This is a genomic window from Streptomyces sp. NPDC006624, assembly GCF_040611555.1.
GTDB lineage: Bacteria > Actinomycetota > Actinomycetes > Streptomycetales > Streptomycetaceae > Streptomyces.
In genome coordinates this window covers 1-55,739 of record NZ_JBEXOM010000005.1, presented here as the reverse complement: position 1 = coordinate 55,739, position 55,739 = coordinate 1, and the positions used below count along the sequence as shown (strand labels likewise).

The following is a 55,739-nucleotide window of genomic DNA, read 5'->3' as shown; positions in this document are numbered from 1 at the left end:
CGGCGCGGGTGGCGGTCCAGAAGCCCTCCCACTCGGTGCGGCCGGGATCGTTGACGTGGACGTGGGTGTCGACCAGGCCGGGCAGGAGCACGTGGTCGCCCAGGTCCTCAAGGCGGGCGCCCCCGGGGACGGGGGCGTCGTACGGCAGGACGGCCGTGATCGTGCCGCCGGCGACGGCGACCGACGCGGCGCGCGTCCCCTCGGGAGTGATGACACGCGTCGAGCGGAGCACCAGTTCAGCGTCGGACACCCGAACCCCTTCCTTCAACATTCTGTTGAAAAATTCTTCACTCCCGCTCCGCCCCCGTCAAGGGCACACTGCTACAGGACGCACCCGCACTCCCACCGGCTGGACTTTTCCACGAAGCGGAATTAGTATCCCGGGAAGCGAAATGCTACCCGAAAGGAATCGCCGTGCCGACGTCCAGCGCCAGCACCACCGGCTCCGCCCGGTCCTCCGCCAACGGCGGCGTCCAGTCCCTGGAGCGCGCCTTCGACCTGCTCGAACGGATGGCGGACGCGGGCGGCGAGGTCGGCCTGAGCGAGCTGTCCGCGAGCAGCGGTCTCCCCCTGCCGACCATCCACCGGCTGATGCGGACGCTGGTGGCCTGCGGATACGTACGCCAGCAGCCGAACCGGCGGTACGCGCTCGGCCCGCGTCTGATCCGCCTCGGGGAGTCGGCCGCCCGGCTGCTCGGCACCTGGGCGCGGCCGTACCTCGCGCGGCTGGTCGAGGAGACCGGCGAGACGGCGAACATGGCGCTGCTGGACGGGGACGAGATCGTCTACGTGGCACAGGTGCCGTCGAAGCACTCGATGCGGATGTTCACGGAGGTCGGCCGGCGCGTGCTGCCGCACTCCACGGGCGTGGGCAAGGCGCTGCTCGCCGGATTCCCGCCGGAGGAGGTGCGGGCGCTGCTGGCCCGGACGGGCATGCCCGCCGCCACGGAGAAGACGATCACGACGGCCGACGGCTTCCTCGCGGCCCTGGAGGACGTACGCCGCCAGGGCTACGCGATCGACGACAACGAGCAGGAGATCGGCGTCCGCTGCCTCGCGGTCCCGGTGCCCGACTCCCCCACCGCCGCGGCCATCTCCATCTCGGGTCCCGCGGGGCGGGTCACGGAGGCGGCCACGGAGAGGATCGTGCCGGTCCTCCAGCAGATCGCCGGCGAACTCTCCGAGGCACTGGCGAGCCAGAATCCGGCCTGAGGCCCCCTCCGCCCCGCCGCCCGCGGGGCATCGCGGCGAAGCCCGCCACCGGCGTGACGAGGACTCAGGCGCGGGCGACCGGCCCCCGGAGCCGCCCGCACCCGCCGAGAGACCGGGCGCTCCCCTCAGCCCTGACCGCGCACCGGCCCCCCGAACAGATCCACGGCCCGGCGCACCTCCGCCAGCCCGGGCGACAGTGCGCTCACCGAGCCGATCGCGCCGGCGATCAGCAGTAACGAGCGGCGCAGCCGCGGGACTTCGGGGAGGCCGCCGGCGACGGCGGCGTCCAGGGCGGCGAGTTCCTCCTCGGCGATGCTCCGGTCGGCGAACTCGACCGGATGGGCGGCGAGTCGGCGGCGCAGCCGGGCCACGGCGGAGCGCAGCTCCGTCACCCGCCGGTCCTCGTCGCCGCCGGCCACCGGCCCCTGCCGCTTCTGCTCCACGCTCCGCAACACAGTCCTCCCCCTCGCACCCGCGTGCGCGTGCCGTTCCTCCGCGAAGTCCCCCACACCGGACCCCGACCGGACGCCCGGCCGATCGGTGCGGGCGACAGTAAACGACGCGGGCCACCGGGCGCCAGTCCATTGCGTCATCATCCTGTTTCGCTGCGTTACATCGTGGCCTGAACCGATCGGGGCGCCGGGGCACCGCGGCGGGGCGGCTCCGCTGCGGTATGCAGGGTCCATGACGACACCGGAGACGACAGGCGAACACCCCGAGATCGCGGGGCTGCTGCTCGCCGCGGGGGGCGGGCGGCGGCTCGGCGGGCGCCCCAAGGCGCTGCTCACACACCGGGGGCGGCCGCTGGTGGAGCACGCGGTGCGGGTGCTGCGCGAGGGCGGCTGCGCGCGGATCCACGTGGTGCTGGGGGCACGGTCCGCACACGTGCGGGCGCAGGCCTCGCTGCCGGACTGCGTCCTCGTGGACAACCCCGACTGGGAACAGGGCATGGGCACGTCCCTGCGGGCCGGGCTTGATTCACTCGCCGGCACGGGGGCCCGGGCCGCCCTGGTCTCGCTCGTCGACCAGCCCGGCATCGGCCCCGAGGCGGTGGCCCGGGTCCTCGGCGCCTGCCGGGACGAGGGGTCCCTGGTGGCGGCCGCGTACGACGGGGCGCGCGGCCACCCGGTGCTGTTCGGAGCGGCCCACTGGGCGGGGGTCGCCGCGACTGCCACCGGGGACCGGGGGGCACGCGCCTATCTGAGGGAGCACGCCCCGGCGATCACGCTCGTCGAGTGCGGCGACGTGGCCCGGCCCTTCGACATCGACACCGAGGCCGACCTGGCGCACCTTGAGTGAACGAGGTGGCACGCAGCGCCACCTTGCCTCGATCCGGAGAATCTCGACATCAACAAACGATTGAACTTCCACCATGAGGAAACTAGTATCCACTGTTCAGAAGCGCCCGAGGGCTTGCAGGGCGCCGAACGCCGTATCCGGGAAGACTGGCACCCGGTGCCACACACGCCGGCTCGTCTTCACAGCTCGCTGAAGGAAGTGACCGTCCATGTCCGCTCCAGCGCCGTCCCCGCTGGCCATCGTCGACGCCGAGCCCCTGCCCCGGCAGGAGGAGGTCCTCACCGAAGCGGCACTCGCCTTCGTGGCCGAGCTGCACCGGCGGTTCACGCCCCGGCGTGACGAACTCCTCGCCCGCCGCGCCGAGCGCCGCGCCGAGATCGCCCGCACCTCCACCCTGGACTTCCTCCCGGAGACCGCCGCGATCCGCGCCGACGACTCCTGGAAGGTCGCCCCGGCCCCGGACGCCCTGAACGACCGCCGCGTCGAGATCACCGGCCCGACCGACCGCAAGATGACCATCAACGCGCTCAACTCCGGCGCCCGGGTGTGGCTCGCGGACTTCGAGGACGCCTCCGCGCCCACCTGGGAGAACGTGGTCCTCGGCCAGCTCAACCTGATCGACGCCTACACCCGGAGCATCGACTTCACGGACCCGGCCTCCGGCAAGTCCTACGCCCTGAAGGCGGAGGAGGAGCTCGCCACGGTCGTCATGCGCCCGCGCGGCTGGCACCTGAACGAGCGTCACCTTCTCGACGCGGACGGCACCCAGGTGCCCGGCGCGCTCGTCGACTTCGGCCTGTACTTCTTCCACAACGCCCAGCGCCTGCTGGACCTGGGCAAGGGCCCGTACTTCTACCTGCCCAAGACGGAGTCGCACCTGGAGGCCCGCCTCTGGAACGAGGTGTTCGTCTTCGCCCAGGAGTACTGCGGCATCCCGCAGGGCACCGTCCGCGCCACGGTCCTCATCGAGACGATCACGGCCGCGTACGAGATGGAGGAGATCCTCTACGAGCTGCGCGACCACGCCTCCGGGCTGAACGCGGGGCGCTGGGACTACCTGTTCTCCATCGTGAAGAACTTCCGTGACGGCGGCGCGAAGTTCGTGCTGCCGGACCGCAACGCGGTCACGATGACGGCGCCGTTCATGCGCGCCTACACCGAACTTCTCGTCCGCACCTGCCACAGGCGCGGCGCGCACGCGATCGGCGGCATGGCCGCCTTCATCCCCTCCCGCCGGGACGCCGAGGTCAACAAGGTCGCCTTCGAGAAGGTCCGCGCCGACAAGGACCGCGAGGCGAACGACGGTTTCGACGGCTCCTGGGTCGCCCACCCCGACCTGGTGCCGATCGCCATGGAGTGCTTCGACAAGGTCCTCGGCGACAAGCCGCACCAGAAGGACCGGCTGCGCGAGGACGTCGACGTCAAGGCCGCCGACCTCATCGCCGTCGACTCGCTGGACGCCAGGCCCACCTACGCCGGGCTGGTCAACGCCGTGCAGGTCGGCATCCGTTACATCGAGGCGTGGCTGCGCGGACTCGGCGCGGTCGCCATCTTCAACCTGATGGAGGACGCCGCCACCGCCGAGATCTCCCGCTCCCAGATCTGGCAGTGGATCAACGCCGGTGTCGTCCTCGACGACGGCAAGCGCGTCACCGCCGAGCTGGCCCGCGAGGTCGCCGCCGAGGAACTCGCGAACATCCGCGCGGAGCTCGGCGAGGAGGCCTTCGCGGCGGGCAACTGGCAGCAGGCGCACGACCTGCTGCTGAAGGTCGCCCTCGACGAGGACTACGCCGACTTCCTCACGCTCCCGGCGTACGAGCAGCTCACGGGCTGAACGGCCGTCACCGCTCCGAGTGGCCCAGGGTCTTGCCCGGGGCCACTCGGTCGCGTACGGCCTTCTTCACGGCGGTCGGCTCGGGGAAGCCCTGCTCGCGCCGGTCCCAGACGACCTCGTCCCCGACACGGACGACGAACACCCCGCCGGTGCCCGGCTTCAGGGCCAGTTCCGTCAGCTCGGCCTCGAAGGTCGTGAGCAGTTCCTGCGCCAGCCAGGCCGCGCGCGGCAGCCAGCGGCACTGGGTGCAGTACTCGATCTCGACACGGCCACTCATCCGAGGTGCACCGACCAATCCTGCTCGGCCGCGGGCTTGCCGTGCAGGTCGGGGACCTGCCGGAGCCACGCGGGACGTCCTTGCTGGTTCCTCGCCGTGCGCAGGGCCTCCTCGGCGGCGAGTTCCTCCCTGCTGGGGAAGCCGGTGGGCAGCCAGGCCCCGGAGGCCCGCACGCGCGCGTGGAGGTGCGCCACGTACGCCTCGCGCGCCTGCTCCGGGCCGGCGAAGGCCGGGTCGTCCGCCAGCCAGGCGTCCGGGACCTCGGCGAGGATCGCGCGCAGCAGCTCCTCGGTCACCCGGGGCGCGAACTTTGCGTCGGCGGCCCGCACGTCGGGCGCGTAGTGGCCGAGGGCGTGGTGCCGCAGGTCGTAGGCCTTGGCGGGGTCGGTGCCGTCCCAGCGGTGGTGGAAGACGAGGGCGGCGCCGTGGTCGATCAGCCACAGGCGCGGGCGGGCGACGCCCAGCGTGGGCCAGACCATCAGGTTGGAGCTGTGGACCGTGCGGTCGACGTTGGCCGTGAGGGCGTCGAGCCAGACGATCCGGCCCGCCTCCAGGGGGTCCACGGAGAAGACCCGGGCGATCTCCGGGGTGAAGTCCCGGGCGCCCGGCAGGAAGTCCATGCCGAGGTTGACCCCCGCGCTGGCCGCGTGCAGGCCCCGCACCTCCTGGTGCGGCTCGTGCTCCGCGATCGCCGGGTCGAAGTGCACCAGGACCAGTTCGGGGAAGCGCAGCCCGAGGGCGCGGGCCAGCTCCCCCACGATCACCTCGGCGACGAGCGCCTTGCGGCCCTGCGCGGAGCCGGTGAACTTCACGACGTAGGTGCCGAGGTCGTCGGCCTCGACGACGCCGGGCACGGAGCCGCCGGAGCGCAGCGGCTCGACGTACCGGGTCGCGGTGACCTCTCTCAGCATGTTCCCGGCCCCCACAGACCACTCACCTGGTGTTGCACGGCCGACTCCAGCGCATGGATCCCGAGCATACAAAGCCGGGCGGCCCGGCGCGGCGGTGATTTCGGTCGGAGGCCCCTCGGTAAGGGCAGCCTTCCCTTACTGGGCTAGGCTGCGGCGGACCACCGGAAACGCACACACCCCGGGAGCCGGCCTTGCCGCACACCGTCGACACCGTCTCCGCACGGGAGCAGGGCTGGACCGAACTGGCGTCGCCCGCCGAGCTGCGCGACCTGCTGGGCGAGCCATGGCCGGTGGTGATCGAGAAGGTCCACGACCGGCTCACCGGACAGGACCGGGACATCCTGGCCCGCTCCCCGCTGTGCCTGCTGGCCACCTCCGACGCGCGGGGCAACTGCGACGTCTCCCCGCGCGGGGACGCACCCGGCTTCACGCACGTCCTCGACGCCGGCACGCTCGCCCTGCCCGACCGGCCGGGCAACCGGCGCGGCGACAGCTTCCACAACATCCTCGACAACCCGCACGCGGGGCTGCTGTACCTGATCCCCGGCAGCAAGGAGGTGCTGCGGGTCAACGGGCGGGCGCGCGTCCTGACCGACGCGCCGTTCTTCGACGCCATGGCCCAGGACGGCCGGCGCCCCGCGCTGGCGCTCGTCCTCGAGATCGACGAGATCTACGCGCACTGCCCGATGTCGCTGCGCCGCTCGGGGGTGTGGGATCCGGCCTCCTGGCCGGCCGGCTGAGTCCGCCATCCGACCCCCTGATCCCTTGCGGGTTAGGTTAGGCTAACCTCTCCTCGTGAGATCCGGTGAACCCCCCGCGGACGGGCAGCGCCTGCGCGGACATGAGCTTTCGGCCACGGGCGTGACCGTGTCCTACGACGGCACCGACGTCGTGCACGACGCGGCGATCGTGCTGCGGCCCGGCGAGGTGACCGCCCTGGTCGGCCCCAACGGCAGCGGGAAGTCGACGCTGCTGCGGACGGTCGCCCGGTTGCAGCGCGCCCGCCGCGCCCGGCTGCGGATCGACACCGAGACCGACGGACTCGCCCTGTCCGCCCGGGAGTTCGCGCGGCACGTGGCCCTGCTGACGCAGGGACGGCCCACGCCCAGCGGGCTGACCGTGCGGGACCTGGTCGAGTTCGGGCGCTACCCCCACCGGGGCCGCTTCGGCCGCCCGGACCCGGACACCTCGGACGCGGTCGGGCGGGCGCTGGCCCTGACCGGGGTCACCGACCTCGCCGAGCGCGGCGCCGACCACCTCTCGGGCGGGCAGCTGCAGCGGGTCTGGCTCGCGAGCTGCCTCGCGCAGGAGACCGGCGTACTGCTGCTGGACGAGCCGACGACCTACCTCGACCTGCGCTACCAGGTCGAACTCCTCGACCTCGTGCGCGACCTGGCCGACGACCACGGGATCGCCGTGGGCGTCGTGCTGCACGACCTCGACCAGGCAGCGGCCGTCGCCGACCGGATCACGCTGCTCGAAGCGGGCCGGATCGTCGCCGAAGGCCCGCCCGAGGACGTCCTGACGCCGGAACGCCTGACCGCCGTCTACGGCATCCGCATCGACGTCGACACCGACCCCCTGACCGGCCGGATCCGGACCCGTCCGGTCGGCCGCCACCACACCCGCACCACTCCAAGCGAAAGGCTCGGCACCACCTCATGAGACGTCCCCTGCTCACCGCGGCCACCACCACCGCCGCGGCGCTCGTCCTCGCCGCCTGCGGCACCACCGAGCCGGCCGCCGACAGCGCGAGGAAGCCGTCCGAGGCGATCAGCCTCACCGACGCCACCGGCAGGAAGGTCGAACTCGACGGCCCCGCCGAGAAGGTCGTCGCCACCGAGTGGAACGAGGTCGAGAGCCTCATCACCCTCGGCGTCGACCCGGTCGGCGTCGCCGACGTCAAGGGCTACAAGACCTGGGACACCGCCGTCCCGCTGAAGAACGAGCCCGAGGACATCGGCACGCGCGGCGAGCCCAGCACGGACACCATCGCCTCGCTCTCCCCCGACCTCATCGTGGCGAGCTCCGACCTGCCGGACGCCGCCGTGAAGCAGCTGCGGAGGATCGCCCCCGTGCTGGAGATCAAGTCGGCCGACGCCTCCGACCAGATCGGGCAGATGTTCGAGAACCTCGACCTGATCGCGAAGGCCACCGGCACCACCGACCGGGCCGAGGCCGCCCGCAAGAGCTTCGAGGCCAAGGTCGCCGAGGGCAGGAAGGCCCTCGCCGACGCGCGGCTCGACGGCAGCTCCGTCGCCTTCGCCGACGGGTACGTGACGTCCAACCAGGTCTCCCTGCGGCCGTACACCAGCGGCTCCCTCATCGGCTCCGTCCACGAGGAACTCGGCCTGGAGAACGCCTGGAAGGTCAAGGGCGACCCGGCCTACGGCCTCGGCACCACCGACGTGGAGGGCCTCACCGGCCTGCCGGAGGACACCGCGTTCGCCTACATCGGCAACGACGGCGACAAGGCCAGCAACCCGTTCGCCGGGCAGCTGAGGAAGAACGCCGTGTGGACCTCCCTGCCGTTCGTGAAGGCGGGCGACGTGCACCGGCTGCCCGACGGCATCTGGATGTTCGGCGGTCCCGGCTCGATGGAGGCGTACATCGACGCCCTCGTCGGCGCGCTGACGAAGTAGCGCCCGTCATGGCCGTCACCGAAGCGCCCCCCGCCGTCCGTCCCCCGGCGGCCGCGTCCCGGACCGGTGCCGCCGCGGTGACGGCCGGGCTCGTCCTCCTCGTCGGCGCCCTCGCGGTCGTCGACCTCACCCAGGGCACCGCCGCCGTCGGACCGGCGCAGGTGGTCAAGGCCCTGACCGGGCAGGCCGATCCGGCCGACACGTCCGTGGTGGTCGCCTCCCGGCTGCCGCGGACGACCGCCGGCGTCCTGGTCGGCGTCGTCCTCGGCGTCGCGGGCGCCGTCCTGCAGGCCGTCAGCCGCAACGTGCTCGCCTCCCCCGACACCCTCGCGGTCAACGCCGGTTCCTACCTGGCGCTCGGGCTGACCGGCGCGACCGGTGTCTCCCTGCCGCTGCTCGCCTCCTCCGGCGTCGCCTTCGCGGGCGGGCTTGCGGCCGCCGCCGTGGTGCTCGCCCTGTCCGGCCTCGGAACCGGCACCGTACGGCTGGTCCTCGCCGGTACCGCGCTCGCCCTGGGCCTGAACTCCGTCACCGAGGGGCTCCTGCTGCTGTTCCCACAGCAGACCGAGGGCCTCTACCAGTGGAACCAGGGCAGCATCGGCCAGAACGGCTTCGACGGCGTCCTGCAGATGCTGCCCGTCGCCCTCGTGGGGCTCGCCGGGCTGCTGCCGATCGCCCGCCGCGTCGACGCGCTGGCCCTCGGCGACGACGCCGCCCGCGGCCTGGGCGTCCCGGTGCACGCCACCCGCGTCACGGTGGTGGTGCTGGCGGCGCTGCTGTCCGCGGCGGCCGTCACCCTCGCCGGGCCCCTCGGCTACGTCGGGCTGTGCGCGCCCGCCCTGGTGCGCCCGCTGGCCCGCCGGGTCCGGGGCCTCGTGCGCGCCCGGGCGGCCCTGCCCGTGGCCGGACTCGCCGGGGCGGCGCTGGTGCTCGGCTCGGACGTGCTGCTGCGGGCCCTGATCCCGGCGGACACCGCCGTCGCCGTCCCCACCGGCATCGTCACCAGCCTGGTCGGCGCCGTGTTCCTGGTGGTGACGGCCCTGCGGCTGCCCGGCACGGGCGGGGCCGACGCCCCCGACCGGCTGCGCGCCCCCGGCCGGACGGCCTTCCTGGTCACGGTGACCGCCCTGGCCGCCCTGGTCGCCGGCGTCGTACTGGCCGGTGTCCTGCTGGGCGACAGCAAGCTCCTGCTCGGCGACGTCGCCAACTGGGCGCAGGGGCGGGCCGGCCGGACCGTCTCCTTCGTCCTGGACACCCGGGTGCCGCGCGTGCTCGCGGCGCTGTGCGCGGGCGCCGCGCTCGCCCTGGCCGGCACGCTGGTGCAGGCCGTCACCCGCAACCCGCTGGCGGAACCCGGCGTGCTGGGCGTCTCGGGCGGGGCCGCGCTGGGTGCCGTGCTGCTCGTGACCACCGCGCCCGCCGCCGGTTCCTGGGGGGTCGCCGGTGCCGCGTTCGCGGGCGCGGGACTGGCCTCCGCCCTCGTCTTCGGGCTCGCCGCCCGGGGCGGCTACCGGCAGAACCGGCTCGTGCTCGTCGGCATCGGCGTGGCCGCCGGGTCCACGGCCCTGATCAGCCTGCTCATCGTCCTCACCGACCCGTTCAACGCCACGAAGGCGCTGACCTGGCTGTCCGGTTCGACGTACGGGCGCACCGGGGCGGACGTGCTGCCCGTCGCGCTCGTGCTGGCGGCGGGTCTGGCCGTCGCCGTCGCCCGGCGCACCGAGCTGGACCTCGTCTCCCTGGACGAGCACACCCCGCGGCTGCTCGGTCTGGGACTGCCCCGGGCCCGGCTCGGGTTCCTGGTGGTGAGCGTCCTGCTCACGGCGACCGCCGTCGCCTGCGCCGGCACCATCGGCTTCGTCGGTCTCGTCGCGCCGCACGCGGCACGGGCCCTGGTGGGCCGGCGGCACGTACGGGTCGTACCGGTCGCCGTCCTGCTGGGCGCCGCGCTCGTCTGCACGGCCGATCTGCTCGGCCGTACGGTCATCGCCCCCGCCCAGCTCGGGGCTGGGCTGATGACCGCGGTGATCGGCACCCCGTACTTCCTGTGGCTGCTGGTGCGGAGCCGGAAGGCGACATAACACCGCGAAGTCCGGCCAATGGCGCACATGCCTCACCTCGCCCTGTTGGATGGTTCCCCACACGACGGGAGCGAGGGAGCATGGCGGAGGACGTCACGGACGCGGGCCCGCCGCCGTCCGCGAGCCTGAAGCCCGACGCGATCGGGTTCCTGGACGCGCTGGTCATCGGACTCAACGCGACCTCCCCGGCGTACTCGATGGCGGCGGCCATCGGCCCGGTCGTGGCCCTGGTCGGCGTCTACGCCCCCGGGGTCATGCTCGCGTCGTTCGTGCCGATGCTGCTGATCGCCTCGGCGTTCTACCACCTCAACAGGGCCGACCAGGACTGCGGTACGACCTTCTCGTGGGTCACCCGGGCCATGGGGCCGTGGGCGGGCTGGCTCGGCGGCTGGGCCATCACGATGACCGGGGTCCTGGTGGTCGGGTCGCTGGCGGACGTCGCGGTGACCTTCTTCCTGCTCTCCGCCGGACTGGACGGGTGGGCCGCGAACGACGCGGTGCGCCAGGTGCTGACGGTGCTGCTCATCCTGGTGATGACGGCCGTCTGCGTGATCGGCACCGAGGTGTCGGCCCGGGTGCAGGACGTCCTCATCCTGGCGCAGGTCGCCTGCCTGCTGGCCTTCGCCGTGGTGGCCCTGTACCGCGTCTACGCCGGCACCGGCACGCTCGGCCCGACCGAGCCGAGGCTCGCGTGGCTGGACCCGTTCGGTGCCGGCGGGGCGCCCCTGACCTCGTCCCTGCTGCTGGGCGTGTTCATCTACTGGGGCTGGGAGTCGGCGGTCAACCTCACCGAGGAGACCGAGGACTCCGCCACCGCGCCCGGCATGGCGGCCGTGTGGTCGACGGTGCTGCTGCTGGTGACCTACGTGGCGGTCGCCTACGCGGTCGTGGCCTACGCCGGGACGGACTACCTGGCGGAGAACGCGGCGGAGGAGGAGTTCCTCTTCGCGCAGCTCGCGAAGGAGGCGATGGGCGACTGGGACTGGGTCGTGCTGCTGGCGGTCTCGACCTCCGCGCTGGCCTCCACCCAGACGACGATCATCCCCGCGTCGCGCACGGCGCTGTCCATGGCGCGCCGGCACGCGCTGCCCGGCCGCTTCGGCCACATCCACCCGCGCTTCCGCACCCCCGACGTGAGCACCTGGTGGGTCGCCGGCATCGCCGTCGCCTGGTACCTCACGCTGTACAACCTCAGCGAGAACGCCCTCTTCGACTCCCTCACCGCGCTGTCCCTGCTGATCGCGTTCTACTACGCGCTCACGGGGATCGCCTGCGCGGTGTACTACCGCCGCGAACTGACCAGCGGCGTCCGGAACTTCCTGCTGATCGGCCTCGGCCCGCTGGCCGGTGCCGGGCTGCTGGCATGGCTGCTGGCGGAGTCCGTGGCGGACATGGCCGACCCGGACAACTCCTACAGCGGAGTCTCCTGGCTGGGGGTCGGTCCACCGCTCGTCATGGGCCTCGCCGTCTTCCTCACGGGCGTGGTGCTGATGGTGGTGCGGCGCCTGCGGGCCCCCGCGTTCTGGTCGGAACGGCCCGGAGTGGTCGACCCCCGCCTCGTTCCCCGCAAGGAGTGATGAAGATGTCGGTCGTCCTCGGCTACGACGAGTCCCCCGGCGCCCGGCGCGCCCTGCGCGTCGCCATCGAGGTGGCGGCCGCGTACGGCGAACCGCTGGTGATCGTCCACGGCGGCGCCGCCCCCGGTGTGCCGGGAGAGGAGCACGGCGCCCGGCACGAGGCCGTGCGCGAGGCCGGGAACGCCGCGCTCGCCCACGCGGTCCGGGTCGCCGGCGAGGCCGGTGTGCCCACCGTCGCCGAACTCGTCGACGAGCCGCCCGCCCGGGCCCTGACCGACGCGGCGGCACGCCACGGGGGCAGGGTCATCGTCGTGGGCACATGGGGCGAGAGCCCGGTGCGCCCGGCGCCGCCCGGCTCGACGCCGCACGAGCTGCTGCGCCTGTCGAGGGTGCCGGTGCTGTGCGTGCCGGCGGCCGGGTCATGAGCCGTCGGTGCCGCGCCTCGCGAGAGGGGTGAAGACGTAGAGGCCCAGAATCTCCGGCAGGGGCGCCACGCCGGGGCCTCCGGCCCGGACCCAGGAGACGACGTCCTCCGTCGCCTCCCGGTCGTTGACCTGCCCCAGCCACACCGGCCGGCCACCGGCGGCCCGGCCCGCGGCGGACGGCTGGACGACGACGACGTTGGCCTGGTCGCAGACGTCGAGGCAGTCGGTGACCCGCACCGGCGCCGCCGCGCGCAGGCGTTCGGTCTGGGCGGCGTGGTCGACGCCGGTGACCTTGGGGCTGCCGCAGCAGCAGTCCCGGCAGACGACGACGCGGCACGGAAGCGCTCCGGACGGTGTCGCGGACATGGCCGCACCTTCCCTCTCCCCGGGGAGATCCGCCCCGGTGGTTCGTCGAGGAGGCGACCGCGTGAGTCTCCTGGCTCTCGGGTCGACGCCGCTCCCGGCCTTCCCACCCCTGTGCGGGCAGTGGCCTGTTCGGGACCGGCTCGCCGATCACAGTGGCGGGACCGCGCCGGATTCACACCGGCTTCCTCGTTCCGCCGTCGCCCTGTTCGGCGGCCATCATTCCATGAGCGGGTTGGGCAGCGGCAGGTAGCGGGCGTCGGCGCCGTCCGCGCCCGTCCAGCGCAGCAGCAGGTTCGTCTTGGCGGGGAGAGTGGGCGAGGTGAGCAGGGCGCCGGTCTCCGGCAGGTCGTGGCGGGCGAGGGCGCGGCGGGCGGCGGGCCAGGGGTCGAACCCGCCGTGGCGTTCGGCGAGGGCGCCGGCGATCTCGGTGAGGTGGTTGACGACCAGGCAGTACACGAGCCGCTCCCAGCCGGCCGCGCGTCCCACGTCCCGCAGCAGCTTCACGCCCTCGGCGTCCCGGTACAGCACCTGTACCGGCATGCCGTCGGCGTCCACGGCGACCAGGGTGTTCTGCAGGTGCGCCTCGACGACGACGCCGTGCGCGAAGGCCGCCAGGGCCGGGGGCACCGCCCGGGCGAGGTAGGCCTGCCACCAGGCGTCCGGGTCGGTGACGCGGTCGAGCGGGTTGCCGTCGAAGCCCTCGACGAGACCGGCGGCCAGCAGCGGGGTCGCGCCGGGCAGCAGACGGCCGCCGAAGCCGTCGCGGACGAGGACGGCCAGGGCCTCGAAGGCGAAGCCGGCGGTGCGGTAGCCGCGGTCGCTGAGCCAGGCCGGGGGTCCGTCGAACCCTTCGAGGGCGGCGCACACGGCGGCGTCCGTGCGGCGCAGGGCCAGCAGGTCGTGACGCCAGAGCCGGCGGATGTCGTTGGTGATGCGCACGTCCAGGCTGAACTTCAGAAAGAGGTCGTGTCCGGGCGTGCGGACGGTGCGGATCGCCGCCGTCGGCCAGGTGCCGGGGGCGGTCGTGCCGAGCCGGATCAGCCGGCCGTCCGCGAAGGCGGCGCCGAGCTCCCCGGCGGCCAGTTCCAATTGCCAGGGGTGGGCCGGGAGCAGCCGGTAGCCGGGCGGGGCGGTGCCGAGGGCGTCGAGCGGGGAGGTGTCGCCCTCCTCGACGACGGTGTCCTCGCGCAGCCCGAGCAGGGTGAGCGGGAAGCGGGCGTGGGCCTCGGGCGCGTACGGCAGCCAGTCCGCCGCGGGGCCGCCGCCGCGGGCCTTGGGGGCCGGGTGGTGGGTGTGGCCGGTGAGCAGGCACTGCTCGGAGCGCGCGTAGAGGCCGTCGGGCGGGGTGGCGCCGGCGCGGGCGTCGAGCAGCGCGGCGACGGCGTCCCGGCTGTCGGTCATCTCGGCGGGCAGTTCGTGGTTGGACAGCCCGGTGTGCCGGCGCAGTTCCTCGGCGACGAGCTCGACCAGCGCGGTGTGGTCGAGCCGCTGCCAGCCGCCGGGCAGCCGGACCTCCGGATCAGCGGGCCGTCGCGTCCCGCGGACCCGGAGCAGGCGGCCGGTGCCGGGCAGGTGGTGGATGCGGTGGCCGCCCGTCTCCCGCACCGGCCGGGCGACCTCCCGCAGCAGGCAGTTCAGCAGCGGCACGGCGGCGTACGCGTCCGCGGGAGCGACGGCGGCCGGGGGTTCGCCTGGGCCGGGTTCGCCGCGTCCGGAGCCGGCGGGCGGGGGCATGAGGTCCACGCGATCCACTTTTCCCTGCGTTCCTGTGTTCCTGTGGTCCCGGATTCCCGGACTGCCGGGCGGAGATGATCAGTATGTCGGTCGTCGTCGTCCCGCAGTGACGCCCTATTCGTACCCGAGGAGCCCGCCCGTGCACCGTCCCCCCAGCGCCGAGGCCGAGGTCGCCGACGAGCTGGCCGTCGTACGGCCCGCCCTGCTGCCGCGGTACGAGGCCGCACTGCCCGGCGCCCGGGCGGCCGTGCTGTCGCGGCTGTGGCGCGGTCTCGCCCACGATCCGCTGCCCTGGGTGACCCGCCGCGAGCAGGGCGGGGACGGCCTGACCCTGCACCTGCGGGACGGCCGGCGGCTGCACGGCCCGCGGCCGGATCCGTACGCGACCGGCGCCTACGTCACCGTCGTACGGCTCGATGAGACGGACTACGACGATCCGGCCCGGCTCGTGACCGGTCTCGCCGTACCCCACTCCGCGTCCTTCGCCGGTGAACTCGGGCACAGCGTCGCCTCGCTGGCCCTGTCGCGGGCGGGACAGGAGGGCGTGCGGGACACCTGGCCGGACCGCGACTGGGAGTGGGAGCAGCGGGTCGTCGACGGGCATCCGTTCCACCCGACGTGCCGGTCACGGCCCGGTTTCTCGGTGGCCGAGCAGCTCGCCTACGGGCCCGAGCACCGGCCGCTCGTGGAGCTGGGGCTGGTGCCGGTGCGGGCGCGGGAGTGCCTGGTGACGGGCGAGTGGCCCGCTGCCCTTCGGGACGGGCGGCACCTGGTGCTGCCGGTGCATCCGTGGCAGGCGGCGCACGTGCTGAAGCGCTCGTGCGAGGAGCGGCGCGTCGCCCATCCGCTGATGTCGCTGCGGACCCTCGCCCTGCCCGGCGGACCGCATGTGAAGACCTCGCTCAGCGCCCGGCTGACGTCCTCGGTGCGGGACATCTCGCTGCCGTCGGTCGCCGCGTCCGCGCTGCTGTCGGACTTCGCCGCGGTGCCCGCGGCGCGCGCGGACGGTCTGCTGCACGTCACCCGCACCCTGGGCGCGGCGGCGGCCGGTTCCCCCGACTTCGCGGCCGTGCTGCGGCAGTCGCCCCAGGAGTACGCGGGCGGCGGCGAGCGGGTGCTGCCGGTGGCGGCGCTGGCGACCACCGGGCTGCCGGGCTCCCCCGGGTGGCTGGCCGGCTTCGCGCGTCTCACCCTGGCCGTGGGCCTGCGGCTGCTGGAGCTGGGGGTGGCGCTGGAGGCGCACGGCCAGAACCTCCTGGTGGTGCTGTCGGCGGCGGGCGAGCCGGTGCGGCTGGTCTACCGCGATCTGGCCGACATCCGGGTCAGCCCGGCCCGCCTGGCCCGCCACGGCATCGCGGTGCCCGAGCTGCCCGCCCGCATGGTGACGGACGACGAGGACGCCCTGCGCCGCAAGCTGTTCGGCTCGCTCGTGGCCGGGGCCCTGGCCGGGGCGGCCGGATCGGGCGGGGCACTCGCGGCGGCGCTGCAGACGGCCGTACGGGACCTGCCGCCCTCCCCCGACCTCACCGCGCTGCGCACCGAGCCGCTGCCCGCGAAGGCGCTGACGCTGATGCGGCTCTCGCCGCACACGCCCGGGGACCAGTGGGCGCGGCTGCCCAACCCCCTGTGCTGAAGCGACGGTTCGCGCGCCGGGCGCCCGGCGCCTTGCCCCCGGTCACGTTTTGGAGCCGGGTGCCGGCACTCCATAGGATCCGGCGATGATCACAAGAACACGGCTGGCGGCAGGGGTCTGTGCCCTGCTCGCCGCGTTGACGGCCGGGATCGCCTTCCCGGCCGGAGCGGCCGCCGGCGAACCCACGGGCCAGGACGCCCCCAAGGTCGATCTCGTCCTCGACGTGAGCGGCTCGATGCGGGCGCGGGACATCGACGGCCGCTCGCGGATGGCCGCGGCGAAGCAGGCGTTCAACGAGGTGCTCGACGCGACGCCCGAGGAGGTCGAGCTCGGCATCCGCACCCTCGGCGCCGACTACGCCGGGGACGACCGGAAGACGGGCTGCAAGGACACCGCCCAGCTCTACCCGGTCGGCCCGCTGGACCGCACCGAGGCCAAGACGGCCGTCGCCACGCTCACCCCGACCGGCTGGACGCCGATCGGCCCGGCCCTGCTGAAGGCGGCCGGCGACCTGGAGGGCGGCGACGGCTCCAAGCGCATCGTGCTGATCAGCGACGGCGAGGACACCTGCGCCCCGCTCGACCCGTGCGAGGTCGCCCGCGAGATCGCCGCCAAGGGCATCGGCCTGACCATCGACACGCTGGGGCTGGTGCCCACCGCGAAGCTGAGCCGGCAGCTGAGCTGCATCGCCGAGGCCACCGGCGGCACCTACGCCTCGGTCGAGCACCAGGACGAACTCACCGACCGGGTCAACGAGTTGGTGGACCGGGCGGCCGATCCGGTGGTGACGCCGGTGGCGGCCGAGGGGGCCGCCGCGTGCGCGCAGGCGCCGGTGCTGAAGTCCGGGCTGTACAGCGACCGGGAGGAGTTCGGGCAGCAGCGCTGGTACCGGGTGGACGTGCGGCCGGGCCAGGAGCTGCGCGCCTCGGTGAGCGTGGCGGCGGACCGGGCGGTGAACCCGGCCTACGGGGTGCTGCTGCGGGCCGTGACGCTCAAGGGCCGGGAGATCGTGCGCGGCGAGGCGGCGGGCACCGGCCGTACCGACGTGATCTCGGCGGGCCTGCGCTATCCGAAGGCCGCGAGCGACGAGGAGGACGCGCCCGCCGAGGCCGTCTGCCTGGGCGTGACGCACTCCTTCTCGGCGGCGTCCGGCGTCAAGAGCACGCCGGGTCTGCCGCTGGAGCTGACGGTCGACGTCGTGGACGGCCCCGACGAGGCGGGCGACGTGGCCGCCTTCGGTCTCGGCCGCGGCTGGTGGCTGCTCGGCGTGCTGATCCTCACCGGCTTCCTCGCCGGTCTCGTCTGGGGCTGGCTGTCGCGCTGGCGGGTCGCGGTCTGGAGGACCAACTGATGCGAGTGACACGTGTGCTGGGCGCCGCGCTGCTGACCCTGGGGCTGTCGGCCGGCCCGGCCGCCGCGGACGCCTCGCCGAGCCCGTCGGAGGACGGCGCCGCGGCCCCCACCCGGGCGGGTACGTCGTTCCGGACGGCGACGGAGTTCGAGCAGGGGCAGCGGGCGACGGCGCGCGGCTCCACCGGCGACTACCTGTACTGGTCGTTCCCGGCCGACACCGGTCAGCGCCCCACAGTCCGGGCGACGGTGCGGCTGCCGGACACGCACGCCTCCCAGACCTGGCAGGTCGACGTCTACGACGGCCTGCGCCGCCGCCAGGCCTGCCGGTACGGGGCGCAGACGCGCACGGCCGCGCCGGACGCCTCCTCGGTGGAGCTGGCCTGCGTGCTGCGAACGGTGCGCGCCTGGTCGGAGCCCTGGGCGAACGACCCGCTGCCGGGCACGTACTACGTGCGGCTCACGGCGGTCGGCGTGCCCACCTCCGACCTCGGTCTGCCGGTGTCCACCGAGATACGGGTGGAGTCCGAGGACGTCGGCGGCCCGGCGGCGGTGGACGGTTCGCTCGCGCGGCCGCTCGTGCCCGGGATCGCGACCGGGTCCGGGTCCGGCGAGGGCCGGGACGAGGAGCGCGAGGACGCGGCGGTGCTGGCCGGTCTGGAGCCGGAGGACGGCTGGACGTCCGGCTGGTGGTCGGACCGCTGGGTGTGGACCGTGATCGGCGGCGTGCTGGCCGCGCTGGCCGGGGTCGGCGGCCACGCCCTGACCCGCGGGTCGGGACGCCCGTCCCGGGTGCCGCCGCAGGCCTGACGCCCCTTGGGGAAGGCCCGCTTCGGCGGGCCTTCCCTCATGCCTCGCGCAGCGCCTTCGCCAGGGCGCCCTCGCCGGACACCTCGACCCTGCCGTCCCGCACGGCCTGCGCGAGGCTCAGCTCGCCCCGGCCCAGGGCCGTGCAGGTGCCGGTGTCCAGGACCAGCCGGGCGTCCGGCTCCGCCGGGGCGGGGCCGTCGCCGTAGACGGGTCCCTCCTCGGCGCCGGCGTGCAGGTGGAACAGCCCTTCCTCCAGGCGGACTTCGACGAGCCCCTCGCCGTCCAGCAGGCGCAGCAGCGGCAGCGCGAACCAGTGCGCGCGGACCGCGTCCGTGGGCCGCCGCTCGCCGAGCTCGGCCTGCCCCCACTCCCCCAGCGCCTGCAGCACGGGCAGCAACTCCCGTCCGCGTGGGGTGACTTCGTAGACGAAGGCCGCGCCGGGCGGCGGCAGCCGGCGCCGGGTCGCGAGGCCGTCCCGCTCCATGTCCTTCAGCCGCGAGGCGAGTACGTCGGTGCTCACGCCGGGCAGGTCCGCGTGCAGGTCGGTGTAGCGGCGGGGACCGGCCAGCAACTCCCGGACGATCAGCAGGGTCCAGCGGTCGCCGACGACGTCGAGCGCGCGGGCGGCGGAGCAGTACTGGTCGTAGCTTCGGCGAGGTGGCATGCGACGCAGTCTAGACAAGTTGTTGGACTTTCCAAGCGCGGACTTGGTAAAACCAAGCAACACCGGTCGGCAGAGAGAAGCGGCGCATGGAGTTCCGGCAGTCGAGCAAGCTGAGCGAGGTCTGTTACGAGATCCGCGGCCCGGTCATAGAGCAGGCCGACGCGCTGGAGGAGGCAGGCCACAGCGTGCTGCGCCTGAACACCGGCAACCCCGCGCTGTTCGGATTCGAGGCGCCGGAGGAGATCCTCCAGGACATGATCCGCATGCTGCCGCAGGCGCACGGCTACACGGACTCGCGCGGCGTCCTCTCCGCGCGCCGGGCGGTGGCCCAGCGCTACCAGACGCTGGGCCTGGAGGTCGGCGTCGACGACGTCTTCCTCGGCAACGGCGTGTCCGAGCTGGTCTCCATGGCCGTGCAGGCGCTGGTCGAGGACGGCGACGAGGTCCTGATCCCCGCCCCGGACTTCCCCCTGTGGACGGCGGTGACGACCCTCGCGGGCGGCAAGGCCGTCCACTACCTGTGCGACGAGCAGGCCGACTGGTACCCGGACCTGGACGACATGGCCTCGAAGATCACCGACCGGACCAAGGCGGTCGTGATCATCAACCCGAACAACCCGACCGGCGCGGTCTACCCGAAGGAGATCCTCGAGGGCATCCTCGACCTGGCCCGCCGGCACGGCCTGATGGTCTTCGCCGACGAGATCTACGACCGGATCCTCTACGACGGCGCCGTCCACCACCCGGCGGCCGCCCTCGCCCCCGACCTGGTGGTCCTCACCTTCTGCGGCCTGTCGAAGACGTACCGGGTGGCGGGGTTCCGCTCCGGCTGGCTGGTGGTCACCGGCCCCAGGCAGCACGCCCGGGACTACCTGGAGGGCCTCACCATGCTGGCCTCCATGCGGCTGTGCGCCAACGCGCCCGCCCAGTACGCCATCCAGGCCGCGCTCGGCGGCCGGCAGTCCATCAGCGAGCTGACCGCGCCGGGCGGGCGGCTGCTGGAGCAGCGGGACGTGGCCTGGCGCAAGCTCAACGAGATCCCCGGCGTGACCTGCGTGAAACCTAAGGGCGCCCTGTACGCCTTCCCGCGCCTCGACCCGAAGGTGCACAGGATCCACGACGACGAACGGTTCGTCCTCGACCTGCTGCTGCGCGAGAAGATCCAGGTGGTCCAGGGCACGGGCTTCAACTGGCCGGCCCCGGACCACTTCCGGATCCTGACCCTGCCCCACGCCGAGGACCTGGAGGCGGCGATCGGGCGGATCGGGCGGTTCCTCGGCGGCTACCGGCAGTAGCGGGCGGTTGTCAGTGGCGGGTCGTAGCCTTCGGGCAGACGGGGCGGACGCCCCCGGCCGGGAAGGAGGGCACGATGACCCGACCGCCGACCGCCGCGCAGCGGCGCGTCATCGACGCCGCCGACCCGGTGACCGGGCGGCTGCGGGGCACGGAGGCACAGCTCGCGGCGCTGGTCGGGCGCGGCCTGGCCTTCCGGCACCCGCGCCCGCCGCACGACCACTTCCTGACGCCGGAGGGACACCGGGTGCGGCAGGGCGTGCCCGGCACGCCCGCTCCCGCCCGGGAGGCGCCCGCCTCGGCGGGGGTCTTCGCGGCACGCACCGGGGACGAGCCGGACGCCCCGCCGGCCGGGCCCGCCCGGCGCCGTGAGGTGCACAGCGCCTGGCAGGGCCTGCTGGAGCTGCGCCGGATGACCAACCCGGACGGCGCCGTGGACCGCCCCTGCGGCTGGGAGCGCACGCATCTGGTGCCGGCCGCCGCGCTGGCGCTGGAGGCGGCCGGACACCGGCCCGCTGGTCCGCAGGGCGAGGGCTACCGGGTGCGGCAGACCCCGCAGCCGGAGGCCGTCGCCGTGCGCGAGCCGGACGGCGGGGCGCTGCGGGCCTGCGCGGCCACCCTGGAGGGCGCGGGCTGGCAGGTGAGCGAGCACCGTGAGCCGCGCACCGGCACCCGGTATCTCCTGGCCTCCCCGCGCCGGGCGTGAGGGACGTGCCAGGATCGGTGGGTCGTTGCGCAGTGCACGAGACTGTGAAGGGGAAACCGTGAGCGAGCCGTTCTCCGTCCCTGTGACCGTCCGCGGTTACGAGACGGACGTGCAGGGCCACCTCAACCAGGCGGTCTATCTGAACTACGCGGAGCACGCCCGCTGGGCACTGCTCCAGGCGGCCGGGATCACCCAGTCCCGGCTCATATCGACCGGCGTCGGCCCCGTGGCGCTGGAGACCACGGTCCGCTACCGGCGGGAGCTGCTCGCGGGCGACGAGGTCGAGGTGACGTGCGCCTTCGCCTGGGGCGGCGGCAAGACGTTCCGCATGGAGCAGACCGTCCGCAAGACCGACGGCACGGTCGCCGCCGAGATCACGGGCGTCGGCGGGATCCTGGACCTCAAGGAGCGCAGGCTGGTCGCCGATCCGGCGCGGGTCTTCAAGGAACTGGCCACGGACCCGGGTCTGTTCGGGCTCTAGGCGGCGCCCCGCCGGCCGGCACCGACGATGCCCTTCCCCCTGGTCGGCACCCGGCCGACCAGGCAGAAGGGAGTTCGCCGGCCTCAGGGTGCGGCCGGGGCCCTGCTCGCCCCGGTGATCTCCTCGCCCGCCTCCATCGGGTGCGTCACGTCCTGGGCCTCGGGGTCCTTGCCCAGGTGGTTGAAGACCAGGTTCAGCAGCACCGCCGCCACACAGCCCGTGGAGATGCCGGAGTCCAGGACGATCCGGGCCGTCTCGGGGAAGGCGTGGTAGAAATCCGGCGCCGTGATGGGGATGATCCCGACGGCCAGGGAGACGGCCACGATCAGGACGTTGTTGTCCTTCTCCAGCCCGGCCCGGACCAGGGTCTGGATGCCGCTGGCGGCGACCGAGCCGAACAGGACCACGCCCGCCCCGCCGAGCACCGGGCGCGGGACGACGGCGATCAGGGAGGCGGCCATCGGGCACAGGCCCATCAGCACCAGGAACCCGCCGCCCACGGCGACGACGTACCGGCTGCGGATCCTCGTCATCGCGACCAGGCCGATGTTCTGCGCGAAGGCGCTGCACAGGAAGCCGTTGAAGAGAGGGCTGATCGCGGAGCCGAGGGTGTCGGCGCGCAGGCCGGCCGCGATGGTCCTCTCGTCGGCCGGGCGGTCGACGATCTCGCCCAGGGCCAGCATGTCGGCGGTCGACTCGGTCATCGACACGACCATCACCACACACATCGAGATGATCGCGGCGAGCTGGAACTGCGGGGCGCCGAAGTGGAACGGGGTCGGGAAGCCGACGACGTCCGCGTCCGCGACCGGGCCGAAGTCCGTGACGCCCAGCGGGATCGCGATCAGGGTGCCGGCGACCAGGCCGAGCAGCACGGCGATCTGCTTGACGAAGCCCCGGGTGAAGCGGCGCAGCAGCAGCACGATCAGCAGGGTGACGGCCGCGAGGCCGAGGTTGGTCGCCGAGCCGTAGCCGTCGGCGGACGGGTCCGGGCCCTGCGCCCAGCCGAAGGCGACGGGCAGCAGCGAGACGCCGATGAGGGTGATCACGGTGCCGGTGACGACCGGTGGGAAGAAGCGGATGGCCTTGCAGAAGACGGGGGCCGCCAGGAAGCCGAGGAGCCCGGCGACGATGACCGCGCCGAAGATGATCGGCAGCGCGTCGGACTTGTCGCCGGTGGAGGCGACGATCGCGGTCATCGGGGCGACACCGGCGAAGGTGACGCCGTTGACGAACGGCAGCCGGGCGCCGATCTTCCAGATGCCGAGGGTCTGCAGGATGGTGGCGAGGCCCGCGGTGAACAGGCAGGCGCCGGTGAGGAAGGTCAGGTCGGTGGCGGTCAGGCCGATGGCCGCGCCGACGATCAGGGGCGGGGCGACGACTCCGGCGTACATGGCGGCCACGTGCTGCAGGCCGGTCGTCGCCATCTTGAGCGCGGGGAGTTTTTCGTCAACGGGGTGGTCGGCCACGGCGGCGTCCCTCCGGTCGGTTACACGGCGGCGTCGGTGCCGGCGTGGGTGTCAAGGAGGTGGTGCGGGTGGTCGTGCGGGACCGGGGTGTGACGGGGTGACCGTTCCGGGGCGCGGGCGATCGACGCGCACGCCCCGGAGACGGTCGCCGTGGACCCCGCTCGGGTCCGCGGCCACCGGCCGGGAGCCGTCCCTCCCGGCCGGAGTATCCGGGTGGTCAGGCCTCGGCGGCGATCCTCGCCAGGCGCCGGGCCTCGTCCCGCGTGGAGCGGGCGATGGCGTCCTCGTCGGCGGTGAGCAGGCGGCCGTCCTCGACGATCTGGCGGCCGCCCACGAAGGAGGCGGTGACCGGGGCCGCCGCGCCGAGGACCAGGGCGGTCACCGGGTCGGCGATGGAGGCGTGGGCGAGCGTGTCCATCCGCCACAGCACCAGGTCGGCGAGCTTGCCCGGCTCCAGGGAGCCGATCTCCGCCGCCCGGCCCAGGACCTGGGCGCCGCCGTACGTGCCCAGGCGCAGCGCCTGGCGGGCGTTGAGCGCCGCCTCCCTGTGGCCGCCGAGGCGGTTGATGAGGAGGGCGTTGCGCAGCTCGGTGTGGAGTTCGCCGGACTCGTTGGAGGCGGTGCCGTCGACGCCGAGGCCGACCGGGACGCCGGCCGCGAGCATGTCGGGGACGCGGGCGATGCCGGCGGCGAGGCGGGCGTTGGAGGAGGGGCAGTGGGCGACGCCGGTCCTCGTGCGGGCGAAGGCGGCGATGTCGGAGTCGTTCATGTGGACGCAGTGCGCCATCCACACGTCCTCGCCGAGCCAGCCGGTGGACTCGAAGTAGTCGGTCGGGCCCATGCCGAACAGCTCGTGGCAGAACTTCTCCTCCTCCACGGTCTCCGAGCCGTGGGTGTGCAGCCGGACGCCGAGCCTGCGCGCCAACCGGGCGCCCTCGCGCAGCAGTTCGGTGGAGACGGAGAAGGGCGAGCAGGGCGCGACGGCGACCTGGGTCATGGCGTCGAAGGAGGAGTCGTGGTGCTGCCGCACGGTCTCCTCGGTGGCGGCCAGCGCGCCGTCCAGGGTCTCGACGGCGAAGTCCGGGGGCAGGCCGCCGTCCTTCTCGCTGCGGTCCATGGAGCCGCGGGCGAGGGTGAAGCGGACGCCCATGTCGCGGGCGGCGCCGATGATCGCGCCGGAGAGGTCGCCGGAGCCCCGCGGGAAGACGTAGTGGTGGTCCATGGCCGTGGTGACGCCGCCGCGGGCCATCATCGCCAGCGAGCCCTGGGCCGCCGCGCGGACCATCGGCTCGTCGATGCGCGCCCAGGTGGGGTAGAGCGCGACGAGCCAGTCGAAGAGGTTGTGGTCCGTGGCCAGGCCGCGGGTGATCCACTGGTAGAAGTGGTGGTGGGTGTTGACCAGGCCGGGGGTCACCAGGTGTCCGGAGGCGTCGATGCGGCGGGCCACGTTCTGAAGGCCCTCGGGGGCGGGGCCCGCGCCGAGGGACTCGATGCGGTTGCCGGCGACGACGACGTGCCCGGAGGCGTACTCGGTGTCGTGTCCGTCGACGGTCGCGATCGCACCGTTCTCGATGACGATGCGCCGGTCTGCTGCCATGGTTCGTCCTTTGCGCTGATGTGGAGGGGGCACGGCAGGACCCTGGGAGTTTGAGTGCCGTGGCCGGGAGAGGGGTTCCCCCGGCCACGGGTGCCGAAAGGGGGAACGTCAGAGGTTGGTGAGATCCTCGGGGATGCGCGCCTCGCAGCCGTCCCTGAGGATCGTCGCCTCGATCAGTCCGTAGGGGCGGTCGGCGGCGTAGTAGACGGCACCGTCGGCGGTGTCGTTCTTCAAACCGAACGGCTCCAGGTCGACCAGGAAGTGGTGCTTGTTCGGGAGGGAGAAGCGGACCTCGTCGATCTCGCTGCGGTGGTTGATGATCCGCGCGCCCATCTGGTACAGCGTCTGCTGCAGGGAGAGCGAGTACGTCTCCGCGAAGGCCTGGAGCATGTGCGTGCGCACCTGCGCGTAGGACTTCTCCCAGTTCGGCATGCGCTCGTCGTCGTCGGTCCAGTTGAAGCGCCAGCGGCCGGAGACCTCGGTGGCCAGGATGCGGTCGTAGGCCTCCTTGAGGGTCGTGTACTTGTCCTTGACGTAGCCCCAGAACTCGGAGTTGGTCGAGTTCATCACGACCAGGTCCTTCAGGCCCGAGATCACCTCCCACTTCTCGCCGTCGTAGGTGATCTGGGTCAGGCGGGTCTCCTGGCCCTTGCGGACGAAGGAGTGCTTGACCTCGTCGGCGCCGATGAACCGCGAGGTGGCGTCGGAGGCCTCGATCCGCTCCCAGGCGTACTCCTCGATGCGGATGCGGGCCCGGTGGATCGGCTGCTGGCTGGTGACGAAGTGCCGGGCGAGGTGGATGCCGAACTGCTCGGCGGAGTCGATGCCGTGCTCCTTGGCGAACGCGTAGACCGTGTTCTTGGTGGTGTCGGTCGGCAGCACGTTGGCGTTCGAGCCGGAGTAGTGCACCTCGTCCATGTCGCCGCTCAGCGCCACGGAGACGTTGAGGTCCTTGATGTGGTGGGTGGCGCCGTCCCGCGTGATCCTCACGACTCTGTTCTCGGCCTTGCCGTACTGGTTCTGTCCCAGGACCACGGCCCGGGCAGGGCGGGAATTGACGGTCATGTAGCTAGCTCCCTCGGTAAACGGAGTAGCCGAACGGGTTGAGCAGCAGCGGTACGTGGTAGTGCTCGCCCGGGACGACGGCGAAGGTGATCGCCACCTCCGGGAAGAACACACCGGCGCCGCTGTCCCGATTCGCGGGGGCGTCCTGCTGCGCATCGGCTTGCTTCTTCGCGGATTCTTCGAAGTACGGCTCCACCGCGAAGTCGAGCCGTACGTGGGTGGTCCCCCCGGGCAGGGCCGGGAGGTCCTTGCACCGCCCGTCCGCGTCGGTCACCGAGCCGCCGAGCGGGCGCCAGTCCGCCTCGCGGCCCGAGCGGGCGGAGAGGTGGACGGCGACGCCCTCGGCGGGGCGGCCGGCACTGGTGTCCAGGATGTGCGTGGACACGGACGCGGTGGCGGAGGTGCTCATGCTGCGGTCAGTCCTCTTCGACGAGTCGGGCCAGACGGATGCGGTTGATCTTCCCCAGTTCGGTGCGGACGATCTCCCGCTCCCGTTCCGGCGTGTTGCCGATGCGGTCCCGGACCGCGTCGCGCATCTGCTCGCCGGTCCGGCCGGTGGCGCAGATCAGGAAGACATGGCCGAACTTCTCCTGGTAGGCGAGGTTCAGTTCCAGCATCTCCGCCTTGAGTGCGTCGGAGGCGCCGGCCATGCCGCGCTGTTCCCGGGCCGAGGTGGGGTCGCCGGGTCTGGGGCGGCCGATGGGCGGGTGACCGGCCATGGCCTCGTCGAGGTCCGCGGCCGTGAGCTGCGCCGTGGCGGCGTCGCTCGCGGCGTACAGGTCCTCGCGGCCGGCGTAGGGGCGGGCGGCCGTCAGGCGCTTCGCCCACGCCGTGGAGGCGCACACCTCGTGCAGTGCGGCGCGGGCCGCCTGCTCCTCGAGGGCGTTGAACCGGGCCAGGCCCGGCGGCGTGGAAGGGGAAGTCACGGGAGCCTCCGTGGCCGGTTGCGGCCTTCGTGCTGAACGGGCGTGCCGATAGCTAACGCCCTCCCCCGACAACACGTCAACACTTTGTTGAAAATTCGGAGAGCGGAAACCGGAGCGCAACACGGCACCTCCGTGGAGGCGGCACGAACCCGGTCAGGACCCCTTTTCGCGGTTGAGGTAGTTGTAGACGGTGAAGCGGCTGACGCCCAGGGCGCTCGCCACGGTCTCCACCCCGTGCCGTACGGAGAAGGCGCCGCGCGCCTCCAGCACCCGCACGACCTCCTGCTTGGCCTTGCGGTCCAGATCGGCCAGCGGCATGCCCTTGCGGCGCTCCATGGCGGCCAGGATGTGATCGAGGGAGTCGGCGAGCTGCGGCAGCCGTACGGCGACGGTGTCGCGGCCCTCCCAGGACAGCACGACGTCGTCGGGGCCGGCCTCGTCCGGGGGCACCATCTCGCCGCCCATGGCGTCGACCAGGGGCTTGACGGCGGCGATGAACGACGCGTCGCCCGCTTCGCTCACGACCCGTCCTCCTCGACCACGTTGATCTGCAGCGAGATCCGGGTGGCACCGGCCTGCAGGGTCTTGCGGAGCAGGGCGTCCACGGCGGTGAGCACGGCGTCGGCACCGCCCTGCGCGGTGTTGCCGAACGGGCCGACGTCGACGGCGTCCAGCTCGGCGGCCTCGACGACCTCGCGGGCGACCAGCGCGTGCGCGGGCGCCTCGTCCAGGTCGAAGGGTTCGGTCGTGAACTCCACCCTCAGTCGCATCGTGCCCCCAAACCGTCGTGCCCCGCACTGTCACCGGCCCGCCCGTGACGGGGCGCACCGGGGCGGCGCACGGCGGGCGCGCCGAGTCCGCCACGAGCCCGACCCTAGCCGACGCGCGGACGGGCCGGGCGGCCCGAGCGACCCCGCCCGCACGGACCCACCCCCTTGACAAGCGGTGAGATCCGACGGCAGTCTTCCGTTACGCAGAAAGCAAGTTCCACGATACGAAATACAGCGGAAGGGAGCGCGGCCCCGATGGGATTCGCAGACCAGCGCTTCAACGTCAACCTGTCGATCCTCTTCACGGAACTCCCGCTCCTGGAGCGCCCCGCGGCCGCCGCCGCGGCCGGCTTCACCGCGGTCGAGCTGTGGTGGCCCTGGACCGGGACGCCCACCCCCGAGCAGTGCGAACTCGACGCCCTGAAGCGGGCGATCGAGGACGCGGGCGTCCGGCTCACCGGGCTCAACTTCTACGCCGGGCAGCTCCCCGGCCCCGACCGCGGCGCCCTGTCGGTCCCGGGCGAGGAGTCGGAGCGGTTCCGGGCCAACATCGACGTGGCCGCCGGCTTCGCCGCCTCGCTCGGCTGCACGGCGCTCAACGCCCTGTACGGCAACCGCGTCGACGGCGTGGACCCGGCCGAGCAGGACGCGCTGGCGCTGGAGAACCTGGTCCTCGCGGCCCGGGCCGCCGACCGGATCGGGGCCGTCCTGCTGATCGAGGCGCTGAACGAGCCGGAGTCACCGCGCTACCCGCTGGTGTCCGCGCCGGCCGCCGTGGCGGTCGTGGACAAGGTCAACGAGGCGACGGGGCTGGGCAACGCCCGGTTCCTGATGGACCTCTACCACCTGTCCATGAACGGCGAGGACCTGTCCGCGGTGATCGCCGAGTACGCGGCGATCACCGGCCACGTCCAGATCGCCGACAACCCGGGCCGCGGCGCCCCCGGCACCGGCTCGCTCCCTCTCGAAGACCTCCTCGACGAGCTGCGGAAGGCGGGCTACGACGGCTGGGTCGGCCTGGAGTACAAGCCGGGCGACCGCCCGAGCGCCGAGGCCTTCGACTGGCTGCCCCGCTGACCCCCTGTACCGAAAGGCACCCTCACCATGACCACACTCCCCAAGATCGCCTGGATCGGCCTCGGCATCATGGGCTCCCCCATGTCCGAGAACCTGATCAAGGCGGGCTACCGGGTCACCGGCTACACGCTGGAGCAGGACAAGCTGGACCGGCTCGCCGCGGCCGGCGGCACGGCCGCCTCCTCGATCGCCGAGGCCGTGCGGGACGCCGACGTCGTCATCACGATGGTCCCCGCCTCCCCGCAGGTCGAGGCCATCGCCTACGGCCCCGACGGCATCCTGGAGAACGCCCGGTTTGGCGCCCTGCTGATCGACATGTCCTCGATCACGCCGCAGACCTCGGTCGACCTGGCGAAGGCCGCCGCCGAGAAGGGCATCCGGGTGCTGGACGCCCCGGTGTCCGGCGGTGAGGCCGGTGCGGTCGAGGCCGTGCTGTCCATCATGGCCGGCGGCGAGCAGGCCGACTTCGACCAGGCGAAGCCGGTCTTCGAGGCGCTCGGCAGGACCATCGTGCTGTGCGGGCCGCACGGCTCGGGACAGACCGTGAAGGCGGCCAACCAGCTGATCGTCGCCGTGAACATCCAGGCGTGCGCGGAGGCCGTGGTCTTCCTGGAGAAGTCCGGCGTGGACCTGAAGGCCGCGCTGGACGTCCTGAACGGCGGCCTGGCCGGCTCGACCGTGCTGACGCGCAAGAAGGACAACTTCCTCGCCCGGGACTTCACGCCGGGCTTCCGGATCGACCTGCACCACAAGGACATGGGCATCGTCACGGACGCCGCCCGCAACGTCGGCGCGGCCCTGCCCGTCGGTGCCGTGGTCGCCCAGCTGGTCGCGAGCCTGCGTGCGCAGGGCGACGGCGGCCTGGACCACTCGGCGCTGCTGCGGGCCGTGGAGCGCCTGTCCGGCGCGCAGGTCTGACCCCTGCCCCCCCGAGGGTCCCTCTGCTCCGGGCGGCGCCGCCGCTGACACCTGTCCTGTCGCGCCCAAAGGGGCGGCGCCGCCCGGCCCAGCCATGCCCACCGCTTCAACAAACTGTTGACGCTCCGCTCACCCCGACCCTAGGCTCCACAAAGCGGAAATACTTTTCCGCTGCCCTCTCGTACGGAAGGTCACGATGTCGCAGCGCGTGCTCACCACCGAGTCCGGCGCCCCCGTCGCCGACAACCAGAACTCCGCCACCGCCGGCGCCGGCGGCCCGCTCCTGCTCCAGGACCAGCACCTGCTGGAGAAGCTCGCGCTTCAACCGCGAGCGCATCCCGGTGGGGGCACCGCCCACGCCGTTAAGGCAGGGGGGAGCGTGGTGCACGCCCGCGGCTCCGGCGCCTACGGCCACTTCGAAGTGACCGACGACGTCACGGACTTCACCCACGCCGGCTTCCTCGGCGAGGTGGGCCGGCGCACCGAGGTGTTCCTGCGCTTCTCGACCGTGGCCGACAGCCTCGGCGGCGCGGACGCCGTGCGCGACCCGCCCGGTTTCCCGGTCAAGTTCTACACGGCCGAGGGCAATTACGACCTCGTCGGGAACAACACCCCGGTCTTCTTCATCAAGGACCCGGTCAAGTTCCCGGACTTCATCCACTCGCAGAAGCGCGACCCTCCCCCACTGCCCGAAAGGCGTGGGAGGTGCCCCCATCGGGCCGTCAGGAGCCGGACGACGTCTGGGACTTCTGGGCGCACTCCCCCGGAGGCCACGCACCAGGTGACCCGGCTGATGGGCGACCGCGGCATCCCGGCCTCGTACCGGCACATGAACGGGTACGGCTCGCACACCTACCAGTGGACGAACGCCCGGGGTGAGGCCTTCTTCGTCAAGTACCACTTCAAGACGAACCAGGGCATCCGCTGCCTGAGCAGCGACCAGGCGGCCGAGCTCGCGGGCAGGGACCCCGACTCGCACCAGACGGACCTGCTCCAGGCCATCGAGCGGGGCGTGCACCCGTCCTGGACGCTGTACGTCCAGGTCATGCCGGCGGCCGAGGCGGCGGAGTACCGCTTCAACACTACGGCCGGGACGGCCTGATGGCGTCCAACCCGCAGGGCCGCTACGCGAAGAACTACGAGCCGAACTCCTACGACGGCCCGGTCGAGACCGGCCGCCCGCTGTCGGCGCCGCTCGCGGTCAACGGCCACACGGGCACCCACCCGGCGCCCCGGCACACCAAGGACGACGACTTCTTCCAGGCGGGCGAGCTGTACCGGCCGATGTCCGCGCAGGAGAAGTCCCGTCTGGTCGCGAACATCGCCGGTGGCCTGTCCCAGGTCTCCCGCGACGACGTGATCGAGAAGAACCTCGCGCACTTCCACGCCGCCGACCCCGAGTACGGGCGGCGCGTGGCGGAGGCGGTCCGCGCCCTGCGCGAGGACTGAGCTCCCTGACCGCGTCCGACCGCCCGGGGCGACCCGGATGAGGGGTGACCGCCCCGGGCACGGACGCGGGCAGGGCGAGGACCGCGGCGGTGTGTGAGCCAGTGCGGTGGTGAAGGGGCCGGGACCGGCTTCTCGACCTGAGGGAGGTCCGCTCCCGACCCCGTCACACCCGCCGCGGTCCCAGTACATCCCCCCCGACCCCGTCCGGCGGCGCGAACGTCCTGTCGCGCCCAGCCTCGCGCCGCCGGACGGCCACCAGCACGCCCCGGGGTGCGGAACGAGCCGTGCGGCAGCAGCCTGAAGACATGGCACGCACCGCGCATCCGCACGTCGTGGTCCACGCTCCCGCCCTGGACGGATCGCGGCGGGTCACCCTGGGCGAGGAGCCCCTGGGGATCGCCACGCACGTCGACGACGTCGCGGAGATCCTGCGGCTGGCCGACCTGTACGTGACCGACGTCGAGGAGAGCGACCTCGTCGAGTGGCAGGGCGGCGGCCCGGACGACTGGCCGGGACTGTCGGAGCACCACGGCGCATGAGCGCGTACGGCACCGGCCGTACGCCGCGTACGGAACCCTCAAATGAACCTCTGAACCCGGCCCCGGGGGCGTCAACCGCCCCCGGGGCCGGGCACATTCACGGCACAGGGGCCCGCCGGCACGGGGGCGGCGGGCCCCGCCACGGGGGCACGGGGTACGGGGGTACGGCCATGGAGGACGGGACGGCGGTCCGGCTGGAGCCGCACGAGATCGCACTGCTGGGGGACGGCCCGCGGGCCGCCGTCACCGTCGCCGTGCTGGACCTGCACCTGCGCGGCCTGGTGGAGGCCGATCTGCCCGGGACGATGCGCCGGGGCATCGGGGACGCCGTGCACGGCGAACGGCCGCCGTCCGCGCTGGCGGAGGCGGTGCACGCGTCCCTGCGCGAGCCCGCCGGACTGAAGACCCTGGTGAAGGACCCCGGCGTCCGGCTGGCGGTCGCGCTCCTGCGCGTCCCGCTCGCGGAGGCGGGCCTGCTGCGCTATCCGCTGCTCGGCCCGACGCGCGCCGCCCGGCGCCACGTCCGCGACCTGCGGCAGGCCCACCCCCTGCCGGAGACCAGGCGCGGTCTGGGCCACCACGACCGGCTGCGGGCCGTCGCCCTGCACGGCGAGCCCGCCCTGCGGCTCCTGGTGCCCCGCTTCGCCCTGCGGGCGGGCCTGGTCCGCCGGGCCGACGTGGGCGGCGGGCCGCTCCTGAAGCACTCGCCCCGGGGCACGGGCGGCGGCCACGGGGGCTGGGCCTCCTGCGGAGGCGGGGGCGGCGGGGGCGGGGACTGACCCCGGGCCCGGACGGAGCAGCGGCCATGCGGAAGGGGCGGCCCGTCCGGGAGGACGGGCCGCCCCTCGGTCGGGCGCGTGTCAGACCTTCAGCGTCCTGATGGACGTCGGCGCGTGGCCCGGCTCGGTCGCCAGCTCCTCGAACTCCACGACGTTGCCGATGTCGTTGGTCGTCGACATGGAGATGTTGGTGACGCGCTCCAGGATCGCCTCGACGACCACCGGCACCCGGTACTCCGCGGCGAGTTTCTTGGCCTGCTCGAACGCGGCGCCCAGCTCGGCGGGGTCGGTGACGCGGATCGCCTTGCAGCCGAGGCCCTCGGCGACCTTGACGTGGTCGACGCCGTAGACGCCGAGTTCGGGCGCGTTGACGTTCTCGAACTCCAGCTTCACCTGGAAGTCGATGTCGAAGGCACGCTGCGCCTGGCGGATCAGGCCCAGGTAGGCGTTGTTGACCAGGACGTGGACGTAGGGGATCCGGTGCTGGGCGCCGACGGCCAGTTCCTCGATCATGAACTGGAAGTCGTAGTCGCCGGAGAGCGCGACGACCGGCGCCTCCGGGTCGGCCTTGGCGACGCCGAGCGCGGCCGGGATCGTCCAGCCCAGCGGGCCGGCCTGGCCGCAGTTGATCCAGTGCCGGGGGCGGTAGACGTGCAGCATCTGGGCGCCGGCGATCTGCGAGAGGCCGATGGTGGAGACGTACCGGGTCTCCGGGCCGAAGGCCTTGTTCATCTCCTCGTAGACGCGCTGCGGCTTGATGGGGATGTCGTCGAAGTGCGTACGGCGCTGGAGGGTCGCCCTGCGCTCCTGCGCGGACGCGGCCCACGCGGAGCGGTCGGGCAGCCGGCCGGCGGCCTTCAGCTCCCCGGCGACCTCGACGAACAGCTCCAGGGCCGCCTTGGCGTCGGAGGCGATGCCGTAGTCGGGGGCGAAGATCCTGCCGATCTGGGTGGGTTCGACGTCGACGTGCACGAAGGTGCGCCCGGCCGTGTAGACGTCGAGCTTGCCGGTGTGGCGGTTGGCCCAGCGGTTGCCGATGCCGAGGACGAAGTCGGATTCGAGGAACGTGGCGTTGCCGTAGCGGTGGGAGGTCTGCAGGCCGACCATCCCGGCGTTCAGCTCGTGGTCGTCGGGGAGCAGGCCCCAGCCCATCAGGGTCGGGACGACGGGGGTGCCGGTCAGCTCGGCGAACTCGACCAGCAGGTCGGCGGCGTCGGCGTTGACGACGCCGCCGCCCGCGACGATCAGCGGCCGCTCGGCGGCGTTCAGCATCCCGAGCGCCTTCTCGATCTGGGCGCGGGTCGCGGCGGGCTTGTAGACGGGCAGCGGCGCGTACGTCTCCGGGTCGAACTCGATCTCCGTCAGCTGCACGTCGATCGGCAGGTCGATGAGGACCGGCCCGGGCCGGCCGGAGCGCATCAGGTGGAACGCCTGCTGGAAGACGCCCGGGACCTGCGCGGCCTCCAGCACGGTCACGGCCATCTTGGTGACCGGCCTGGCGATCGAGGCGATGTCGACGGCCTGGAAGTCCTCCTTGTGGATCACGGCGGTGGGGGCCTGGCCCGTGATGCACAGGATCGGGATGGAGTCGCCGGTCGCGGAGTACAGGCCCGTGATCATGTCGGTGCCGGCCGGGCCGGAGGTGCCGATGCACACGCCGATGTTGCCCGGGCGGGTCCGGGTGTAGCCCTCGGCCATGTGCGAGGCGCCCTCGACGTGGCGGGCGAGGGTGTGGGCGATGCCGCCGGAGGCTTTGAGCGCCGCGTAGAACGGGTTGATCGCCGCGCCCGGGACACCGAACGCGTCGGTGACGCCCTCGCGCTTGAGGATCTCAACTGCCGCGCGGGCAGCGGTCATTCGAGCCATGGAACTACTCCTGGTTCGGCCGTCGGATACGCACTCCCGTCGCGCCCCGCCGTGAGCACCTTCCGCATTGCGGAAACTAAATTCTACTATCTGGAAGCAATGTAAGGGGGTGCGGGAAAGCCGTCAAGAGACTTCCGAAGCGAGGGACAAGCGCGGTCCCGCGAGAGGACGATGGGGGGCATGTCCGAGAGCGTGTCGGTGCGCTGCCCGGCCTGCGGGCGCGCCCATCTGTTCGCCGTGCCGCCCTACCCCTGCGCCTGCGGAGCGCCCGTCGCGCCGCCGCTCGACCCGCACGGGGTCCCGGCCGCCGTCACGCACCGCTCCTGGGACGAGGAGTGGGTGACCGTGCGCTGCGCCGCCTGCGACCGTCCGTCCTCCTGGCCGCGCCCCGAACTGGGCTGTTCCTGCGGCACGGTGCTGAGGATCCCGGTGGCGGGCGCGCGGGCCGCCGCGCGGGACACCCGCCCGGCGCCCGCGCGCCCCGCCTTCCGGCCGGTGACCATCCGCACCGCCCGGGACGCGGTCGTCGCCGCCGCCGTCTATCTGCACTGGCTCGGCCACCGGGACGTACGGCGAGCGGACCGGCGTCCGCCCTCCGGCATAGGCCTCGCCGCCCCGGGGGTGCTGGCCCGGGTGGACCCCACCGTGCGCCCGGCCGACGCGCGCGACGTGGAGTGCCTGTGGCTGACCGCGATGACGGAGTCCGCGGCCTGCGTCTACTTCTCCCTCGCCGGGTACGGCGACGAGGCACGCGCCCGCGCCGACGCGCTGCGGGTCCCGCTGTTCGTGCTCGACCTGACGGGCACCCCGCAGCCGGTGAACGGTCCGGCCGAGGCGTTCGCCGCCTGACCCGCCGGCACGGCGGGGCGCCGGCCCCCGCGGGTGCGGGAACCGGCGCCGGTGTGCCGGGCGGTTACGGGTTGACGCAGGTGATCGAGCCGACCGGCAGGTTGTTCCCGGTCGAGGTGGCGGTGAAGCCGAACGTCACGGTGCCGTCCGGCGGGATGGTGCGGTTGTGGTCGGCGTGCCTGACCGTGACCGTGCCGTCGGAGCCGGAGCTCAGAGTCCCGTTCCAGACCTGGCTGATCCGGGTCCCGGCGCCCGGTTGCCAGCGCACGGCCCAGCCGTCACGCGCGGTGGTGTTGTGGTTCATCACCTCGACGGCACCCTGGAAGCCGCCGCCCCAGGAGCTCGTCACCTTGTACAGGGCCATGCACCCGGTGTGCGGGTCGGTGGGCGTCGGGGTCGGCGTGGGTGTCGGGTCCGGGGTGCCGCCCGAGCCGCGGATGCCGGTCACCTCGCCGTTGCCGCCGTCGAAGACGATGTCGGAGCAGGAGAAGAAGTTCTCCTGGCTGTCCGAGCGCACCCACTGGATGAACATCATCGCGTCGCCCGAGCGGCCGGACGGCAGCTTCAGGTCCCAGTAGTAGTGGCCGGACTCGCTGCCCACCGAGCCGGACTGCGGCGGGTTGGTGACGGTCTGGATCAGCTCCAGGTCGCCCCAGCCCAGCGCCTTGGTGGGCGAGTAGCCGGGCTTGGAGACGTACACCCGGAAGTCACCCGGGTGCGCAGCCCAGTTGCTGTGCTTGACGCGGATCGTCGCCCCGGAGGTGAGGTGCGTGCGGGGCCAGTCGGCGCGGGCGGCGTTGTAGCCGGTGAAGTTGTACGGGGAGCGGTCGCCGGCGCTGCACAGCTTGCCGTCCGGGACGTAACCCGGGCCGCGTCCGCCCGCGTTGGAGTCGAGCACGGCGAACCAGTTGTACAGCGCGTTCGCGCCGCTCTCGGCGAGCGCGGCCTTGCACGCGGGGTTGGTCGGGTCGAGCGCGCCGGTGCCGGTCTTGGCGTCCAGGTAGCAGAGGTAGGTCCGTGATCCGGGCATCATCGTCACACCGTGCGCCTGCGCGCTGTTCTGGCCGATCAGGGCCAGCCCGAGCCCGCTGAGCAGAGTGGCCAGCACCGCCAGTAAGGACAGGGGTCGTCGCTTGCTACGAGCCATCGTGTCTCCAGTTCCGGGTGGGGTTGTGCGGGTCTCCTCGGTGGTCGTCGGGGAGCCTGTGCGAAGTGCGAAGTGCGAAGTGCGGAGTGCGAGGTGCGAGGTGCACGAGGTGCACGAGGTGCACGGGGCGTACCGGGGAGGGCCCGTTCCGGTGGGGGCCGGACGGGCGGGGGTGGAACGCTCCGGGGTCCGCCCGTTCGGCGCAGGACGGAGCCCGGAGCGGGTCGGGTGCGCCGCCGGTCAGGCGACGGAGCAGGCGGTGCCGTCGAGGGTGAAGCCGGCCGGCTCGGCGAAGGCGCCGCTGTGGGTGCCCTGGAAGCCGAAGGTCTGGGTGCCGCCGGCCGCGATCCGCGCGTTGTGCGCCGCGGGGCTCGCCGTGACGGCGCCGGAGGTGCCGGACAGGGTGGCGTTCCAGGCGTTGGTGATCCGCTGCCCGGACGGCAGCGTGAAGCCGAGCTTCCAGCCGTCGACGGCGGCCGATCCGGTGTTCTTCACCGTCACGTCGGCGGTGAAACCGTCCGCCCAGACGTTGGCGTCGTACGTCACCTGGCAGGCCGCCGCCGGGCTGCCGGGGCCGCCCGGGCTGCCGCCTCCGGTGTTCACCGCGGAGGAGAAGGAGTGCACCGCGAGCCCGGCGCCGTTCTGCCACGGCTCGAAGCCGGCCTGGATGCTGGTCAGGTACCAGTTGTTCTGCGCCATGCCGCGTGCGACGGTCTGGTCGACGAAGTCCATGACGTCGAAGCTCCAGCTCGAGATCGCCGAGGGGGCCACGAAGGAGATGACGTCGTTGGACCCGTTGCTGCCGGTCCACACCTCCCAGCTGCGCCCGCCGACGGAGGCGGTGCCGACCTGCGAGCCGATCGGCTGGACCGGGCCGACCCGGTTGAACCAGATCATGATCTCGGTGCGGTTGACGCCGTCGGTGCGGGGCGTCGGGTCCAGCCAGATGTCGTACGAGGCGTTGTACACGGCACCGGAGACGTAGCCGTAGGAGATGCTGCTGGGCGCGCTGGAGATGGTGCTGAGCTGCGCCGGCAGCTTGGTCCCGGGCGAACAGTTGGTGTAGTGGCAGCCGTTGAAGACCGACGGGTACGACTTCGGTGCGCCGTTCGTGGGCACCGAGCCGTCGGCCTGGGTGACCCGGAAGCCGGTGTCGGTGGCGGTGACGCACTGGGTCGCACTGGTGCCCCAGCGGTTGTTCTGCACGACGTAGCGGCCCTGGATGACGGTCGACCCGAACTGTTCGCAGACGACGGTGTCCGCCTGCGCGGGCGAGGTGGCGACGAGCAGCGCCGCCACGGTGGCGAGCGCCGTGAGCAGCGCGCCGGACAGGGCGCGGAGGGTGCGGAGGGTGCGGAGGCGGTGCGGAGACGATCGCATGTGGGGGGCCTCTCTCCGAGGGAACCGGACTCGACAGGAGGTGCTGCGGCTCAGGAGTCGGAAGCGCTCCCGTCTCCCCAAGACTGGGAGCGCTCCCACCTCACCGGTTTCGGTCGCGACTGTAGGAGCCGTCCATGTCCCTGACAACCCGTTGAACGGTAATCCGTCGAAGATGTCTTCGAAATGCCAGGTCAGCCGGTGGCGCGTCCGGCGCTCCCCACAACCGGCGTGTGCCAGCGGCAAGTTGGGAGCGCTCCCGAAAGGCCGTCGCACGGCGGGCTCGGGGTGGGCGGAGTCGGCGGGCTCCCGCACGACCGGCCGTGTCCGCGGGAAGCGGGAAGCAGGCAGCAGGCAGCAGGCCACGGGCAGCGCCCTCGTCCGGCCGCGGTCTGCTCCGGCGGCCGGACGAGGGTCAGCGGCGGTTCGGCGCGCCCGGCGGAGGCGTCACCGCGCGGCCGGGCACACGGTCAGGATCCGGTGTACCGCTCCCGCAGTTCCACCTTCCGCACCTTTCCGGACACCGTCATCGGGAAGGCGTCCAGGATCCGGAGCCGGCTGGGGACCTTGTAGTGCGCCAGGCGCCCCTCGCAGAAGGCGCGCAGCTGCTCGAGGGTCGGCGGGTCGGCGGGGTCGCGGGGGATGACGCAGGCCAGGACCTCCTCGCCGTAGTGCTCGTGCGGGACGCCGACGACCTGGACGTCCTGGATCTGCGGGTGGGCGTAGAGGAACTCCTCGATCTCGCGGGGGTAGATGTTCTCGCCGCCCCGGATGATCATGTCCTTGATGCGGCCGACGATCTCGACGTAGCCGTCCTCACGCATCACCGCGAGGTCGCCGGTGTGCATCCAGCGTCCGGCGTCGATCGCCTCGGCGGTCTTCTCCGGCTCGTCCCAGTACCCGAGCATCACGCTGTAGCCGCGTGTGCACAGCTCGCCCGCCTCGCCCCGGGGCAGCGTCACGCCGGTCGCGGGGTCGACGACCTTGACCTCGATGTGCGGCAGGACGCGGCCGACCGTGCCCGTGCGGTGCTCCAGGTCGTCGTCCGTCCGCGTCTGCAGGGAGACGGGGGACGTCTCGGTCATGCCGTAGCAGATGGCGACCTGGGCCATGTGCATCTCGGCGACGACCCGCTTCATCACCTCCACGGGGCAGGGCGAGCCCGCCATGATGCCGGTGCGCAGGGAGGACAGGTCGTAGGAGGCGAAGCCGGGCAGGTTCAGCTCCGCGATGAACATCGTCGGCACGCCGTAGAGCGAGGTGCAGCGCTCCCGCTGGACCGCGTGGAGCGTGGCCGCGGGGTCGAAGGACGGGGCGGGGATGACGACGCAGGCGCCGTGGGAGGTGGCTGCGAGGTTGCACATGACCATGCCGAAGCAGTGGTAGAACGGCACCGGGACGCAGATCCGGTCCTGTTCCGAGTAGGCGATCAACTCCCCGACGAAATAACCGTTGTTGAGGATGTTGTGGTGCGAGAGGGTGGCGCCCTTGGGGAAGCCCGTCGTGCCCGACGTGTACTGGATGTTGATCGGGTCGTCGCAGGACAGGTCGGGGAAGCGGGGCCCGGGCGTCGCCCGGTCGAGCAGCGTCCGCCAGCCCGGGTCGCCGAAGTACACGACCTCGCACAGGGCGGCGCACCTGCCGCGGACCTCCTCGACCATCGCCCGGTAGTCGCTCGTCTTGTGGGCGAGGGAGGCGAACAGCAGGGACACACCCGCCTGGTTGAGGACGTACTCCACTTCGTGGGTGCGGTAGGCCGGGTTGATGTTGACCAGGATCGCGCCGATCCGCGCGGTGGCGTACTGGACGAGCACCCACTCGGGGCAGTTGACCGCCCAGACGCCCACCCGGTCGCCCCTGGCGACACCCGACGCCAGCAGGGCCGAGGCCAGCCGGTCCACGTCCGCGCCGAACTCCGCGTACGTCCAGCGGCGCCCGGACGGCACGTCCACCAGCGCCTCGCGGTCCGGCCAGGCGGCCACCGCCCGGTCCAGGTTCGCCCCGATCGTGTCGCCGAGCAGCGCGGTCGGGCCGGTGCCGTGGCTGTAGGAGTTCACCGGAAGTCCTCCTCGCGGTACTCGGCGTCCGAGCCGGACGCCGTGGCCTCGCGCAGCTCGATGCGGCGGATCTTGCCGGAGACGGTCTTGGGCAGGGGGCCGAACTCCAGGCGGCGGACGCGCTTGTACGGGGCCAGGGCCTCGCGGGAGTGCTCGAACAGCACCTTCGCCGTGTCGGGCCCGGGCTCCCAGCCGTCGGCGAGGACGACGTAGGCCTTCGGCACCGCGAGCCGCACCTCGTCAGGGGCGGGCACCACCGCCGCCTCCGCCACCGCCTCGTGCTCCAGCAGCGCGCTCTCCAGCTCGAAGGGGCTGATCTTGTAGTCGGAGGCCTTGAAGACGTCGTCGCTGCGCCCGATGTACGTCAGATAGCCCTCGTCGTCGCGGGAGGCGATGTCCCCGGTCCGGTAGTAGCCCCCGGCCATGGCCTCCGCCGTGCGGTCCGGGTCGCCGTGGTAGCCGGCCATCAGGCCGACGGGGCGGTGCGAGAGGTCGAGCGCGATCTCGCCCTCCGCGGCCCCCGGGGCGCCGGACACCGGGTCGAGGAGCTCGACGCGGTAGCCGGGGCTGGGCCGGCCCATCGAACCGGTCTTGAGCGGCTGGCCGGGGCTGTTGGCGACCTGCACGGCCGTCTCGGTCTGGCCGAAGCCGTCCCGGACGGTGAGGCCCCAGTGCTGGCGGACCTGCTCGATGACCTCCGGGTTGAGCGGCTCACCGGCGGCGACGACCTCGCGGGGCGGGGTGCGCAGCTGGGTGAGGTCGGCCTGGATGAGCATGCGCCACACGGTCGGCGGGGCGCAGAAGGAGGTGACACCGGCCCGGTCCATCTCGGTCATGAGCCGGGCGGCGTCGAAGCGCGTGTAGTTGTGCAGGAAGACGGTCGCCTCCGCGTTCCAGGGGGCGAAGAGGTTGGACCAGGCGTGCTTGGCCCAGCCGGGTGAGGAGATGTTCAGATGCACGTCGCCGGGCTTGAGCCCGATCCAGTACATGGTCGACAGGTGCCCGATCGGGTACGAGGTGTGGGTGTGCTCGACCAGCTTGGGCCGGGCGGTGGTGCCCGAGGTGAAGTAGAGCATCAGCGGGTCGTCGGCCCGGGTGGGGCCGTCGGGCGTGAAGGACGCGGAGGCGCCGTGGGCGTCGTCCAGCGGCAGCCAGCCCGCGGGCACGGCGCCGGCGGCTCCGGCGGCGATGCGCGTGTAGGCGCCGGGGACCTCGTCGAACTTCGCGGTGTCCTCCGGGCGGACGATCACGTGCCGGACCCGGCCCCGCTCCACGCGGTCGCGCAGGTCGGCGGGGCCGAGCAGCGGGGTGGCCGGGATGACGACCGCGCGCAGCTTCATCGCGGCGAGGGCGGTGATCCACAGCTCGGCCTGGTTGCCGAGCATGACCAGGACGCGGTCCTCGGCGCGCACGCCCCGGGCGCGCAGCCAGGAGGCGAACCGGGAGGACTGCCCGGACAGCTCCGCGAAGGACAACCGGGTCTCGCGGCCGTCCTCCTCGACGATGTGCAGGGCCGTGCGCGCGTTGCCGTCGGCGATCTCGTCGAACCAGTCGAGGGCCCAGTTGAAGTACTCCGGTCGGGGCCAGCGGAAGCCCTCGTAGGCCCTCGCGTAGTCCTCGCGGTGTTCCAGCAGGAAATCCCGCGCGCTGCGGAACAGCTCCGTCGCCGATGTCATCTGTCCTCCTGGGTGCCGGGCCATTGCCGGGCGGCTCTGAGCCATCGTGTAATCCGTGATGCAGGTCTCACTACCCCCGAACGGGGGGAGCGCCGGCACAGGACCCGGAGTGAAGGGGCGAGCAGGTGACAGCGGACGCGTCCGACGCGGTCGAGATACGGAACGCGCTGCTGCGTCTGCGGCGCGCCACGGGCCTCCCGGTGGCGTTCGGCGGGCTGCTGGAAGCCGGGCGGCAGATGCGGATCAGCGAGCTGAGCGGCACGGCGACGGACGCGCTGCGCTCGCTGGTGGTGACGTCCGGGCAGGGGCTGGGCGGGAAGACGGTGGCGCTGTCGCGGCCGTGCGTGGTGACGGACTACTCGGCGTCGCGGCGGATCACCCACGAGTACGACGCCCCGGTGGCCCTGGAGGGGCTGCGCTCGGTGCTGGCCGTCCCGGTGGTGGTGCGGCACCGGGTGCGCGGGGTGCTGTACGGGGCGCTGCGCGCGGCCCGGCCGCTGGGCGGGCGGACGCTGGACGCGGCCGTGGAGGCGGCGCGGGACGTGGAGCGGGCCCTGGTCGTACGGGACGAGGCCCGGACGCTGGCGGGCGGGGCCGGTCCGGGCGCGGGCTGGGAGCAGGTCCGCGAGGCGCACGCGGCCCTGCGGGCGCTGGCCCCGCGGATCGCGGACCCGGAGCTGCGTGCCGAGCTGCTCGGGGCGTGCGCGCTGCTGACGGCCGACACCGGTGAGCCCGGGCGCCCGGTCCGGGTCCGGCTCGCGCCGCGCGAGGTGGACGTGCTGGCGTGTGTGGCCGACGGGGCAACGAACGCGGTGGCCGCGGAACGGCTGGGGGTGACGCCCGAGACCGTCAAGGGCTATCTGCGGTCGGCGATGCGCAAGCTGCGGGCCCGCACCCGCGGGGAGGCCGTGGTCGCCGCACGCCGGGCGGGATGGTTGCCGTAGGTTTGTACTGCTTTCCGGTGTGCCGGTTCGTTCGGTATGCCGACGGGTTGCCGAGGGGGCGCCCAGGTCGTCTTCCACCGCTTTCGGGGGCCGGTGAATTTCGTCCTCCGGGAGCAGGTTGTTATTTCCCTCACGACACCGTCCGTCCGAAATTCAAAGAGCCGTTGCCTAATATTGGCCAGGACACGACACAGGGAGGGGAGAGGTGACCGTGCGACGGGACTTCCAGGAGCCTCCCAGAAGCCGCCCCGACCTGGTCATCGGCCGGGAGGATTTGTTCACGTCGGCACGTGACCAGCTCGGCCGAGGGGGCAGTGTGCTGCTGCACGGCCCGGCCGGAATAGGAAAGTCGACAGTCCTGCGGGCGCTGGCGGCGGATTACGGCGGCGCGGCGCGGACCGTGTTGCGCTGCTCGGCGACGGAGTCCGAATCCCACCTGCCCTTCCTGGCCCTGGCCGATCTGTTCGGGCTGGTCCTCGACGAGGTCTCCGGCCGGATGCCCGCCGCCCAGCGCACGGCCCTGGAGTCGGCGCTCACCGGCCGCGGCGAGTCGACGCTCCAGCGGGACGGGCTCGCGCTGCGCCTCGCCGTGCTCTCGGCCCTGCGGGCGCTGGCCGAGAAGGGGCCGGTCCTCGTCGTCGCCGACGACCTCCAGTGGCTGGACGCCGCCAGTGCCGAACTGCTCGGCTTCGCCGCCCGCCGGCTGGGCGGCACGCCCGTGCAGATGCTCTCGGCGGTGCGCACCGAGGGCCAGGAGTACGACCGTCACCTGCGCGCCAGCCCGCCCGACACCCTCGCCGTCCGGCTGGGCCCGCTCACCCGTGCCCAGGTCTCCGCACTGCTGGACCACCGCGGCTACACGCCCCTGTCGCGCTCCACCGTCCGTGACATCCACCGCACCAGCGGCGGCAACCCCCTCTTCGCGCTGGAGCTGGGCCGCGCCCTGGCCGAGAGCCCGGCCCGGCCCCGCCCGGGCGAGCCGCTGCCCGTGCCCACCTCGCTGCGGGCCCTGGTGCTGAGCCGGCTGGAGATGCTGTCGGACGAGGCGCGCCGCACGCTCCTCGTGGCCAGCGCCGGTGCCCGCCCCACCCTGGCCCTGCTGCACGCGGCCGGGCGGGAGCACGCCGAGGCCGAGACGGCCCACGCGGCGGCGCTCGGACTGCTGGCGACCGAGACGGAGGGCCCGGCCGTACGGTTCGCCCACCCGCTGATCTCGGCCGCGCTGTACGCGGAGGCGCCGGCGCAGGAGCGGCGGGCCGTGCACGCCGCGCTGTCCACGGCCGCCTCCGACCCGATCGAGCGGGCCCGGCACCTGGCCCTGGCGACCACGGGCACCGACCCGGAGGTGGCGGCCCGGCTCGCCGAGGCCGCTGCGCTGGCCCGGGACCGCGGGGCGCCGTCCGTGGCCGCCTCGCTCGGGCTGCTCGCGGCCCGGCACACCCCGGCGGACAGCACGCCCGGCCCGGACGAGCGGCGGCTGCAGGCCGCGGAGGACGCGATCACGGCGGGCGAGGCGGATCTCGCCCGGGACATCGCCCGGGACGTGCTGACGCGCGCCACGGTCCCCGCCGAGCGCGTACGGGCCTGGATGGTGGTCATCGAGGCCGCCGGACAGGCCCTCGGCGAGGTCGACGCCGTCTTCCCGCAGGTCCTGGCCGACGCGGGCGACGACCCGGGGCTGCTCGCCCTGGTCCACTACCAGCTGGCCTGGCGCGGCCTGGTCGTCGAGGGCGACTTCGCCGAGGCCCGGCAGGAGGCCGCGCACGCGGCGGAGCTGGCCGCCCGGGGCGCGGACCGGCGCACCGAGCTGATGGCGCTGTCGTTCCAGGCCTCCACCGAGACGCTGATGGGGCACCCGGACGCCCCCACGACCGTCAAGCGGGCCCTGAGGGAACCCCAGGACCCCTATGTGGCCTGCCACCACAACGGCGCCGGTTCGGCCCGGTTCCGGTGGCTGATCATGAGCGACCAGCTGCCCGAGGCCCGTGCCACCATCACCCCGCTGCTGCGCGAGGTGCGGCGGCGCGGCATGGTCGAGAGCGAGGTGCACTTCCTGCGCTTCCTCGCCGACACCGAGCTGCGTTCGGGGCACTGCGGCCGGGCCCTGGACCTCGCCCGGGAGAGCCTGCGCCTCGCCCGCGACTCCGGGATCGGCGAGGGCGCCTCCGCCATGCTCACCTCCCTCGCGGAGGCGTCGGCCGGGGACGTCGACCGGGCGCTGGCCCTCGCCCGCGAGGCGGCCGACCACGCCGAGGTCGACGGCGACCAGATGTACCTGTCGCGGGCCCTGGCGGCCCTGGGTTACGCCCAGTTGGTGGCCGGCGATCCGACGGGCGCGGTGCGTTCGCTGCGCCGTGTGCGGGAGCTGGAGCAGGGCCTCGGCATCAACGACCCGGCCCGCGGCCGCTGGCACGGCGACCTCGCCGAGGCCCTGGTGCGCGTCGGCGAGCCGGGCGAGGCCCAGGACGTCATCGACACGGCCCGGGTGCACGCGCTGCGGCTGGGCCGGCAGAGCGTGCTGGCGGTGCTCGACCGGGCCGAGGCGCTGGTCCGGGCGGCACGCGGCGAACACGAGGCGGCCCTGGTGCGGCTGGCGTCCGTGCAGGACCGGCTGGGCCGGCTCGGATACGGCCTGGAGGAGGCCCGGGCCGCCTTCGCGCTGGCGCGGCTGCGCGCCCGGGCCGCCGCCTCGCCCCGCTCCGGCACCGCCGCCCTGCCGGGCGTGGCGTCGTACGACGAGGCCGCCCGGCTGTTCCGGCGCTGCCGGGCGCTGCCCTGGCTGCGGCAGGTCGACGCGGCCGTCGCGGCCGGTCCGGCCGCGGCGGAGCCGACCGCGGCGGCGCCGCCCGTCGCGCTCGACGCGCTGGAGGGGCTCGCGTCGATGGAGCGTCAGGTCGCCTCGCTGGTGATGGAGGGCGCGACCAACCGGGAGATCGCGGCCCGGTTGTTCATCAGCGTCAAGACCGTCGAGGCGACTCTCACCCGGGTCTACCGGAAGCTGGGGATCCGGTCGCGGGTGGACATCGTCCGGCTGGCCGCGGGCCGCCGCACGACCTGACCCCGCCAGGGTTTCACGGAGCCGGACCGAGGGTTTTCCCTGCCCAACTCCCTTAGGGGGTTCCCTCATTGGGCAGCCCTGCCGCGCGGCTCTAGCTTGAGGGCGTGCCGCTCGCCGGGCACGCGGGGATCCGAACGACGACGTGAGGGTCACCGCGCACCACCACCCGCGCGAATCCCCCACCGGCAACTCCCCGAGGAGACCCATGTTCGGGCTCAACGCTGCCAGAAAGGCCGCCGCCGTCGCCGCGGCGACCGCTGCCGCCGCCACCGCCGCGCTGCTCGCCGCCCCCACGGCCGCCGCCGCGCCCCAGCCGATCGTCGGCGGCACCACGACCACCGCGTCCGCGTACCCGTTCGTCATGCAGATCACCGACGCCTCGCAGAACCAGTTCTGCGGCGGCACGCTGGTCTCGCCCACCAAGGTCGTCACCGCCGCGCACTGCATGGTCGGCGAGACCACCGGCAGCGTCCGGGTGGTCGGTGGCCGCACCTACCGCAACGGCTCCGACGGCACCGTCAGCAGGGTCAGCAGGATCTGGATCCACCCGAGCTACACCGACGCCACGAACGGCGACGACGTGGCCGTGCTGACGCTGTCGACGTCGATGCCGTACACGGCGGCGAAGTACGTCTCCGCCTCCCAGACCTCGGTGTACGCGGCCGGCACCACCGCCCGCATCCTCGGCTGGGGCACCACCTCCTCGGGCGGCAGCTCCTCCAACCAGCTGCGCACCGCGACGGTACCGACCGTGTCCGACTCCGGTTGCGCGAGCGCCTACGGCTCCGACTTCGTGCAGAGCGACATGGTGTGCGCCGGGAAGACCTCCGGCGGCGTGGACACCTGCCAGGGCGACAGCGGCGGCCCCCTGCTCATCGGGGGCGTCCTGGCAGGCATCACCTCCTGGGGCGAGGGCTGCGCCCAGGCCGCCCACCCGGGTGTCTACACCCGCCTGACCACCTTCTCCAGCCTGGTCACGGCACAGGTCAACTCGTGACCTGCGAATAGCTCCTGAGTATCCCTCAGGTGATGTACCAGGGGGCGTTGCGGGCCTCCACGAGCGGCCCGCAACGCCCCCTCTCCATGCCCGGCCCCGGATGCAGGCGCTTCCACGGGCGGCGGAGGGAAGGCGGACCGAGGCACCCCGGCGCTCATCTCCGCACGGTGCCGAAGCGGATGTCGTACGCCGCCTCCGGGTGCATCACCCGCAGCATCCGCTCCCCCTCGGCGAGGACCTCGTCGCGCCGCGCGCCGCCGAGCCGGGCGAAGGGCTCGATCACGAGCGCGTCCTTCTCCAGCCGCCACAGACCCGCGAGGAAGCCGTCGACGAGGAACGTGCAGTGGGCGATGTTGCCCTGCCAGTGGCGGCCGCGGTGCTCGGGCGGGACGACGCGGGTGCGGTCGGCGTGGGAGAGCAGCAGGTTGTCGAACTCGGGCAGGAAGCGCGGCGGGGCCGGGGTGTCCGGGTCGGGGCGGGGCGCGTCCGGGAGGTCGAAGAGCTCGACGCCCCTGTCGTCCTGGAAGGTCACCAGCCGCGGGCGCAGGCGTTCGAAGACCTCGCGCAGCCGGGTCAGCCCGGCCCAGGTCTGCATGTCCCGCACGCAGGCCGGGCCGAAGGCGGCGAGGTAGCGCGGGACGAGGGACTCGAGTGTGGCGGCGGGACCGGCGGAACGGCCCAGCCAGTGCTCGGCGGTGGTCAGACGGACCTGCCCGCTGCGCCCCCACAGCCCGCGCGGCGTCACCTGCACCAGCGGCAGCCGGCAGCGCGCCGCGACGGACAGCGACAGCGGATCGGCGTCGGGCCACTCCCGGGCCAGCTCCTCGCGCAACTGCTTCATGGTGCGCGGCTCGGCCTCGACGAGGCCGCGGGCCAGCTCGGCCAGCCGGTCCAGGTCGACACCGGCGAGCCCTTTGCCGAAGTTCGCCAGCTCCCGCTCCATCGCGGGCTGGGTCAGCGGCCGCAGGGCGAGGCAGTCGTCCGCGGTGTGGGTGTGGATCGTGGAACGCAGGGTGACGATGCGGACGGCCTCGCGGGCGGCCATCGGCCCGGACAGCGCCTCGGGGGTGAACCCGTCGAGCCGGGCGGCGAGCGCGTAGTACGGCGGCTTCACGTTCTGCGCCTGCAGCCCGAGCAGGTGCTCGACGGCACCGGGCACCGGCATCCGCGACGGACGCAGCAGGAGCTGCCGTTCGAGGGTGGCGCGGTTGAGGGCACGGACCCCGAGGTGAGGGGCCGTGCGGGCGACGCTCCGCGGGGTCTTCGTCATGGGGGCACGGTAGCGGGGCTTGCGGACAGCTTCTGGCCGCGACGACGTAGCGGCCTGCGCCGGCGGCGTGGAGGCGGCACCCCCGGGCACTCCGGGCGCCCCGCGCACCCCCGAGGGCGCCCGGGCTTCCCGCCGAGCTGGCCATGTCAGAGGTCATCCCCGATAATCGCCGTCGTCCCGAAACGGGACGTACAGTACCCCTAGGGGTATTTTTACGAGGAGTGATCGTGGAGCTGGAGCTCGAGGGCGCGGACCTCAAGGCCGTGCTGAACCGGCTGCGCCGCGCGCAGGGTCAGATCTCCGGTGTGATCCGGATGATCGAGGAGGGACGCGACTGCGAGGACGTCGTCACGCAGCTCGCCGCCGCCTCACGCGCACTGGACCGTGCCGGTTTCGCGATCATCGCCACCGGTCTGCAGCAGTGCGTCACCGACATCGACGCCGGCCGCAGGAACGGCGAGGACGCGGACGCCATCCGCGCCCGGCTGGAGAGGCTGTTCCTGTCGCTGGCCTGAGCCGCCCGGGGGCCGCCGCCGTCACAGCGCCGCGTCGACCAGCATGAAGACCGCCACCGCCAGCAGCACCACGGCGAAGGTCCGTTGCAGGGTGTGCCCGGAGACCTTCGCCGACAGCCGCTTGCCGTCCCAGGCGCCGAGGATCGCGGCGCCGACGAAGGGGCCGACGACCGTCCAATCCAGCCGCTCCACCGTGCCGGCGCGCGTCGCCAGCGCCGCCAGCGAGTTGACGGTGATGACGAGCAGACTGGTGCCCACCGCCTCGCGCATGCGCAGCCCGAGCACGCTCACCAGCGCCGGTACGGCGAGGAAGCCCCCACCGACGCCGAGGACCCCGGTGACCGCGCCGAGCCCGGCCCCGGCGGCCGCCGCCCGGCCGGGCCGGACCGTCACGGCGGCGTCCGCCGGCGGGCGGGTGCGCAGCATGCGGACCGCCGCCGCTCCGGCCACCACCGCGAACGCCGCCGTGAGGACGACCGCCGGGACGCGGGCGGCCAGCGCCCCGCCCAGCATCGCCGGGACGATCCCGGCCGCCGCGAACAGCAGCCCCGCTCGCCACCGCACATGACCGTCGCGCGCATGGGCGACGAGCGCGGTGACCGAGGTGAGCGTGACGATGACCAGGCTCGCGGTCGTGGCGCCGACCGGGCTGAAACCGAGCAGATAGATCAGCGCGGGCACGGCCAGCACGCTGCCGCCGCCCCCGAGGGCGCCGAGGGCCAGGCCGATGACCGCTCCCGCGGTCAGGGCGAGGACGAGAGCGGTCACGCGACGGTGCCGTTCCCTCCGCGGGCGTCCACGACCGGCAGGCCCGCCCCGGCCCAGTCCCGCATGCCCCCGATCACGTCCACGGCCTGCGCGCCGCGCGCCACGAGCAGTTCGGCGGCCTGCCGGGAGCGGTTGCCGGAGCGGCAGATCACGACCAGGGGCCGCGCCTGCGCCTGTGCGGGCAGCCCGGCCCCGGCGGCCAGCGCCGACAGCGGCAGGTGCACGGCGCGCGGGGCGTGCCCGGCCTGCCACTCATAGGGCTCGCGCACGTCCAGCAGCACGGCGTCGCCGCCCTGGCCGGCGCCGTCGGCGTGGCCGGTGCGCAGGGCCGCCTCCCGGACGCTCACGCGTCCCGGAGCGCTGCTGCGGTGGAAGATGCTCATCTCGGTGTTCGTGCTCCTGTTCTGCGCGCCGGCGCGCGGGACACCGGCGGCTTCGGCGCGGTCAGGGGGTGCGGACGGTGAGTCCGGCCTGCTCGGCCGCGTCGAAGGAGTCGTCCACGGCGACGACCGCGCGGCCGGCGGCGTCCAGCAGGGAAGCGGCGATCGCGGCGCGCATGCCGCTCGCGCAGTGCACCCACACCTCACCGCCGGGCACCTCGTGCAGACGGTGGCGCAGGGTGTGGATCGGGATGTGGACCGAGCCCTCGATCCGGCCCTCCGACCGCTCGGAGCCGCGCCGGACGTCGAGGACGGTGACGCCGCCGGCCGGGCGCCGGTCCGCGAGGTCGGCGAAGGTCGCCCGGGGGAAGGACGCCGGCTCCTCGCCCTCGCGCACCCAGTCGGCGGGGTCGCCGGTGGCGGCGGCGGCCGGGCGGTCGATGCCGACCCGGACCAGCTCGCGCTGCGCCGCGGCGAGCTGCTCGGGCGACTCGGCGAGCAGGGTGACCGGCTTGCCCCAGGGGATCAGCCAGGCCAGGTAGGTGGCGAGTTTCCCGTCCGCCTCGAAGTTGAACGAGCCGGCCACATGCCCCGCGGCGAACGCCACCCGGTTGCGCAGGTCCACCACCCACTCCCCCGCCGCCAGCCGGTCCGCGATCTCCTCGGCGTCGGCCGGCGCGGGCGGGGTGAGGTCGGCGGGCGCGGGTCCGGCGGCGTTCACCGGGCCCATGTGCGCGTAGTACGCAGGGATGTCGTCCAGTCCGGCCAGCAGGTCGGCGACGAAGGTGTCCACGTCCCGGGTGAAGGCCTCGTTGGACGCCTTCTCCTTGCCGATGGTCGTGTCGCTGCCCTCCGCCTGCGAGGACGAGCAGAAGCTGCCGAACCCGTGCGTCGGCAGGACGGACGTGTCGTCGGGCAGCTCGGCCGCGAGCCGGTGCGCGGAGGCGTGCTGCTCGCGGGCCAGCCGTTCGGTCAGCCGCGGCTCGACCAGGTCGGGGCGCCCGACCGCGCCGATCAGCAGCGAGCCGCCGGTGAAGACCGCGACCGCCGTGCCGTTGTCCTCCAGGACGTAGGAGGTGTGGTGCGGGGTGTGCCCTGGAGTCGACAGGGCGCGCACGGCCAGGCCGGCCGCGGTGTCGACCTCCGTGCGGTCGCCGTCGCGCACGGGGACGCGCGGGAAGGAGACGCGGGCTCCGGCGGGCACCCGGTAGGCCGCGCCGGTGAGCCGGGCCAGCTCCAGGCCGCCGGTGACGTAGTCGTTGTGCACGTGTGTCTCCAGCACGTGCACGATCCGCACCCCGCGCCGGGCCGCCGCCGCGATCACCCGGTCGACGTCACGCGGCGGGTCGATCGCCACAGCCGTGCGCTCGCCGCCCGCCAGATAGCTCCGGTTGCCGAGTCCCGGCACCTCGATCGTGTCGACGAAGAACACAAGGCACTCCCTTCCCGTGAAAATTACCCCGGGGGGTATGCTATCGACCGTAACACAAGTACCCCAGGGGGTATAACCGGGGGCGGAGGCCGCCTCAGGCACCACCGCACGAGTACCTCGGGCGGGACCGGACACCCGTCCGCCCGACCCATGACGAAGAAGGGCCACCCCATGCGCTACGACCGCACCGTGCATCTCGACACCGACTTCGCCACCGCCGTCGCCCGCACCCGGGACGCCCTGGCCGCCCAGGGCTTCGGCGTCCTCACCGAGATCGACGTCACCGCCACCCTCAAGGCCAAGCTGGACCACGACATGGAGGACTACGTCATCCTCGGCGCCTGCAACCCGCCCCTGGCCCACCGCGCCCTGGACACCGACCGCTCGATCGGCCTGCTGCTGCCGTGCAACGTGGTGGTCCGCAGGGACGGCGACCGCACCGCGGTCCAGGCCCTGGACCCGAACACGATGGTCGCCCTCACCGAGCTGGACGCCCTGCGCCCGGTCGCCGAGGAGGCCACCCGCCGCCTCGACGCCGCCCTCGCCTCCCTCACGGAGCGCTGACGGCGCACCGGGGTCACCGGCGCGCGAGCGTCCCCGCGACGGACTCGGCCCACGCCTCGATCTCCGGCCAGTCGCGGTGGTCGCCGTACCGGCAGCCCATCAGCCGGAACCGCAGCCGGCTGCGGGGGGTCAGGTGCCCGGGCTCGAGCACCCCGGAGAACAGCCGGTGCTCGCGGGCGGTGAACGGCGTCGCGAGGTCCTTCTCGATGGCGGGCACCTCGTAGCGGATCAGCCGCTTCCACGGGCCTCGCAGTGCTCCCGGCATGCCCACGCTGAACAGCCAGACCGGCCGGGAGCCGAGCGCGGCCGGGGCACGGCGGACGAAGTCCCGGGCCGGGCCCAGCCACTTCTGGTCGTACACGGCGCTGCCCAGGACGAACGCGTCGTACCCGCCGGTGTCGCCGACCGACTCGAACGGCCGCACGTCGGTCTCGACGCCGGCCGCCCGCAGCCTCGCGCCGATCCGCTGCGCGATCTCCCGGGTGGAGCCGTGGACGGTCGCGTATCCCACCAGAACGGTCATCGTGTCCGCCCTTCGAAGTCGTCGCCGTGCTGTATGACCTGCTCCGTCCAGATGATCTTGCCGTTGGTGGTGAAGCGCGTGCCCCACCGCTGGGCCAGCTGGGCCACGATCAGCAGGCCCCGTCCGCCCTCGTCGGTGGTCCGGGCGTGGCGCAGGCGCGGTGCGGTGCTGCCGCCGTCGGAGACCTCGCAGATGAGCCCGCGGTCGCGGATCAGCCGCAGGCAGACCGGGCCGGAGGCGTGGCGGATGGCGTTGGTGACCAGCTCGCTGACGATCAGCTCCGTGGTGAAGGTCAGGTCCGGCATGCCCCACTGCTCCAGCTGCCGCACGGCGAGGCCGCGGGCGTGGGCGACGGCGGCCGGGTCGCTGGGCAGGTCCCAGGAGACGACCTGCTCCGCGGCCAGGACGTGCGTCCGGGCGAGCAGCAGGGCGACGTCGTCGGACGGCGGGCCCGTCAGCAGGGCGTCCACGACGCCCTGGCCGATCTCCTCCAGCCGCGTCCCGCGCGCCGCGAGGGCGTCGCCCAGCCGGTCGAGCCCCACGTCGATGTCCCGGTCGTAGGTCTCGATGAGCCCGTCCGTGTAGAGGGCGATGAGGCTGCCCTCGGCCAGTTCCACCTCGACGGACTCGAAGGGCAGGTATCCGAGGCCGAGGGGCGGGCCGGCGGGCAGGTCGAGGAGGGCGGCGGTGCCCTCGGGGCCGACGATCACGGGCGGCAGATGGCCCGCGCGGGCCAGCGTGCACCGTCTGCTGACCGGGTCGTACACGGCGTACAGGCACGTGGCGCCCAGGAACGCGGCGCCCGCCGTCTCGTCGTCGGCCGCCGTGGACTCCTTGTCGCCGTAGTCCCCCAGGTGGCCGATGACCAGGTCGTCCAGATGCGCCAGCAGCTCGTCCGGGGGCAGGTCCAGGTCGGCGAGCGTGCGGACCGCCGTGCGCAGGCGCCCCATGGTGGCCGCCGCGTTCATGCCGTGCCCGACGACGTCCCCGACGACCAGGGCGACCCGGGCCCCGGACAGCGGGATCACGTCGAACCAGTCGCCGCCCACCCCGCTGGGGGCGTCCGCGGGCAGGTACCAGGACGCCACGTCCAGCGCGGAGCCCCCGGCCAGCTCGTGCGGCAGCAGGTAGCGCTGCATGGAGCGGGCCGCGGTGCGTTCGCGGGTGAAGCGGCGCGCGTTGTCGACGGAGACGGCCGCCCGGGAGACGAGTTCCTCGGCGAGACGCACGTCGTCGTCCTCGAACGGGCCCGTGCGGTCGGTCCGGGCGAACGTCGCCACGCCGAGGGTGACGCCGCGCGCCCGCACCGGTACGACCATCAGCGAGCGGAAGTCGAAGTCGCGCAGCGTCGAGCCCAGCGACTCGTCCTCCGTCACCCAGGCGCTGTGCGAGAGGTCCAGGACCCGCTCCACCAGCGTCCGGCTCTCCATCAGGCACTGGGTGACGGGCGAGAGGCGGGCGCGCCGGACCGTTCCGCCCACGGGCAGGCTCGCCTCCGGGCAGCCCTCGCGCACCGACTGCTGGGCCGCGCGGCGGATGACGGGCGTCATGTCCACCGGTCCGGGCGCCGGCTCCTCGCCCCGCATGACCGAGTCCAGCAGGTCGACGGCGACGAACTCGGCGACCGAGGGCACCGCCTCCTCGGCCAGTTCCTGCGCGGTCCGCGTGATCTCCAGCGTGCTGCCGATCCGCGCGCCGGCGTCGTTCAGCAGGGCCAGGCGCTCCTGGGCCCGCCAGCGCTCGGTGACGTCGACGACCATGTAGGAGACGCCGACGATGCGGCCCTTGCGGTCCTTCATGCCGAAGAAGGAGGCGGAGCAGGCGCGGATCCGGTCGGGGTCGAGATAGCCGGGGCCGCGGTACTCGTGGTCCAGCACCGGTTCCCCGGTCTCCAGGACCTTGCTCATCTGCTTCTCGAAGGCCTCCGCCTCCTCCTCCGGGAGCACGTCCCTGGGCCGCTGCCCGAGCCGCCGTTCGAGCGGGATGAGACGCTCCAGCGGCTCGTTCACCCAGACGTAGCGCAGGTCCGCGTCCAGGACGGCCATGCCGACGGGCGCGTTGTTGAGGAAGGGCGTCACCAGCATCTGGCTCACGCCTCCGCCCGGCATCCGCCAGAAGGCGCGTTTGGGCGGCTGGCCGACGAACCGGCCGAAGAGCAGTGCGGCGGCCGTGGCGACGAGGACGCCCGGGACCATCTCGTAGATGCCCGACTCCAGGGGCCCGAGCAGGGGGTTGAGGTGGTCCCAGGCCAGGACCGTGGCCGCGCCCGAGACGATCCCGGCCATGGCCCCGGCCCAGGTCATGCGCGGCCAGTACAGCGAGAGCAGGACCACCGGCCCGAAGGCGGCCCCGAAACCGGCCCAGGCCTGGCCGACGATGTCCAGCAGCCCGCCACGTCGGAGCGCGATCACATAGGCCACCACGATCACCACCACGACGGCGGCGCGGCCGACCCGCACCAGGGTCCGGTCCGTGGCCCGCCGGTGCAGGAAGGCGCGGTAGAAGTCCTCGGTGAGGGCGGTGGACGACACCAGGAGCTGGCTGTCGGCGGTCGACATGATCGCGGCCAGGACCGCGATCAGCATCACGCCGGCGACCCAGGGGGTGAGCAGGGTCCGGGCCAGGGCGATGTACACCGTGTCGGGCTGGGTGAGCGGGGTGTCCAGCTGCGCGATGCCGACCAGCCCGACGAGGGTGGCGCCGGCGAGCACGACGGCGACCCAGGCCGTGCCGATCCGGCGGGCCGCGGGGACGGCCTGGGTGCTGCGGATGCCCATGAAACGGGCCAGGATGTGCGGCTGCCCGAAGTAGCCCAGGCCCCAGGCGAGCAGCGAGATCGTGGCCACGACGCCGAGCGAGCCGCCCGCCGACCACTGGCCGTCCGCGTAGCCGACTCTGGCCCCCATGTCGAGCAGCTTCGGGCTCTTGTCGTCGACGGCCCCGCCCATGGCGCCGAAGCCGCCGAGCACCGCGACGCCGGTCAGGGGGAGCACGACCAGCGCGAGGAGCATCAGGGTCCCCTGCAGTACGTGCGTCATGCTCACGGCGAGGAAGCCGCCCAGGCCCGCGTAGACGACGATCACCAGGGCGGTCAGGGTCACCCCGAGCCCGAAGCGGACGTCGAAGACCTGCTCGAACAGCAGTCCGCCGGCCACCAGGCCGCTGGCCACGTAGACGGTGAAGAACACCAGGGTGACGGCGGCCGACACCAGCCGGAGCATCCGGGTGCGGTCCTCGAACCGCTCCTCGAGATACGCCGACAGGCTCACGGCGTTCTCGGCGCGCTCGGTGTAGGTCCGCAGCCGGGGCGCGACGAAGAGCCAGTTGAGGTAGGTGCCGACGACCAGGCCGACGGCGATCCAGCTGGCGCCGAGCCCGGCCGCGTACACCGCTCCGGGCAGCGCGAGGAACAGCCAGCCGGACATGTCGCTGGCCCCTGCGGACAGGGCCGCGACGAAGGAGCTGAGCCTGCGGCCGCCGAGGGCGAAGTCGGCGAACGTGTGAGTGCGGCGGTACGCCCAGACACCCGTTCCGATCATGGCTGCCACGTACACGAGGAACGTGATCAGGATCGGAGCACTCACATCGAACATGTGGCCCTCGCCTGCGCGGGTCATGGGACGGGCACGGCCGTCTGCACGCCTGGCATTTTGTCTGCCCTTCCGCACAAATGTACAGATCCCGGTGCTGGGAGACCGATCGGTGCGTCCGCCGCACGGGGCAGTGCCCGGGCCGGACGGGGTGACCGGTCAGGGGCAGTCGTACGTGAAACGGGTGCTCACGGCCCGGGGGCTCGCGGTGAGGACGCGCAGTTCGGCCCGGGCGGTGTAGTGCCCCGTGCCCTGGAAGGTCCACCGCAGGTGCAGTCGTGCCTGCCGCTGGCCCCGGACCAGGACCTCCTCCAGGACGCCGGAGGAGGTGCCGTCGCTGCGGACCCAGCGGTAGGACAGCGTGCCGGGGCGGCCGTTCGTGGTGACGACGCCGACGATGTGCGCGGTGCCGCCGCAGCCGAGCGCCTCCGGCCGGGCCGTGACCTCGGCCGTGCGGACCGCGAGGGGCGGCCCGAGGCGCTGCCAGGCGAGGAACGCGAGCACGCAGAGCAGGACCAGCGCGGGCAGCGCGTGCCTGCGCCATCGCCGGCGCGGGGGCGCGGGAGGCGGTGCCGCGACCGCGGTGGGGAACGTCCGGTGGGTGCGGTGGGCGACGGCGGCGGTCACGCCCGGACCGAAACGCAGCACGGACCCGTCGGTACGGTCGGGCGCCGTCACCGGCCGGCGCTCCCCCGCGGACTCCTCCACACGGGTGTCGTCCTCACCGGGTCGCACGATCCAGTGACTGCCGAGCACGGTGGCGCTGTACTCGACGCCGTCCGCGTCCGAGGTGGGCCCGAGGTGGGCCCGGGCGGCACCCTTCCCGGCCGACTCGGCCGGGT

General features: G+C 73.4%; 52 protein-coding genes, 1 pseudogene and 1 riboswitch (1 of these 54 running past the window's edge). Of the genes and pseudogenes, 27 read left to right on the top strand and 26 right to left on the bottom strand.

The genetic code is table 11. The annotated features are described in order from the left end of the window. Window positions 1-250: the 5' end (the start) of an allantoinase AllB gene (gene allB, locus ABZY20_RS11075; RefSeq protein WP_356439813.1), read on the bottom strand. Its footprint begins 1,091 nt before the window's first position; only the first 250 of its 1,341 coding nucleotides appear in the window; the start codon lies at window positions 248-250; its stop codon lies beyond the left edge, outside the window. A 164-nt stretch (window positions 251-414) separates the two neighbouring features. Between allB and ABZY20_RS11070 the strand changes: the two genes are divergently transcribed. Next, window positions 415-1,212: an IclR family transcriptional regulator gene (locus ABZY20_RS11070; RefSeq protein ID WP_356439811.1), complete on the top strand. Its 798-nt coding sequence runs from the start codon at window positions 415-417 to the stop codon at window positions 1,210-1,212. Window positions 1,213-1,337: 125 nt separating this feature from the next. On the opposite strand, the gene ABZY20_RS11065 is transcribed toward ABZY20_RS11070, so the two are convergent. Next, the gene (locus tag ABZY20_RS11065; RefSeq protein WP_356439808.1) at window positions 1,338-1,667 is read right to left on the bottom strand and encodes a DUF5955 family protein; all 330 of its coding nucleotides are present in this window, start codon (window positions 1,665-1,667) and stop codon (window positions 1,338-1,340) included. A 229-nt stretch (window positions 1,668-1,896) separates the two neighbouring features. Here ABZY20_RS11065 and ABZY20_RS11060 point away from each other — a divergent pair, with 229 nt between their 5' ends. After that, window positions 1,897-2,511 carry a nucleotidyltransferase family protein gene (locus ABZY20_RS11060; RefSeq protein WP_356439805.1) on the top strand — a complete coding sequence of 205 codons (615 nt, stop codon included), beginning with the start codon at window positions 1,897-1,899 and terminating at the stop codon, window positions 2,509-2,511. Between the two features lie 208 nt (window positions 2,512-2,719). Beyond that, on the top strand, window positions 2,720-4,345 hold the full coding sequence (gene aceB, locus ABZY20_RS11055) for a malate synthase A (RefSeq protein WP_356439802.1): 1,626 nt from the start codon (window positions 2,720-2,722) through the stop codon (window positions 4,343-4,345). A 7-nt stretch (window positions 4,346-4,352) separates the two neighbouring features. Here the strand turns inward: aceB and ABZY20_RS11050 are convergent, their stop codons facing one another. Next, complete coding sequence (locus ABZY20_RS11050) at window positions 4,353-4,622, bottom strand: SelT/SelW/SelH family protein (RefSeq protein WP_030242193.1); 270 nt, start codon at window positions 4,620-4,622, stop codon at window positions 4,353-4,355. Beyond that, a complete protein-coding gene (locus ABZY20_RS11045) occupies window positions 4,619-5,533 on the bottom strand; it encodes a HipA family kinase (RefSeq protein WP_356439799.1) in 915 nt (304 codons plus the stop codon). The genes ABZY20_RS11050 and ABZY20_RS11045 overlap by 4 nt, the downstream gene beginning before the upstream one ends. A 191-nt stretch (window positions 5,534-5,724) precedes the next feature. On the opposite strand from ABZY20_RS11045, the gene ABZY20_RS11040 reads away from it, so the two are divergent. The 6 genes from ABZY20_RS11040 to ABZY20_RS11015 all read left to right on the top strand — a co-directional run bounded on the left by ABZY20_RS11040 (window position 5,725) and on the right by ABZY20_RS11015 (window position 12,258). Then, the gene (locus tag ABZY20_RS11040) at window positions 5,725-6,273 is read left to right on the top strand and encodes an MSMEG_1061 family FMN-dependent PPOX-type flavoprotein (RefSeq protein WP_356439797.1); all 549 of its coding nucleotides are present in this window, start codon (window positions 5,725-5,727) and stop codon (window positions 6,271-6,273) included. A gap of 55 nt (window positions 6,274-6,328) precedes the next feature. Next, window positions 6,329-7,198: an ABC transporter ATP-binding protein gene (locus ABZY20_RS11035; RefSeq protein ID WP_356439794.1), complete on the top strand. Its 870-nt coding sequence runs from the start codon at window positions 6,329-6,331 to the stop codon at window positions 7,196-7,198. After that, entirely contained in the window at window positions 7,195-8,175 is a 981-nt protein-coding gene (locus ABZY20_RS11030) for an iron-siderophore ABC transporter substrate-binding protein (RefSeq protein ID WP_356439791.1), read from the top strand. Before ABZY20_RS11035 ends, ABZY20_RS11030 begins: the two co-directional genes overlap by 4 nt. Before the next feature lie 8 nt (window positions 8,176-8,183). Continuing rightward, window positions 8,184-10,256, top strand: a complete 2,073-nt coding sequence (locus ABZY20_RS11025; RefSeq protein WP_356439788.1) for an iron ABC transporter permease — start codon at window positions 8,184-8,186, stop codon at window positions 10,254-10,256. Window positions 10,257-10,336: 80 nt separating this feature from the next. Continuing rightward, window positions 10,337-11,833 carry an APC family permease gene (locus tag ABZY20_RS11020; protein WP_356439785.1) on the top strand — a complete coding sequence of 499 codons (1,497 nt, stop codon included), beginning with the start codon at window positions 10,337-10,339 and terminating at the stop codon, window positions 11,831-11,833. Window positions 11,834-11,838: 5 nt separating this feature from the next. Then, complete coding sequence (locus tag ABZY20_RS11015) at window positions 11,839-12,258, top strand: universal stress protein (protein WP_356440698.1); 420 nt, start codon at window positions 11,839-11,841, stop codon at window positions 12,256-12,258. Here ABZY20_RS11015 and ABZY20_RS11010 read toward each other — a convergent pair. After that, complete coding sequence (locus tag ABZY20_RS11010; protein WP_356439782.1) at window positions 12,253-12,624, bottom strand: (2Fe-2S) ferredoxin domain-containing protein; 372 nt, start codon at window positions 12,622-12,624, stop codon at window positions 12,253-12,255. The two genes, ABZY20_RS11015 and ABZY20_RS11010, sit on opposite strands and share 6 nt — an antisense overlap. 63 nt (window positions 12,625-12,687) lie before the next feature. Continuing rightward, window positions 12,688-12,815, bottom strand: a riboswitch (cobalamin riboswitch). A 25-nt stretch (window positions 12,816-12,840) separates the two neighbouring features. Beyond that, the gene (locus ABZY20_RS11005; protein WP_356440696.1) at window positions 12,841-14,358 is read right to left on the bottom strand and encodes an IucA/IucC family protein; all 1,518 of its coding nucleotides are present in this window, start codon (window positions 14,356-14,358) and stop codon (window positions 12,841-12,843) included. Window positions 14,359-14,497: 139 nt separating this feature from the next. Between ABZY20_RS11005 and ABZY20_RS11000 the strand changes: the two genes are divergently transcribed. From ABZY20_RS11000 to ABZY20_RS10990, 3 genes are all read left to right on the top strand, one after another. After that, window positions 14,498-15,991, top strand: a complete 1,494-nt coding sequence (locus ABZY20_RS11000; protein ID WP_356439779.1) for an IucA/IucC family siderophore biosynthesis protein — start codon at window positions 14,498-14,500, stop codon at window positions 15,989-15,991. Between the two features lie 85 nt (window positions 15,992-16,076). Next, window positions 16,077-17,342, top strand: a complete 1,266-nt coding sequence (locus tag ABZY20_RS10995; protein WP_356439776.1) for a VWA domain-containing protein — start codon at window positions 16,077-16,079, stop codon at window positions 17,340-17,342. Further along, complete coding sequence (locus tag ABZY20_RS10990) at window positions 17,342-18,151, top strand: hypothetical protein (protein ID WP_356439773.1); 810 nt, start codon at window positions 17,342-17,344, stop codon at window positions 18,149-18,151. Before ABZY20_RS10995 ends, ABZY20_RS10990 begins: the two co-directional genes overlap by 1 nt. A gap of 37 nt (window positions 18,152-18,188) precedes the next feature. On the opposite strand, the gene ABZY20_RS10985 is transcribed toward ABZY20_RS10990, so the two are convergent. After that, entirely contained in the window at window positions 18,189-18,815 is a 627-nt protein-coding gene (locus ABZY20_RS10985) for a helix-turn-helix domain-containing protein (RefSeq protein WP_356439770.1), read from the bottom strand. A gap of 86 nt (window positions 18,816-18,901) precedes the next feature. On the opposite strand from ABZY20_RS10985, the gene ABZY20_RS10980 reads away from it, so the two are divergent. The 3 genes from ABZY20_RS10980 to ABZY20_RS10970 all read left to right on the top strand — a co-directional run bounded on the left by ABZY20_RS10980 (window position 18,902) and on the right by ABZY20_RS10970 (window position 21,295). Then, window positions 18,902-20,110, top strand: a complete 1,209-nt coding sequence (locus tag ABZY20_RS10980; RefSeq protein ID WP_356439767.1) for a pyridoxal phosphate-dependent aminotransferase — start codon at window positions 18,902-18,904, stop codon at window positions 20,108-20,110. Window positions 20,111-20,184: 74 nt separating this feature from the next. After that, window positions 20,185-20,814: a hypothetical protein gene (locus tag ABZY20_RS10975; RefSeq protein ID WP_356439764.1), complete on the top strand. Its 630-nt coding sequence runs from the start codon at window positions 20,185-20,187 to the stop codon at window positions 20,812-20,814. 58 nt (window positions 20,815-20,872) lie between these two features. Further along, on the top strand, window positions 20,873-21,295 hold the full coding sequence (locus tag ABZY20_RS10970; RefSeq protein ID WP_356439762.1) for an acyl-CoA thioesterase: 423 nt from the start codon (window positions 20,873-20,875) through the stop codon (window positions 21,293-21,295). Window positions 21,296-21,378: 83 nt separating this feature from the next. Here ABZY20_RS10970 and ABZY20_RS10965 read toward each other — a convergent pair whose 3' ends face one another. The 7 genes from ABZY20_RS10965 to ABZY20_RS10935 form a co-directional block, all read right to left on the bottom strand. After that, complete coding sequence (locus ABZY20_RS10965) at window positions 21,379-22,764, bottom strand: nucleobase:cation symporter-2 family protein (RefSeq protein ID WP_356439760.1); 1,386 nt, start codon at window positions 22,762-22,764, stop codon at window positions 21,379-21,381. A 217-nt stretch (window positions 22,765-22,981) separates the two neighbouring features. After that, on the bottom strand, window positions 22,982-24,361 hold the full coding sequence (locus tag ABZY20_RS10960) for an 8-oxoguanine deaminase (RefSeq protein WP_356439758.1): 1,380 nt from the start codon (window positions 24,359-24,361) through the stop codon (window positions 22,982-22,984). A 108-nt stretch (window positions 24,362-24,469) separates the two neighbouring features. Further along, complete coding sequence (pucL, locus tag ABZY20_RS10955; RefSeq protein WP_356439755.1) at window positions 24,470-25,426, bottom strand: factor-independent urate hydroxylase; 957 nt, start codon at window positions 25,424-25,426, stop codon at window positions 24,470-24,472. Window positions 25,427-25,430: 4 nt separating this feature from the next. Continuing rightward, window positions 25,431-25,835: a hydroxyisourate hydrolase gene (gene uraH / locus ABZY20_RS10950; RefSeq protein ID WP_356439753.1), complete on the bottom strand. Its 405-nt coding sequence runs from the start codon at window positions 25,833-25,835 to the stop codon at window positions 25,431-25,433. A gap of 7 nt (window positions 25,836-25,842) precedes the next feature. After that, window positions 25,843-26,352, bottom strand: coding sequence for a 2-oxo-4-hydroxy-4-carboxy-5-ureidoimidazoline decarboxylase (gene uraD, locus ABZY20_RS10945; RefSeq protein ID WP_356439751.1), 510 nt, complete (start codon window positions 26,350-26,352; stop codon window positions 25,843-25,845). 153 nt (window positions 26,353-26,505) lie between these two features. Further along, window positions 26,506-26,874, bottom strand: a complete 369-nt coding sequence (locus tag ABZY20_RS10940) for a helix-turn-helix domain-containing protein (protein WP_356439749.1) — start codon at window positions 26,872-26,874, stop codon at window positions 26,506-26,508. Then, window positions 26,871-27,122 carry a hypothetical protein gene (locus ABZY20_RS10935; protein ID WP_356439747.1) on the bottom strand — a complete coding sequence of 84 codons (252 nt, stop codon included), beginning with the start codon at window positions 27,120-27,122 and terminating at the stop codon, window positions 26,871-26,873. The genes ABZY20_RS10940 and ABZY20_RS10935 overlap by 4 nt, the downstream gene beginning before the upstream one ends. 255 nt (window positions 27,123-27,377) lie before the next feature. Between ABZY20_RS10935 and ABZY20_RS10930 the strand changes: the two genes are divergently transcribed. The 6 genes from ABZY20_RS10930 (at window position 27,378) to ABZY20_RS10905 (ending at window position 31,884) form a co-directional block, all read left to right on the top strand. Next, window positions 27,378-28,199 (top strand): TIM barrel protein, encoded by an 822-nt coding sequence (locus ABZY20_RS10930; protein ID WP_356439744.1) that lies wholly within the window; start codon window positions 27,378-27,380, stop codon window positions 28,197-28,199. Window positions 28,200-28,226: 27 nt separating this feature from the next. After that, the gene (locus tag ABZY20_RS10925) at window positions 28,227-29,117 is read left to right on the top strand and encodes a 2-hydroxy-3-oxopropionate reductase (protein WP_356439741.1); all 891 of its coding nucleotides are present in this window, start codon (window positions 28,227-28,229) and stop codon (window positions 29,115-29,117) included. A 196-nt stretch (window positions 29,118-29,313) separates the two neighbouring features. Beyond that, window positions 29,314-30,219, top strand: a complete 906-nt coding sequence (locus ABZY20_RS10920; protein WP_356439738.1) for a catalase — start codon at window positions 29,314-29,316, stop codon at window positions 30,217-30,219. Further along, window positions 30,219-30,566 (top strand): catalase-related domain-containing protein, encoded by a 348-nt coding sequence (locus tag ABZY20_RS10915; RefSeq protein ID WP_356439735.1) that lies wholly within the window; start codon window positions 30,219-30,221, stop codon window positions 30,564-30,566. Before ABZY20_RS10920 ends, ABZY20_RS10915 begins: the two co-directional genes overlap by 1 nt. Before the next feature lie 305 nt (window positions 30,567-30,871). Next, the gene (locus ABZY20_RS10910) at window positions 30,872-31,105 is read left to right on the top strand and encodes a hypothetical protein (protein ID WP_356439732.1); all 234 of its coding nucleotides are present in this window, start codon (window positions 30,872-30,874) and stop codon (window positions 31,103-31,105) included. A gap of 170 nt (window positions 31,106-31,275) precedes the next feature. Beyond that, the gene (locus tag ABZY20_RS10905) at window positions 31,276-31,884 is read left to right on the top strand and encodes a TIGR04222 domain-containing membrane protein (RefSeq protein ID WP_356439730.1); all 609 of its coding nucleotides are present in this window, start codon (window positions 31,276-31,278) and stop codon (window positions 31,882-31,884) included. 81 nt (window positions 31,885-31,965) lie between these two features. On the opposite strand, the gene gcl is transcribed toward ABZY20_RS10905, so the two are convergent. Beyond that, a complete protein-coding gene (gcl, locus tag ABZY20_RS10900; protein WP_356439728.1) occupies window positions 31,966-33,750 on the bottom strand; it encodes a glyoxylate carboligase in 1,785 nt (594 codons plus the stop codon). A gap of 171 nt (window positions 33,751-33,921) precedes the next feature. Here gcl and ABZY20_RS10895 point away from each other — a divergent pair, with 171 nt between their 5' ends. Next, the gene (locus tag ABZY20_RS10895; RefSeq protein WP_356439725.1) at window positions 33,922-34,599 is read left to right on the top strand and encodes a hypothetical protein; all 678 of its coding nucleotides are present in this window, start codon (window positions 33,922-33,924) and stop codon (window positions 34,597-34,599) included. 64 nt (window positions 34,600-34,663) lie between these two features. On the opposite strand, the gene ABZY20_RS10890 is transcribed toward ABZY20_RS10895, so the two are convergent. The 4 genes from ABZY20_RS10890 to ABZY20_RS10875 all read right to left on the bottom strand — a co-directional run bounded on the left by ABZY20_RS10890 (window position 34,664) and on the right by ABZY20_RS10875 (window position 40,856). Next, a complete protein-coding gene (locus tag ABZY20_RS10890; protein WP_356439722.1) occupies window positions 34,664-35,746 on the bottom strand; it encodes a lytic polysaccharide monooxygenase in 1,083 nt (360 codons plus the stop codon). 240 nt (window positions 35,747-35,986) lie between these two features. Next, window positions 35,987-37,126, bottom strand: coding sequence for a cellulose binding domain-containing protein (locus tag ABZY20_RS10885; protein WP_356439719.1), 1,140 nt, complete (start codon window positions 37,124-37,126; stop codon window positions 35,987-35,989). Window positions 37,127-37,593: 467 nt separating this feature from the next. Next, window positions 37,594-39,180, bottom strand: coding sequence for an AMP-binding protein (locus ABZY20_RS10880; RefSeq protein WP_356439716.1), 1,587 nt, complete (start codon window positions 39,178-39,180; stop codon window positions 37,594-37,596). Next, window positions 39,177-40,856 carry an AMP-binding protein gene (locus ABZY20_RS10875; RefSeq protein ID WP_356439713.1) on the bottom strand — a complete coding sequence of 560 codons (1,680 nt, stop codon included), beginning with the start codon at window positions 40,854-40,856 and terminating at the stop codon, window positions 39,177-39,179. Before ABZY20_RS10875 ends, ABZY20_RS10880 begins: the two co-directional genes overlap by 4 nt. Before the next feature lie 125 nt (window positions 40,857-40,981). On the opposite strand from ABZY20_RS10875, the gene ABZY20_RS10870 reads away from it, so the two are divergent. The 3 genes from ABZY20_RS10870 to ABZY20_RS10860 all read left to right on the top strand — a co-directional run bounded on the left by ABZY20_RS10870 (window position 40,982) and on the right by ABZY20_RS10860 (window position 45,855). Further along, complete coding sequence (locus ABZY20_RS10870) at window positions 40,982-41,800, top strand: helix-turn-helix transcriptional regulator (protein WP_356439710.1); 819 nt, start codon at window positions 40,982-40,984, stop codon at window positions 41,798-41,800. Between the two features lie 205 nt (window positions 41,801-42,005). Beyond that, window positions 42,006-44,858: an AAA family ATPase gene (locus ABZY20_RS10865; RefSeq protein ID WP_356439707.1), complete on the top strand. Its 2,853-nt coding sequence runs from the start codon at window positions 42,006-42,008 to the stop codon at window positions 44,856-44,858. Window positions 44,859-45,063: 205 nt separating this feature from the next. Then, the gene (locus ABZY20_RS10860) at window positions 45,064-45,855 is read left to right on the top strand and encodes a serine protease (RefSeq protein WP_356439704.1); all 792 of its coding nucleotides are present in this window, start codon (window positions 45,064-45,066) and stop codon (window positions 45,853-45,855) included. 154 nt (window positions 45,856-46,009) lie between these two features. On the opposite strand, the gene ABZY20_RS10855 is transcribed toward ABZY20_RS10860, so the two are convergent. Then, window positions 46,010-47,125, bottom strand: coding sequence for a winged helix DNA-binding domain-containing protein (locus ABZY20_RS10855; RefSeq protein WP_356439701.1), 1,116 nt, complete (start codon window positions 47,123-47,125; stop codon window positions 46,010-46,012). A gap of 227 nt (window positions 47,126-47,352) precedes the next feature. Here ABZY20_RS10855 and ABZY20_RS10850 point away from each other — a divergent pair, with 227 nt between their 5' ends. After that, entirely contained in the window at window positions 47,353-47,640 is a 288-nt protein-coding gene (locus ABZY20_RS10850) for a metal-sensitive transcriptional regulator (RefSeq protein WP_356439698.1), read from the top strand. 21 nt (window positions 47,641-47,661) lie between these two features. On the opposite strand, the gene ABZY20_RS10845 is transcribed toward ABZY20_RS10850, so the two are convergent. The 3 genes from ABZY20_RS10845 to ABZY20_RS10835 all read right to left on the bottom strand — a co-directional run bounded on the left by ABZY20_RS10845 (window position 47,662) and on the right by ABZY20_RS10835 (window position 50,220). Next, entirely contained in the window at window positions 47,662-48,408 is a 747-nt protein-coding gene (locus tag ABZY20_RS10845) for a sulfite exporter TauE/SafE family protein (protein WP_356439695.1), read from the bottom strand. Further along, window positions 48,405-48,791 carry a rhodanese-like domain-containing protein gene (locus ABZY20_RS10840; RefSeq protein WP_356439692.1) on the bottom strand — a complete coding sequence of 129 codons (387 nt, stop codon included), beginning with the start codon at window positions 48,789-48,791 and terminating at the stop codon, window positions 48,405-48,407. The genes ABZY20_RS10845 and ABZY20_RS10840 overlap by 4 nt, the downstream gene beginning before the upstream one ends. A gap of 61 nt (window positions 48,792-48,852) precedes the next feature. Beyond that, on the bottom strand, window positions 48,853-50,220 hold the full coding sequence (locus ABZY20_RS10835) for an MBL fold metallo-hydrolase (RefSeq protein WP_356439689.1): 1,368 nt from the start codon (window positions 50,218-50,220) through the stop codon (window positions 48,853-48,855). Window positions 50,221-50,391: 171 nt separating this feature from the next. Here ABZY20_RS10835 and ABZY20_RS10830 point away from each other — a divergent pair, with 171 nt between their 5' ends. Next, the gene (locus ABZY20_RS10830) at window positions 50,392-50,784 is read left to right on the top strand and encodes a DUF302 domain-containing protein (protein ID WP_356440694.1); all 393 of its coding nucleotides are present in this window, start codon (window positions 50,392-50,394) and stop codon (window positions 50,782-50,784) included. A 13-nt stretch (window positions 50,785-50,797) separates the two neighbouring features. Here ABZY20_RS10830 and ABZY20_RS10825 read toward each other — a convergent pair whose 3' ends face one another. From ABZY20_RS10825 to ABZY20_RS10815, 3 genes and pseudogenes are all read right to left on the bottom strand, one after another. After that, window positions 50,798-51,307: a flavodoxin domain-containing protein gene (locus ABZY20_RS10825; protein WP_356439686.1), complete on the bottom strand. Its 510-nt coding sequence runs from the start codon at window positions 51,305-51,307 to the stop codon at window positions 50,798-50,800. Further along, the gene (gene putP / locus ABZY20_RS10820) at window positions 51,304-54,900 is read right to left on the bottom strand and encodes a sodium/proline symporter PutP (RefSeq protein ID WP_356439683.1); all 3,597 of its coding nucleotides are present in this window, start codon (window positions 54,898-54,900) and stop codon (window positions 51,304-51,306) included. Before putP ends, ABZY20_RS10825 begins: the two co-directional genes overlap by 4 nt. Window positions 54,901-55,056: 156 nt before the next feature. Next, window positions 55,057-55,739, bottom strand: a pseudogene (locus ABZY20_RS10815) (hypothetical protein); the annotation flags it as partial.

Coding starts and splice junctions, on each gene's coding strand:
- ABZY20_RS11060 (WP_356439805.1), top strand. CDS start 1,897: ATGACGACACCGGAGACGACAGGCGAACACCCCGAGATCGCGGGGCTG.
- aceB (WP_356439802.1), top strand. CDS start 2,720: ATGTCCGCTCCAGCGCCGTCCCCGCTGGCCATCGTCGACGCCGAGCCC.
- ABZY20_RS11050 (WP_030242193.1), bottom strand. CDS start 4,622: ATGAGTGGCCGTGTCGAGATCGAGTACTGCACCCAGTGCCGCTGGCTG.
- ABZY20_RS11045 (WP_356439799.1), bottom strand. CDS start 5,533: ATGCTGAGAGAGGTCACCGCGACCCGGTACGTCGAGCCGCTGCGCTCC.
- ABZY20_RS11030 (WP_356439791.1), top strand. CDS start 7,195: ATGAGACGTCCCCTGCTCACCGCGGCCACCACCACCGCCGCGGCGCTC.
- ABZY20_RS11025 (WP_356439788.1), top strand. CDS start 8,184: ATGGCCGTCACCGAAGCGCCCCCCGCCGTCCGTCCCCCGGCGGCCGCG.
- ABZY20_RS11020 (WP_356439785.1), top strand. CDS start 10,337: ATGGCGGAGGACGTCACGGACGCGGGCCCGCCGCCGTCCGCGAGCCTG.
- ABZY20_RS11015 (WP_356440698.1), top strand. CDS start 11,839: ATGTCGGTCGTCCTCGGCTACGACGAGTCCCCCGGCGCCCGGCGCGCC.
- ABZY20_RS11010 (WP_356439782.1), bottom strand. CDS start 12,624: ATGTCCGCGACACCGTCCGGAGCGCTTCCGTGCCGCGTCGTCGTCTGC.
- ABZY20_RS11005 (WP_356440696.1), bottom strand. CDS start 14,358: ATGCCCCCGCCCGCCGGCTCCGGACGCGGCGAACCCGGCCCAGGCGAA.
- ABZY20_RS10995 (WP_356439776.1), top strand. CDS start 16,077: ATGATCACAAGAACACGGCTGGCGGCAGGGGTCTGTGCCCTGCTCGCC.
- ABZY20_RS10990 (WP_356439773.1), top strand. CDS start 17,342: ATGCGAGTGACACGTGTGCTGGGCGCCGCGCTGCTGACCCTGGGGCTG.
- ABZY20_RS10985 (WP_356439770.1), bottom strand. CDS start 18,815: ATGCCACCTCGCCGAAGCTACGACCAGTACTGCTCCGCCGCCCGCGCG.
- ABZY20_RS10980 (WP_356439767.1), top strand. CDS start 18,902: ATGGAGTTCCGGCAGTCGAGCAAGCTGAGCGAGGTCTGTTACGAGATC.
- ABZY20_RS10975 (WP_356439764.1), top strand. CDS start 20,185: ATGACCCGACCGCCGACCGCCGCGCAGCGGCGCGTCATCGACGCCGCC.
- ABZY20_RS10960 (WP_356439758.1), bottom strand. CDS start 24,361: ATGGCAGCAGACCGGCGCATCGTCATCGAGAACGGTGCGATCGCGACC.
- pucL (WP_356439755.1), bottom strand. CDS start 25,426: ATGACCGTCAATTCCCGCCCTGCCCGGGCCGTGGTCCTGGGACAGAAC.
- uraH (WP_356439753.1), bottom strand. CDS start 25,835: ATGAGCACCTCCGCCACCGCGTCCGTGTCCACGCACATCCTGGACACC.
- ABZY20_RS10935 (WP_356439747.1), bottom strand. CDS start 27,122: ATGCGACTGAGGGTGGAGTTCACGACCGAACCCTTCGACCTGGACGAG.
- ABZY20_RS10930 (WP_356439744.1), top strand. CDS start 27,378: ATGGGATTCGCAGACCAGCGCTTCAACGTCAACCTGTCGATCCTCTTC.
- ABZY20_RS10925 (WP_356439741.1), top strand. CDS start 28,227: ATGACCACACTCCCCAAGATCGCCTGGATCGGCCTCGGCATCATGGGC.
- ABZY20_RS10920 (WP_356439738.1), top strand. CDS start 29,314: ATGTCGCAGCGCGTGCTCACCACCGAGTCCGGCGCCCCCGTCGCCGAC.
- ABZY20_RS10915 (WP_356439735.1), top strand. CDS start 30,219: ATGGCGTCCAACCCGCAGGGCCGCTACGCGAAGAACTACGAGCCGAAC.
- ABZY20_RS10910 (WP_356439732.1), top strand. CDS start 30,872: ATGGCACGCACCGCGCATCCGCACGTCGTGGTCCACGCTCCCGCCCTG.
- ABZY20_RS10905 (WP_356439730.1), top strand. CDS start 31,276: ATGGAGGACGGGACGGCGGTCCGGCTGGAGCCGCACGAGATCGCACTG.
- gcl (WP_356439728.1), bottom strand. CDS start 33,750: ATGGCTCGAATGACCGCTGCCCGCGCGGCAGTTGAGATCCTCAAGCGC.
- ABZY20_RS10895 (WP_356439725.1), top strand. CDS start 33,922: ATGGGGGGCATGTCCGAGAGCGTGTCGGTGCGCTGCCCGGCCTGCGGG.
- ABZY20_RS10890 (WP_356439722.1), bottom strand. CDS start 35,746: ATGGCTCGTAGCAAGCGACGACCCCTGTCCTTACTGGCGGTGCTGGCC.
- ABZY20_RS10885 (WP_356439719.1), bottom strand. CDS start 37,126: ATGCGATCGTCTCCGCACCGCCTCCGCACCCTCCGCACCCTCCGCGCC.
- ABZY20_RS10875 (WP_356439713.1), bottom strand. CDS start 40,856: ATGACATCGGCGACGGAGCTGTTCCGCAGCGCGCGGGATTTCCTGCTG.
- ABZY20_RS10860 (WP_356439704.1), top strand. CDS start 45,064: ATGTTCGGGCTCAACGCTGCCAGAAAGGCCGCCGCCGTCGCCGCGGCG.
- ABZY20_RS10855 (WP_356439701.1), bottom strand. CDS start 47,125: ATGACGAAGACCCCGCGGAGCGTCGCCCGCACGGCCCCTCACCTCGGG.
- ABZY20_RS10840 (WP_356439692.1), bottom strand. CDS start 48,791: ATGAGCATCTTCCACCGCAGCAGCGCTCCGGGACGCGTGAGCGTCCGG.
- ABZY20_RS10830 (WP_356440694.1), top strand. CDS start 50,392: ATGCGCTACGACCGCACCGTGCATCTCGACACCGACTTCGCCACCGCC.
- ABZY20_RS10825 (WP_356439686.1), bottom strand. CDS start 51,307: ATGACCGTTCTGGTGGGATACGCGACCGTCCACGGCTCCACCCGGGAG.
- putP (WP_356439683.1), bottom strand. CDS start 54,900: ATGTTCGATGTGAGTGCTCCGATCCTGATCACGTTCCTCGTGTACGTG.